Below are 57,671 nucleotides of genomic sequence, written 5' to 3'. Positions count from 1 at the left end.
TACGAAAGATTTATTATATGAATGTTATGAAACATTTTATCATCCGAGCAATATGTTATTATTTGTTGTGGGTGCAATTGATCCAGAGAAAACAATGGATTTAGTACGTGAAAATCAAGCGAAAAAAGATTATAAAAACCAGCCAGAAATTGTGCGTTCATTTGAAGAAGAACCAAATGAGGTAAATGAAAAGAAAAAAATTATTTCAATGCCTGTGCAAACACCGAAATGTTTAGTTGGTATTAAAGCGACTAATTTAAAAGAAAAGGGGCAAGCGCTTTTAAAACAAGAAATTGCGCTTACGTTACTTTTAGATTATTTATTTGGAAAAAGTTCTGTTCATTACGAAGCTTTATATAATGAAGGACTTATTGATGATTCATTCTCGTATGACTATACAGAAGAAAATAACTTCGGTTTTGCAATGGTTGGTGGTGATACGAAACAACCTGATGAATTGGCAGATCGTTTAAAAGATATTTTATTAAAAACAGATTATGATCAATTAGATGCGGCGGCATTAGAACGAGTGAAGAAAAAGAAAATTGGTGGTTTTTTACGCTCGTTAAATTCACCAGAATATATTGCAAATCAATTTACACGATACGCGTTTAATGAATCTAGCCTATTTGATGCATTGACTGTATTAGAAGGACTAACCGTTCAAGACTTACAAGAAGTAGCGGGATTATTGTTATCAGAAGAAAAAATGAGTGTTTGTCAGGTGTTACCGAAAAAATAAAATTTTAAAGATACCCTCATCTTATCATTGAAAAATTGTAAGATGAGGGTATTATTTAGTTGTGTGAAAATTGAAGTTGTAGAGATAAGAGAGGGAATTTATGAAAAAGTATGCGTTAGTAACTGGAGGGAGCGGAGGGATTGGCTCTGCTATTTCGAAACAATTAATTCAAGATGGATATACAGTTTATGTTCATTACAATAACAGTGAAGAAAAGGTATTGGAATTGCAGAAGGCATGGGGAGAAGTTATCCCTGTTCAAGCTAATTTAGCTTCTAGTGATGGAGCAGAACGATTGTGGGGACAAATTGAACATCCTATTGATGTTATTGTATACGCAGCGGGGAAGAGTATTTTTGGATTAGTAACAGATGTAACAAACGATGAATTAGATTATATGGTAGAACTTCAAGTGAAGAACGTATATAAATTACTTTCAATGGCACTTCCGCCTATGATTGAGAGAAGAAGTGGTAATATTGTAATTGTTTCATCTATATGGGGACAAATAGGGGCTTCTTGTGAAGTACTTTATTCAATGGTAAAAGGGGCGCAAAATTCATATGTGAAAGCTTTAGCGAAAGAAGTTTCTTTAAGTGGATTACGTGTGAATGCAGTAGCACCAGGAGCAATTGAAACGGAAATGTTAAGTGTTTTTTCTGAAGAAGATAAAATGGGAATTGCTGAAGATATACCATTAGGTAGAATAGGATTACCAGAAGAAGTAGCGAAAACAGTTTCATTTCTCGTATCACCAGGAGCGTCTTACATAACTGGACAAATTATCGGAGTGAATGGCGGTTGGCACTGCTAAAAAATTCTTACATAAAAAATGAATAGTTGCACAAATTAAGGATGATTTTATTACTCAATAGTGAGGTGCTTAATTATGTCAGTATTAGATAATTTTGATCAGTGGAAGAGCTTTTTAGGAGAACGTTTAGAGCAAGCGCAAGACAAAGGTTTAGATGGCGGTGCGGTATCAGATATGGCATTTCGTGTTGGCGACTATCTTGCTAATGAAGTAGAAGGACGCAATGACCAAGAGAAATTATTAGCTGAGCTTTGGAAAGTTGCTGATGAACAGGAGCAACATACAATTGCAAATTTAATGGTTAAGTTCGTACAACATAAGTAAAAGTAGAGAGGAGAATCTCCTCTCTACTTTTTTTGTATAATAATTACACAGGATAGATTATACATTTAGCTTCCCTATTAGGGTGAAATCATATAATATAGTACGTAGGTGTAAAGTAAGCAAGGGGAGTGATCTTGGATGATTGAATGGTATTTTGAATATGAAATACATAAAAACCGACCTGGCTTGCTTGGTGACGTTTCTTCGTTAATCGGTATGCTCGGCATTAATATTGTCACAATTAATGGTGTAGATAATGCACGACGTGGGTTACTTCTTATGTGTGATAATCAAGAGCAAATCTCTAGACTTGAATCAATTTTAAATACGATGGATAACATAACGGTAACGAAATATCGTCCGCCCAAGCTAAGAGATAAGCTAGCGGTTAGGCATGGTAGGTACATACAACGAGATGCAGATGATAAGAAAACATTTCGATTTGTGCGTGATGAATTAGGCTTACTTGTAGACTTTATGGCAGAAATCATGAAAAAAGAAGGCCATAAACTAATTGGGATACGCGGAATGCCTCGTGTCGGAAAAACAGAATCCATTGTTGCTGCAAGTGTTTGTGCAAATAAAAGGTGGTTATTTGTATCATCTACTCTTATTAAGCAAACTGTTCGCAGTCAATTAATTGAAGATGAGTATAGCGATGACAATATTTTCATCCTAGATGGAATTGTGTCAACGAAGCGTGCTAACGAAAGACATTGGCAGCTCGTTCGTGAAATTATGAGATTGCCTGCAACGAAAGTTGTGGAACATCCTGATGTATTTGTGAGTCAGTCAGAATACACATTGGATGATTTTGATTATATTATCGAGTTGCGTAACGATTATGATGAAGAAATACAATATAATTTAGTAGATGAAATTGAGCAAGGTACGCAAAATAATTTCTCTATGTTTGACTTTTAAAGAAATATTGAGGTGTTAGTAGTGACGGAATTGGGACAAAAGCTGAAAGAAACAAGAGAAGCGAAAGGCTTGTCTATTGATCAGCTGCATGAGATTACAAAAATTCAAAAACGCCATTTAGTGGCAATTGAAGAAGGCAATTATGATGTATTGCCAGGAGCTTTTTATGCGCGTGCATTCATTAAACAATACGCAGATGCGGTTGGATTAAATGGAGAGGAACTGCTTGTAGAACATCAGAGTACGATACCACAATCTGAAAAGCGTGAAGTTCCACAAGTATCAACGGGACAAAAAACACAAGAAACAATGCAAAAATCTTCATCATGGCCAATTGCAGATCACATGCCGAAAATCTTAGTTGCGCTGTTAGTCATCGCAGTTGGAGTGGTAATCTGGTTTGTGTTTCAAGCGTTAACTGGAAAAGATGATGAAAAAGTTCCAAGCGCTCAAAGTGAGAAAATTGAAGTTCAAAAAGCGAAAGATTCTCCGTTAGATACGAAGAAAGATGAAGTGAAAGCGGAAGAGCCAAAAAAAGAGGAACCAAAGAAAGAAGAACCAAAGAAAGAAGAACCAAAGAAAGAAGAACCAAAGAAAGAGGAGCAACCAGCACAACCAACTGGACAGCAAGAAGTGAAAGTAGTTGGAACAACTGGAAAGGTATCTACTTTGGAAATTCATAATAATAAAACATTAGAACTGGAAATTTCAGCTAAGGGTACAAGTTATGTAGATGTTAAGGATGATGCGGGTAACGAAATTCTAAACACTACAGTACAAAGCGGTCAAACAGAGAAACGCGATGTATCAACATTAAAAGAAGTACGACTTAATATTGGAAGTGCACCGAATGTTGAAATTAAACTGAATGGCCAAGTGCTTGCTTTCCCGTTAGATCCACAAAAAGAATATCACCAAAGATTGGTGATTAAAAACCAAGGGATAGAGCAACCAGCACAATAACAGTCATCGCTTCGATGACTTTTTTTCGATGAACAAATGTTTTTGATATGATGGAGGAATAGCTGTGAATTTACCAAATAAAATTACAATATCTAGAATCTTCTTAATTCCAATTTTTATGGTAATTATGTTAGCGCCCTTTGATTGGGGTTCATACAAAATTGGTGATGTTGATTTGCCAATTCAACATTTAGTGGGGGCACTTATCTTTATCATTGCTTCAGCTACAGATTGGATTGATGGACATTACGCAAGAAAGTATAATCTTGTAACGAATTTAGGGAAGTTTCTTGACCCGTTAGCTGATAAATTGCTTGTTTCGGCAGCACTTATTACATTGGTAGAGATGCAATATGTACCGGCTTGGATTGTTATTGTAATTATCAGTCGTGAGTTTGCGGTAACAGGTTTACGTCTTGTACTTGCTGGAACAGGGGAAGTAGTTGCAGCAAACCAGCTAGGAAAAATTAAGACGTGGACACAAATTATTGCAATTGCAGCATATTTATTACACGATGTACCTTTAAATTTAATCCATATTCCAGTTGCAGATATCTTCATATGGATTGCATTAATCTTTACTGTTATTTCAGGATGGGATTATTTCTGGAAAAATAGAGCTGCTTTTGTAAACTCAAAATAGAAGTTTATGGGGGAATTGGGATGAATGCTGAGATTATTGCGGTTGGAACTGAATTATTACTTGGACAAATTGCAAATACAAATGCCCAGTTTTTATCTGAAAAGTTAGCTTCAATCGGAATTAACGTGTACTATCATACTGTTGTTGGTGATAATAATAAGCGATTGCAAAAGGCGATTGAAGCTGCGGAAGAACGTGCTGATATACTTATTTTTACAGGTGGATTAGGACCAACAAAAGATGATTTAACGAAAGAAACGATAGCTGCTAGTTTAGATGAAGAGCTTGTGTATGATGAAAAGGCATTAGCCTTAATAAGTAATTACTTTAAGCGTACAGGCCGTGAATTTACGGAGAATAATAAAAAGCAAGCGCTCGTTTTAAATGGAGCAACAGTATTTGCAAATGACCACGGTATGGCGCCTGGTATGGGGGTAAATAAGAACGGAAAAGTTTATATTTTATTACCAGGGCCGCCAAAAGAAATGAAACCAATGTATGTAAGTTACGTAGAGCCTTTTTTACGTAATTTTACAACAGGAGAAAACATTTATTCTCGTGTGCTTCGTTTCTTCGGTATTGGGGAGTCCCAATTAGAGGTGAAAGTGCAAGATTTAATTGATGGACAAACAAACCCAACAATCGCCCCGTTAGCAAATGATGGAGAAGTGACATTACGTTTAACCGCTAAGCATCAAAATGTTAGCGAAGCGGAGAAACTAATTCAACATGTGGAAGATTTGATTTTAGAAAGAGTAGGAGAATTTTTCTACGGATATGACCAAGAATTTTTGCATTATAAGGCAATCGAGTTATTGAAGAGAAAAGGGTTAACTTTAGCGTGTGCAGAAAGTTTAACAGGTGGTCTTTTTGGAAATCAAGTAACTGAAAACGCTGGTGTTTCTTCTGTGTTTAAAGGCGGTGTCATTTGTTATCATAATGATGTGAAGCAACATGTTTTACGTGTGCCTGAAGAAGTGTTGCATACTGATGGTGCAGTTAGTAAAGAATGTGCTCGTTATCTTGCTGAAAATGTTAAGGATGTATTAAAAGCGGATATCGGAATTAGTTTCACTGGGGTAGCAGGGCCAGATGCTTCAGAACAGAAAGAACCAGGAACAGTATTTGTTGGGCTTTCGATTAAGGATGAACCAACTGTAGTCTTTCCTCTTAATTTAAGCGGAAGTCGTCAACAAATTAGAGAACGAACAGCAAAATATGGATTTTATCATTTATATAAAAAGCTAGAAGAGATATAAGTTTCTTCTAGTTTTTTTTACGGTTAAATTTAGATATTATTTGATAGAAAATAAAAAAATCGAATAAATGTTCGATTTTTGTTGGCAAATTGAATTGAAAATAGGTATAATAAGATTAGCAATTCAGTTAAGGAGGAATTTTGAATGAGTGATCGTCAAGCAGCGTTAGATATGGCGTTAAAACAAATAGAGAAGCAATTCGGTAAAGGTTCAATTATGAAATTAGGAGAACAAGCGGAGCGTAGAGTTTCTACGGTTTCTAGTGGTTCTTTAGCACTTGATGTGGCACTAGGAGTAGGCGGATATCCACGTGGCCGTATTATCGAAATTTACGGACCTGAAAGTTCAGGTAAAACGACAGTTTCATTACATGCAATTGCAGAAGTACAACGTCAAGGTGGACAAGCAGCATTCATTGATGCGGAGCACGCAATGGATCCTGTATATGCACAAAAATTAGGCGTTAACATAGATGAATTACTATTATCACAGCCTGATACAGGGGAGCAAGGATTGGAAATCGCGGAAGCACTTGTACGAAGTGGTGCGGTTGACATTATCGTAATTGACTCTGTAGCAGCTCTTGTACCGAAAGCAGAGATTGAAGGCGATATGGGTGACTCACACGTAGGTTTACAAGCACGTTTAATGTCACAAGCACTTCGTAAGCTTTCAGGAGCAATCAACAAATCAAAAACAATTGCAATCTTTATTAACCAAATTCGTGAAAAAGTTGGGGTTATGTTCGGAAACCCAGAAACAACTCCAGGTGGTCGCGCGTTGAAATTCTATTCAACTGTCCGTCTTGAAGTGCGTCGTGCGGAGCAATTAAAGCAAGGTAACGACATCGTTGGTAATAAAACAAAAGTAAAAGTAGTGAAAAATAAAGTAGCACCACCATTCCGTGTTGCGGAAGTTGATATTATGTACGGAGAAGGTATTTCAAGAGAAGGTGAAATCTTGGATATGGCTTCTGAGCTTGATATTGTTCAAAAGAGCGGTGCTTGGTATTCTTATAATGAAGAACGCCTAGGACAAGGTCGTGAAAATTCGAAGCAGTTCTTAAAAGAAAATACAGATTTAAGAGAAGAAATTGCCTTCTTTATTCGTGAGCATCACGGAATTAGTGAAGATTCTGGTGCTGAGGGCGCAGAAGATTCAACTCTTCTTGATTAAAAAAATAAAAGACACGGCCTCGTGTCTTTTATTTTTTTATCTACTATTAAGGAGCATAATACTATAGATAAAAATATTTTTTTACTTCAAATGGGTTGTGTAAAGAGGGATATTTAAATATTTTAAGGAAAAAAATGGGGATTACTAAGGTTTTCCAGTATAGTAGGCTCCTTACTTTTTAAATTTAGGTCACATTCAAGGCTGAAGGTAAAGAAAGTAAAAGTAGACAACGCTTGACAATGAAAATTACGATAGATACAATGAGAATGTATATTTTTTCTTATATACAATATACTCTTCTCAAGAAGAGAAGTAATATTCGGAGTAAGGTTTAAATCTTACCGAAATAATAATATGACATTTTAATTGTGAAATGAAGAAAGTCCCTTAAAAAAGCGGGACGACGGTCTTTGCTGTATGTTGTAATTCAATGTACATGCCGACAGTCTTTTTTCATTCATAGCAAGGGGAGGTGAAATCATGACGAGTACAGTTTGGATACTCATCTCCATTTTGCTTGCAACAGTCGGTGCAGTTGTTGGCTTTTTTGTTCGAAAGTCTATTGCTGAAGCGAAGATTAATGGTGCAGCTAATGAAGCGAGACGTATTTTAGACGAAGCGAATCGTGATGCTGAAGCACTTAAGAAAGAAGCGCTTTTAGAAGCAAAGGATGAAATTCATACACTTCGTACAGAAGCTGAATTAGAAATTCGTGACCGTAGAAGCGAATTACAAAAACAAGAAAATCGTTTAATGCAAAAAGAAGAGAACCTTGATCGTAAAGACGAAACGCTCGATAAACGCGAGCAACAGTTAGAGAAGAAAGAGGAATCTCTTGTAGCGAGACAACAACAGATTGAAGAGTTGGAAAGCAAAGTGGGAGAGTTAGTTCAAAAGCAACAAACAGAATTAGAGCGCATTTCCAATCTGACACGCGAACAAGCGAAAGCAATTATTCTTGGTAAAGTAGAAAGTGAAGTTTCTCATGAAATCGCTGTTATGGTAAAAGAAAGTGAAGTTCGCGCGAAAGAAGAAGCGGATAAGAAAGCAAAAGAGATTTTATCTCTTGCAATGCAAAGATGTGCAGCTGATCATGTTGCTGAAACAACCGTTTCGGTTGTAAATCTTCCAAATGACGAAATGAAGGGACGTATTATCGGGCGTGAAGGTCGTAATATTCGTACGTTAGAAACGTTAACGGGTATTGACTTAATTATCGATGATACACCAGAGGCGGTAATCCTTTCTGGATTCGACCCAATTCGTCGTGAAACAGCTCGTATCGCTCTTGATAAACTAGTACAGGACGGACGTATTCACCCAGCGCGTATTGAAGAGATGGTCGAAAAATCAAGACGTGAAGTGGACGAGTATATTCGCGAAGTCGGAGAGCAAACAACGTTTGAAGTAGGTGTTCACGGATTACATCCAGATTTAATTAAAATTTTAGGTCGTTTAAAATACCGTACAAGTTATGGTCAAAACGTCTTAAAACACTCTATGGAAGTTGCATATTTAACTGGACTTATGGCGGCAGAGCTTGGCGAGGATGAAAAACTAGCAAGACGTGCAGGTCTATTACATGATATCGGAAAAGCGATTGACCATGAAGTAGAAGGAAGCCACGTTGAAATTGGTGTTGAACTTGCAACGAAATATAAAGAGCATCCTGTAGTTATAAACAGTATCGCATCTCACCATGGTGACACAGAACCAACTTCTATCATTGCAGTTTTAGTTGCAGCAGCAGATGCTTTATCAGCTGCAAGACCGGGAGCTCGTAGTGAAACACTTGAAAACTATATTCGTCGTCTTGAAAAGTTAGAAGAGATTTCAGAGTCTTATGAAGGCGTTGAAAAATCATTTGCAATTCAAGCAGGACGTGAAGTTCGTATTTTGGTAAAACCAGATACAATCGATGACTTAGAAGCTCATCGTTTAGCTCGTGATATCCGAAAACGTATTGAAAATGAACTGGATTACCCAGGACATATTAAAGTAACTGTTATTCGTGAAACACGTGCAGTGGAATACGCAAAATAAAGTGGTGAAACACCACTTTATTTTTTTGTGTTGGAATTGGATAAAATAAAGACAGTTAGTTATATAGCATAAAAGTGAAGCAAACTTATAATAAAGATATTATAAGGAATTTACTTGATGCTATAGCAATAAAAAATGCAGTACATAGAAAGGGTAAGACATATGAGAATATTATTTGTTGGGGATGTAGTAGGATCTCCTGGTAGAGGTATGATTCAACAATACGTACCGGCATTAAAGAAAAAATATACACCTACAGTAACAATCATTAATGGAGAAAATGCAGCAGGTGGCCGTGGGATTACAGAAAAAATATATCGAAACTTTTTAGAGTGTGGGGCGCAGGCAGTTACACTTGGAAACCACGCTTGGGATAATCGTGAAGTATTTGAATTCATCGATGATGCAAAATATCTTGCAAGACCAGCTAACTTCCCAGAAGGAACTCCAGGAAAAGGACTTATCTTTGTGAACTGTAATGGAACAGAAGTTGCAGTTATTAATTTACAAGGACGTACTTTCCTTCCTCCAATTGATTGTCCATTCCGTAAAGTGGATGAATTAATTAATATTGCGAAAAAACGTACGAATATTATATTTGTTGATTTCCATGCGGAGACTACAAGTGAAAAACAAGCGCTAGGTTGGTATGTAGATGGACGTGCTACAGCAGTAGTAGGTACGCATACGCATGTCCCTACAGCGGATAACCGTATTTTACCAAGCGGAACGGCATACATTACAGATGTTGGGATGACAGGGCCGTATGACGGAATATTAGGTATGGACAGAGAAGCAGTATTGAAGAAGTTTTTAACAAACTTACCAGTACGATTTGAAGTAACAAATGGTAGAACGCAATTAAGTGCAGTGTTAATTGATGTGGATCCAAATACAGGAAAAGCAAAGAAAATTGAACGTATTTTAATTAATGATGATCAACCATTTTTTGAGTAAATTTTCGTTAAATTTTAGATAAGTTATTATATTTTAATTTTTTAGAAAAATTACGAAAATTTAGCAGGAATACGCGCCATTCCTCGTGAATATAAGTTAAAGTGAAATAATTGCTAATACTTTTTAAAGAAACGAGGAGGAAACGCGGAATGGAAATATTAAAAGTTAAAGCAACGTCGGTCCCTAATTCTGTAGCTGGTGCACTTGCAGGTGTTATTCGCGAACGCGGAACAGCAGAAATTCAAGCTATTGGTGCAGGTGCATTGAACCAAGCTGTAAAGGCAGTAGCAATCGCAAGAGGATTTGTAGCGCCTAGTGGTTTGGACCTGATTTGTATCCCAGCGTTTACAGATATTATGATTGATGGCGAAGAGCGTACAGCAATAAAATTAATTGTAGAACCTCGTTAAGTTTAAACAACCTGTTTGCAGTATGCAAACAGGTTGTTTTTATAATGGAGGAATGAAAATGAAAATTTTTGATGCTCATTGTGACGTGCTTCTTCAGTTATGGAGTGCACAAGGGAAAAGGAATTTTAAAGATGATTCACAATTACATATTACATTTGAACAGTTAAAGAGAAGAAAAGGAAGTATACAATGTTTTGCTATATATGTACCAGAAACAGTGGCATATGAAAACCGATTTGAAGTAGCATTACAAATGGTAGATATTTTTTATAATGAAATTTTATCCCTACAAGGTGTGAAGTTTATTCAGACAAAAGATGATATTAACATATTAAAACAGGACGAGATTGGAGCGATATTAACAATAGAAGGATGCGAAGCAATTGGAAAAGATGCAATGAAATTACGGTTGTTGTATCGCCTAGGAGTACGTTCTTTTGGACTAACATGGAATTATGCCAATCTCTTAGCTGATGGTGCGCTAGAGACACGTGGGGCGGGTTTAACGACTTTTGGTAAACATGTTGTACAAGAACTGAATACGTTACATGTATGGACTGATGTGTCTCATTTGAATGAAAGAAGTTTTTGGGATGTTATAGAGATTGCAAAAAATCCTATTGCTTCCCACTCAAATTGTATGAAACTTTGCGAGCACCCACGTAATTTAAACGATGAACAACTTAAAGCTCTTATAAAGCGAAATGGCATGATTGGTGTCACTTTTGTACCGCAGTTTCTAACAAATGAAAAACAAGCGAATGTAGCAAATATAGTAAGACATATCGAATATATTTGTTCATTAGGTGGAGAGCGCAATATAGGATTTGGTTCCGATTTTGATGGGATTTTAGAAACAGTTGTAAATGTATCAGCGTATCGAGATTATGAAAATGTAATGAATGAGCTTTGTAAACACTATGCTACATCTACTGTAGAACGATTTTTATATGATAATTTTGTAGAACATATGAGTTTTTAAATTCTGATTTAAAATTCAGAAAAATTAAAATTAATTCATTTGATTTTATTGCTTTTTTTAAGACCTAATACTAGAATGAAAAACAAAATAGCTTTATACTAAAGATTCAGGGAAATCAGAAGAGGCATAATTTGCGTCCGTTGTAGTTTATTTGCATAAAAAATGCTAAACTATTACTGTAAAAAAATACACTACAATGAATGCAGCCAAAAGGGGTGTAGGAGATGATTAGTCAACTTTCATGGAAAGTTGGAGGCCAACAAGGTGAAGGAATTGAAAGTACAGGAGAAATCTTCTGTATTGCATTAAACCGATTAGGATATTACCTATACGGTTACCGCCACTTCTCATCACGTATAAAAGGCGGCCATACAAATAATAAAATTCGTGTAAGTACAACAGAAGTACGAGCGATCTCAGATGATTTAGATATTTTAATTGCTTTTGACCAAGAAACAATTGATTTTAATTTCCACGAACTACGTCCAGGTGGAATTGTAGTTGCGGATGCGAAATTTAATCCAACAATACCTGACAATACAGATGTAAATCTATATGTGATACCGTTTACAGATATTGCTTCAGAATTAGGCACATCATTAATGAAAAACATGGTTGCTGTAGGAGCATCAAGTGCAGTATTAGGATTAGATGAAACAGCTTATTTAGATGTTGTTGAAGAAATCTTTGGTCGTAAAGGAGAGCAAGTCGTTCAAAAGAATATGGACGCAATTAAACGCGGCTCTCAATATATGAAAGAATTACTAGGTGAGAAAGTAAACATGATGCAGCTTGAAAAAGCTGATGGTAAAAAACGCATGTTTATGATTGGAAACGATGCAATCGCATTTGGTGCGGTAGCTGGTGGTGCTCGTTTTATGTCAGCATACCCAATCACACCTGCATCAGAAATTATGGAATACTTAATTAAAAAATTACCGAAAGTCGGCGGAACAGTAATCCAAACTGAGGATGAAATCGCAGCTTGTACAATGGCAATCGGTGCAAACTATGCTGGTGTTCGTACATTAACGGCATCTGCTGGTCCTGGTCTTTCATTAATGATGGAAGCAATCGGTTTAGCAGGTATTACAGAAACCCCATTAGTAATTGTTGATACACAACGTGGCGGCCCAAGTACAGGATTACCAACGAAACAAGAACAGTCTGACTTAATGGCGATGATTTACGGTACGCATGGTGAAATTCCAAAAATCGTAATGGCGCCAAGTACAGTTGAAGAAGCTTTCTATGACATTGTAGAAGCATTTAACTTATCTGAAGAATATCAAGTTCCTGTTATTTTCTTAACAGATTTACAGCTTTCGTTAGGAAAACAAACAGTAGAACCACTTAAATTAGATAAAGTGGAAATTCGTCGTGGTAAGCTTGATTTAGAAGCAGAATTACCAGAACGTGAAAATAAAGCATACTTCAAGCGTTATGAAGTAACAGAAGACGGCGTTTCACCACGTGTTTTACCTGGTATGAAAAATGGTGTTCACCATGTTACAGGTGTAGAACATGATGAAACTGGAAAACCATCGGAATCAGCAATAAACCGTAAAGATCAAATGGACAAACGTTTCCGTAAAATGGAGAACTTGAAGTTTAATACCCCTGTTTATAAAAATGTTAAGCATGAAGAAGCAGACGTATTGCTTGTTGGATTTAACTCAACTCGTGGTGCGATCGAAGAGGCAATGACGCGTTTAGAACAAGAGGGTATGAAAGTAAACCATGCTCATGTGCGTTTAATTCACCCGTTCCCAACAGCTGAAATCGATCCACTTGTGAAAAAGGCGAAGCGTGTTGTAGTAGTAGAAAACAATGCAACAGGTCAGCTTGCTAACATTATGAAAATGAATCTTGGTAATGGTGAGAAAATTTCTAGTCTTTTAAAATATGATGGAAACCCATTCTTGCCGAAAGAGATTTACAACGAATGCAAAAAAGGGGTTGTATTAAATGGCAACATTTAAGGACTTTCGTAACAGTGTAAAGCCAAACTGGTGCCCAGGTTGCGGAGACTTCTCAGTGCAAGCTGCAATTCAACGTGCGGCAGCTAACGTTGGCCTAAATCCAGATGAACTTGCTGTTATTTCTGGTATCGGCTGTTCAGGCCGTATTTCAGGTTATATTAATTCATATGGTGTGCATAGTATTCATGGTCGTGCCCTTCCGATTGCACAAGGTGTGAAAATGGCAAATCGTGATTTAACAGTTATCGCTTCAGGTGGTGACGGTGATGGATTTGCGATTGGTATGGGACATACAATCCATTCTATTCGTCGTAATATCGACATTACGTACATCGTAATGGATAACCAAATTTATGGATTAACAAAAGGGCAAACTTCACCACGTAGTGAAGCTGGATTTAAAACGAAAAGCACACCACAAGGTTCAATTGAACCATCACTAAATGTAATGGAAATGGCCTTAACAGCTGGTGCGACATTTGTGGCGCAAAGCTTTTCGAGTGATTTAAAAGAATTAACACAAATTATTGAAGCTGGTATTAACCATAAAGGATTTTCATTAATTAACGTATTTAGCCCATGTGTTACTTACAATAAAGTAAATACTTACGATTGGTTTAAAGAGAACTTAACGAAACTAAGCACAGTAGAGGGATATGATCCATCTAATCGCATGATGGCTATGCAAACTTTAATGGAAAATAACGGTTTAGTAACAGGGTTAATTTATCAAAATACTAAGCAACCATCATATCAAGAACTTGTTAAAGGCTATAGTGAAGAGCCTTTAGTGAAATCTGATTTAAATATGGATCAGAAAATGTTTGATGAGCTTGTTGCTGAATTTATGTAATGTAAGAAAAAAAGGTTGCCGATTTGGCAACCTTTTTTTATGTACAAAAATATAGGGTAGTCTTATTTACTTAGAAAATTCAGAATGATAAAATAATATATGAATCGTTGTATGAAAATGGCAAGTTCATTGCTTATGAAATGTAAGGTAATAAAAGGCCTTTGTATTGTTAAAATTGGCGAAACACGTCATACTATGGTAATGTTTATAGGGATAAAGCAATATGCTTTTGGGTAGGACAACAAGAAATGATAAAAAGGGAATGTCTATTTGCGTGGGGAAGACTTCATTCTTATGAATGATTAGATTGATTACTCAAGTTTCAAAGGACAAGTTATCTCTCCAGCTATCTAACCATTTTTGAGGTGAGTCTAAGCGCATTAAAATGGACTATAGAGTGTGTATAGTTAAGGGTGAAAGGAGATTACCGATGAACGAGCAACAACGATTAGCAAGTCAACAAGCAAATTCCTCTACGAAAAAAGAAGAGAAAGATTATAGTAAATACTTTGAAAGTGTATATCAACCACCTTCCTTAAAGGATGCGAAAAAGCGTGGGAAAGAAGAAGTTAAAATTGAACGGGATTTTGGCTTACCTGAAGAGTTTCGCAATTTTGGTACAGGAAGAAAGTTCTATATTCGTACATATGGTTGTCAAATGAATGAGCATGATACGGAAGTAATGGCAGGTATTTTCACAGCACTTGGATATGAACCAACTTTTTCAACTGAGGATGCAGATGTAGTTTTATTAAACACTTGTGCAATTCGTGAAAATGCTGAAAATAAGGTGTTTGGTGAGCTAGGCCATTTAAAGTCACTCAAACGAAGAAATCCAGACCTTTTAATTGGTGTATGTGGTTGTATGTCTCAAGAGGAATCTGTTGTAAATAAAATTATGCAAAAAAATCAGCATGTAGATATGGTATTTGGAACGCATAATATTCATAGACTACCGTATATTCTAAAAGATGCGATGTTCTCGAAAGAGACGGTAGTTGAAGTTTGGTCAAAAGAAGGTGACGTAATTGAAAACCTTCCGAAAGTACGTCGTGGTGATATTAAAGCGTGGGTAAATATTATGTATGGCTGTGATAAATTCTGTACGTATTGTATTGTACCGTATACACGCGGAAAAGAGCGAAGTAGACGTCCAGAAGATATTATCCAAGAGATTCGTCATTTAGCTGCAAATGGTTATAAAGAAATTACTTTACTTGGACAAAACGTAAATGCATATGGTAAAGACTTTGAAGATATAGAATACGGTCTTGGCGATTTAATGGACGAACTTCGTAAAGTTGATATTGCCCGTATTCGTTTTACAACGAGCCATCCACGTGATTTCGATGATCACTTAATTGAAGTGCTTGGAAAAGGTGGCAACCTAGTAGAACATATCCATTTACCAGTTCAATCTGGAAGTACAGATATGCTGAAAATTATGGCACGTAAATATTCGCGTGAGCATTATTTAGAACTTGTAAGAAAAATTAAAGAAGCAATTCCAGATGTAGTATTAACAACAGATATTATCGTTGGTTTTCCAAATGAAACAGATGAGCAATTTGAAGAAACGATGTCGTTATATCGTGAAGTAGGGTTTGATACTGCCTTTACATTCATTTATTCTCCTCGCGAAGGTACACCAGCTGCAAAAATGAAAGATAATGTACCGATGGAAGTAAAGAAAGAACGTCTTCAGCGCTTAAATACACTAGTAAATACGTTGGCAATTGAAAAGAATAGTCGTTACAAAGGTCAAATTGTAGAAGTGTTAGTTGATGGGGAAAGTAAAAATAATCCGGAAGTACTTGCAGGTTATACTCGTACGAATAAACTTGTAAACTTCGTCGCTTCAAAATCTTTAATTGGTCAGCTTGTGAAAGTGAAAATAACGGAAGCAAAAACTTGGTCTCTTAACGGGGAATTAGTTGAAGAGCCGATTGAGGTGAAATAATAGATGAAAGTATATTCGAAAGATGACATTGTTGAACAAGCGAAAGAATTAGCAAAAATGATTTCTGAAACAGAAGAAGTTGATTTTTTTAAGAAAGCAGAGGCGCAAATTCATAAAAATGAAAATGTAAAGCGCGCAATCGATGAAATTAAAGCACTGCAAAAACAAGCAGTAAACTTGCAACATTACGGGAAATGGGAAGCTTTAAAAAAGGTAGAAGCTGAAATTGATGCATTGCAAGATAAGTTAGACAGTATTCCAGTCGTACAACAATTTAAATCTTCACAAACATACGTAAATGACTTATTACAGTTAGTTGCTAGTACAATTTCTAACAACGTAACAGATGAAATATTAATTTCAACTGGTGGCGATGTACTAAAGGGTGAAACTGGCGCAGCGGTAGAAAGTAAAAAAGGAAATTGTGGTTGTTAAAGAGATGTCATATTGACATCTCTTTTTTTTTGTGGATTAAACGTAAGTTCTTCTCAAAAAAAGAATGACACATTCCGCTATTGTCACGCATATGATTAAGTGAATAGTGATTGAGGAGGGTTACGAATGTCCGAATTTAGAGAGATTATTACAAAAGCAGTGGTTGGAAAAGGACGTAAGTATACAAAGTCAACGCATACATGTGAATCGAATAATGAGCCAACAAGTATTTTAGGGTGCTGGGTAATTAACCACTCGTACGAAGCAAGAAAGAATGGAAAACATGTGGAAATTGAAGGTTTCTATGATGTGAACACTTGGTATTCATTTGATGGAAATACAAAGACTGAAGTTGTAACAGAACGTGTGAACTACACGGACGAAGTAAGTATTGGTTATCGTGATAAAAACTTTTCTGGTGACGATTTAGAAATTATTGCTCGTGTTATTCAGCCGCCAAATTGTTTAGAAGCACTTGTATCACCAAATGGTAATAAAATTGTTGTAACTGTAGAACGTGAATTTGTAACAGAAGTAGTTGGAGAAACGAAAATTTGTGTAAGTGTAAATCCTGAAGGCTGCGTAGAATCAGATGATGATTTCCAAATTGCTGATGATGAATTTGAAGAATTAGATCCGAACTTTATAGTTGATGCAGAAGAAGAGTAATAGAAAGCTAGGGAGAAGTTCTTCCTAGCTTTTTACTTTACATAAGTGGGGCTGAATGAACATGATTCTTTATGAAATATGTTATAATGAAGAAAGACTCCTGAAATAGGAGATAAGAGTGTCCGTGAAATGCGACATATATGAAAATAGATTATCATGTAAGAATTATGGAGGAAAAGTATGACTCAATATACGCCTATGATACAGCAATATTTAAAGGTTAAGGCAGATTATCAAGATGCCTTTTTATTTTTTCGCTTAGGCGATTTTTATGAAATGTTCTTTGAGGATGCTGTAAAAGCAGCTCATGAACTTGAAATTACATTAACGAGCCGAGATGGCGGTAGTAGTGAACGTATACCAATGTGCGGTGTACCGTATCATGCGGCTAAAAACTATATTGAACAACTTGTTGAAAAAGGATATAAAGTAGCTGTTTGTGAGCAAGTAGAAGATCCGAAAACAGCTAAAGGTGTAGTACGTCGTGAAGTAGTACAATTAATTACGCCAGGAACGATGATGGAAGGGCGTACAATTGATGAGAAAGAAAATAACTTCTTAGCCGCATTAACACATTTTGAAGATGGATCATATGCATTAGCTTGTAACGACTTAACGACTGGACAAAATACAGTAACGTTATTGACTGGTTCAGTAGAAGATATTTTATTAGAAGTGTATGCAACTGGTTCGAAAGAAATTGTTGTTGATTCTTCATTTTCTAAAGATGAACTAAACAAGTTAACTGAAACATTGAAAATGACGATTTCGTATGAAGATGCAACGGCAATTCCGGAAGGATTAGAACATCTTGTGAAAAATGTTTCACAAGCAAAATTAATTAAAGCAGTTGGACGTTTATTTAACTATGTAATAAGAACGCAAAAACGTTCTTTAGATCATTTGCAACCAGTAGAAATTTATTATACGAATCAATTTATGAAAATTGATGTACATTCAAAGCGAAATTTAGAACTGACAGAAACACTTCGAACGAAAGAAAAAACAGGATCACTATTATGGTTATTGGACAAGACGAAAACAGCTATGGGTGGTCGTATGTTAAAACAGTGGATGGAACGTCCACTTATACAGAAAGAAAGAATTGAAGAGCGTTTAGAAATGGTTGAAACGTTTGTAAATGATTACTTCTTACGTGAAGATTTAAAGGAAAAGTTAAAAGAAGTATATGATTTAGAACGCTTAGCAGGAAAAGTTGCATTTGGTAACGTAAATGCAAGAGACTTATTACAATTAAGACGTTCATTGCTTCAAGTACCAGCTATTTTAGAAGCAATTAGTTTGTTAGATAACGCTTATGCATCGAGATTAATTCAAGGTGCAGATCCATGTGAAAGCTTAACAGAATTACTAGGAAGAAGTATTCAAGAAAACCCACCGCTTTCGATTAAAGATGGAGATATTATTAAAGATGGTTATAATGACAAGCTTGATCAATATCGTTACGTTAGTAAAAACGGGAAAACGTGGATTGCTGAGCTTGAAAAAAGAGAACGTGATATTACCGGAATTAAATCATTAAAAATCGGATACAACCGTATTTTCGGTTACTACATTGAAGTAACGAAAGCGAATCTTGCAGCACTTCCAGAAGGTCGCTATGAGCGTAAACAGACGCTTGCTAATGCTGAACGTTTCATTACAGATGAACTGAAAGAAAAAGAAACGTTAATCTTAGAAGCTGAAGAAAAAATTGTACAGCTAGAATACGATTTATTTACAGCACTTCGTGAAGAAGTAAAAGTATTTATTCCGAAATTACAACATTTAGCGAAAGTAATTAGTGAATTAGACGTACTGCAAAGTTTTGCAACAGTTAGTGAAGAAGAACAGTTTGTAAAACCTGTACTGACAACGAAGCGCGAAATCTTTATTAAAGATGGTCGTCATCCTGTTGTTGAAAAAGTATTGAACGGGAAATTGTATGTACCGAATGATTGTATTATGCCAGAGAATATGGATGTCTTTTTAATTACAGGGCCGAACATGTCTGGTAAAAGTACGTATATGAGACAATTAGCACTTGTAACGGTTATGTCGCAAATCGGTTGTTTCGTACCAGCAACAGAAGCAGTATTACCTGTATTTGACCAAATCTTTACGAGAATTGGTGCAGCGGATGATTTAATTTCAGGTCAAAGTACATTTATGGTCGAAATGTTAGAAGCGAAAAATGCAATTGCAAACGCATCAGAAAGAAGTTTAATTTTATTCGATGAAATTGGACGCGGTACATCTACGTATGATGGTATGGCACTTGCACAAGCGATTATTGAACATATTCATGACCAAATTGGTGCAAAAACGTTATTCTCTACGCATTATCACGAATTGACGGTGTTAGAAGAGAGTTTAAATCAACTGAAAAATGTACACGTTTCAGCAATTGAAGAGAATGGAAAAGTAGTATTCCTTCATAAAATTCAAGATGGAGCAGCTGATAAAAGTTACGGAATTCACGTTGCGCAACTTGCGGAGCTTCCAGATAGCCTAATCGCTCGTGCGAAAGAAGTGTTAGCACAGCTAGAAGGACAGGAAGAAATTATTATTCCAAAGCGAGTAGAAGTGAAAGTACAAGAAGCTACTCCAGAACCTGTAGTTGTAAAAGAAGAAATAGCAGAAATACAGGAAACGAAAGTAGAGACTGAAGAAGAATCGCAACTATCTTTCTTTGGAGGAGAACAGTCTTCGAAGAAACAAGAAAAGCCTCTGCTAGATCAAAAAGAAACAGCAGTACTGGCGCAAATTAAAAAAATCGATTTACTTGATATGACACCTTTAGAAGCGATGAACGAATTGTATCGCTTACAGAAAAAGTTAAAGAAAGGATGAGTAAGTAGATGGGGAAAATTCGCAAACTCGATGACCAACTCTCTAACTTAATTGCGGCAGGGGAAGTAGTAGAGCGCCCTGCTTCAGTCGTAAAAGAACTTGTGGAAAATTCTATCGATGCGAATAGTACATCTATTGAAATCCACTTAGAAGAAGCTGGGTTATCGAAAATTCGTATCATTGATAATGGTGATGGTATTGCAGAAGAAGACTGTATCGTCGCTTTTGAACGCCATGCAACGAGTAAAATTAAAGATGAAAACGATCTGTTCCGCATAAGAACACTCGGTTTCCGCGGTGAGGCATTGCCAAGTATTGCCTCAGTTAGTGAATTAGAATTAATTACTAGCACAGGTGATGCGCCTGGTACACACCTTATTATTAAAGGTGGAGACATTATAAAGCAAGAGAAGACTGCGAGCCGAAAAGGAACAGATATTACAGTACAAAACTTATTCTTTAATACACCAGCACGTCTTAAATATATGAAAACCATTCATACAGAGCTCGGAAATATTACAGATATCGTGTATCGTATTGCAATGTCACATCCAGAAGTATCGTTAAAACTATTTCATAATGAAAAGAAATTGCTTCATACGTCAGGTAACGGTGATGTAAGACAAGTACTTGCATCGATTTACAGTATTCAAGTTGCGAAGAAGCTTGTTCCAATTGAAGCTGAATCTTTAGACTTTACAATTAAAGGTTATGTAACATTACCAGAAGTAACGAGAGCATCTCGTAATTATATGTCAACGATTGTAAATGGTCGTTACGTTCGAAACTTTGTATTAATGAAAGCAATTCAGCAAGGATACCATACATTACTGCCAGTTGGCCGGTATCCAATTGGTTTCTTATCGATTGAAATGGATCCAATGCTAGTTGACGTTAACGTACATCCAGCGAAATTAGAAGTTCGTTTTAGTAAAGAACAAGAATTGCTAAAGCTGATCGAAGAAACATTGCAAGCTGCATTTAAAAAAATACAGCTTATTCCAGATGCAGGTGTAACAACGAAGAAAAAAGAAAAAGACGAAAGTGTGCAAGAACAGTTCCAGTTTGAGCATGCGAAGCCGAAAGAACCATCTATGCCGGACATCGTTTTACCGACTGGCATGGATGCAAAACAAGAAGAACCGCAGGCTGTGAAACAGCCTGCGCAGCTTTGGCAACCACCGAAGCAAGAATGGCAACCACCACAGTCGCTCGTGAGAGAAGAACAAAGTTGGCAACCACCCACTAAACCGATAATCGAAGAGCCAATTCAAGAAGAGAAATCGTGGGACAGTAATGAAGAGGACTTTGAACTAGAGGAATTAGAAGAAGAAGTTCGGGAAATAAAAGAGATTGAGATGAACGGGAATGACTTACCACCGCTTTATCCAATTGGACAAATGCATGGAACATATATTTTCGCTCAAAATGATAAAGGATTATATATGATTGACCAGCATGCCGCGCAGGAACGTATTAATTATGAATACTTCCGTGATAAAGTAGGAAGAGTAGCGCAAGAAGTACAAGAGTTACTTGTACCGTACCGTATTGATCTATCTCTTACTGAATTTTTACGTGTCGAAGAGCAGTTAGAAGAACTAAAAAAAGTCGGGCTATTTTTAGAACAATTCGGCCATCAATCCTTTATCGTCCGCTCGCATCCAACATGGTTCCCGAAAGGACAAGAAACAGAAATCATCGATGAAATGATGGAGCAAGTTGTTAAACTAAAAAAAGTTGATATTAAAAAGTTACGTGAAGAAGCAGCCATCATGATGAGCTGTAAAGCATCCATTAAAGCGAATCAATATTTAACGAACGATCAAATATTTGCTTTACTGGAAGAACTACGTACAACAACAAACCCGTACACATGCCCGCACGGAAGACCAATTCTTGTGCATCATTCTACTTATGAGTTGGAGAAGATGTTTAAGAGGGTTATGTAGAGTGAATAGATTACATATGAAAAGGGAGCAACATTTACTGTTGCTCCCTTTTCATATGTAGATTTAATTGTAAACGAGAATATGGTGGAGTAATTTTGTAGTGTATTTCTTGGTTGCGTTAACTTAAATTTATCTATGTATAAAAAAGCGCTGTATACAGCACTTTTTAAAAGGTGCATGAATTGTATCATTACTAACTAAATAACTATGCATGGCCAAATGTTGCTTCTTATTTAGCCAATTGTCATAAGGATCTATACAATTACTTATTTTTATTATTATTAATTTTTTCAGTGTATAGAACTTGCTCTTTATAGTGCTTCTTAATTGGGAAGTTATGTGTACCTGTGCCGTTCTTGAATTTTTTGTCAATGGGGTTCTTTAGAGGAACTGTTGTAGTTTCAGTAAATTCATATGGGTAATTTATTTTAGATTTATCTTCAAACATGAAAATGCCTCCTTTTAGGATCTCCTAAATTCTTTACTATAACATGATATGCATATAGATATTTTTTGGACTAGTTATTTATATAGGTTAATGGAATTTAATTACATAACTACTGAAACATTTTAAAGGAAAACAATTTGAGAAAGAAATGGTATGAATAGATGTTGGCTCCTATTGTTGTTTTTTGTTTGACAGCACAGTGAATTGCGCATATAAATTCATTATAGATTGTTTTTATAATATGGTTTATATGGGGTTTTCCTGATAATATAATGTGGAATATTATAGTGTTATTAGGTTATTAGGAACATTTAATGCTGTTTCATAACTGAAAGGGAATTGAAAAAAAACTGAAACTTTTCTCATAAAAATTCAATCTAACTTGAAAAATGAAAGGAAAATGAAATTTTCCAAAAGATATTCTTTGTTAAGATAAAAAGCATACATACAAAAAGCATTGACATATCTTAAAAATGTATTTTCAAGATATAGTGGGGGAAAAGATGAGATTAGAAAAACAATTAATAAAAAAGGTGTATTATGAAACATTCCTAATGGAGAATGAAACAAAGTCAATTCTTGACGTACTTGGACAAGCTTATGTAAACGAAGAACGAAATGAGATTTCTGATGGGTCTTATATTCGTTTTGCACAAGGTGAATTTTATTATCGTCATCAAGATTTTGAAGCAGCTATTTTTAAATGGGAGAAGGTTAGTAATGAATTAGCACCATGGGCACAAAAAAATATTGCGGATGCTTATTTCGAACTTAATCAATTACCATATGCTGAAAATATTTATACTTCCATTACTACTGATAATAAAATATTGATGACCGAAATTAGATTACAACTACTTTCTCTTTACATTGAGCAAAATAATTTTAATTCAGCTTTCGGTGTTATTAAAGAAGCAGTTTCTTTAAATCCTGATTATCCGAACGTCACAAAAATTGCCCGTTCCTTTTATGAGGAACAGCAAGATTTTGATAGTGCAGTAGAGCTTGCTGTGAATGAGTTAATTCGAATAGAGTCGTATCCGTGGTTTGAGGTGTTAAAAGGATATATCGATAAAGGGTTTACTAAACATATTTCACCAGACTATTTTTATGATGCATTAGCTACATTAAATAATGTAGATCAAGTACAATTTACACAAATGGTTTCATCACTTTGGAACAGTTATAAAGATGAACCAAATTATTTATTATGGCTTAATACAATAAATGAATTTTTCTTACATATTGAAATACATTCGTCCGATATATGGAACAAAGTTTCTGCTCTTTACGAAGAAACGTACTTTACATTAATTCAAGGTCAATATACGCTTAGACAATTAGACGATATCATACCAAATCTGTTAGCAAACTGGTTAAAGGTAGTCAATCCATCTTATGCTGTATTTCCATCTGCAGCTGTATTGGCATGGGATGAGATTTTCCCTTCCAAAATAGATTCAGCAAATATAGAACATGCGGAAAACTTACTGTCACATTCTATTAATCATGTAAATGGCTTAGAGTACAGCTTACACCTTTTTGAATCTATTACACAGTGGGCACAAAAGCAGAATATAGAAATAGGTCACCGATTTAAATGGTTAGTTGACGAGCTCGCAGATTTAAGAACAAATCGTATTTTAGTAACGGGAACTTCAGGGAACGGAAAAACTACATTTATTAACTCTATATTAGGAGAAAATATATTAGAAAAATCAATTTCAAATGTAGTAGTTTTAAAAAATGATGCTCATATAGAAATAAACGCTATAACAGACTCAGCAATTACAACAACGGAAGATATCACTGATTACCATAATATGATGTCTCAGCACCATCAAACATATAGAGATAGAGCGTGTGTTGAATTTAAATTACCATGCAGATTTTTAAATGAAAATAAACTTACATTTGTAGTGACACCTGGCTTTAATAGAAATAACGACACTAGAGATGAGATATTCGAATATTTAAATTCTGTAGACGAATTACTGTTCGTATTGAATGCGGATTCACCTTTTACTGATAAAGAACGTGACATTCTATTAAGTATTCAAGAACATACGCCAAATTTACAAATTCATTTCTTATTAAATAAAATCGATAACATTTACAGTGAAGCAGAAGTGAAAAGGGTATTACATGATACGGCAACGAGAATAAATACATATTTTCCGTATGCGAGAATTTTCCCTTATTCCTCGTTATATACAAGTAGTCAACAATTAAATGGTTTAATCGAGTTTATTCATTTTAACTTTAATCATAAAAATATCGATGCAGAACGTACTGAAAAGTTATTATTTTTCATTCGAAAAACAATTACATATCTTTTGGAGAAACGTGTTGAGAAAGAAAATAACCTGGTGGATGCTATTAATTGGAATGAAGATATGCTAGTGAAACTAAACGGTAGCATTAATAACCTTACTGCATTTGAAAGGGAAAAAATTCATTTCATTACACAATCATATCGTTCAATGAAGACTGAAATTACAAATGATCTTACCGAAAATATTCCGAAGATATTAAAGAGCTGTTCTAATTTAATTAGTGAAGAAAGTGATTTCGGGCACATGGATACGGAACTAAATAAAGCAATGAATGAAAGAGTGCATAAATATTTAGAACAAACTGTATTACCTAATCTTGCTCTTTCTATGCAAAATTGGATTGCAACTTCTAATAATGAGCTTCTTCAAAGCCAAACGTATTTAGAAGAACTTAGTGAAGGGCTTAATTCACTATTTGGAGAAAATAAAATACAGTTAGAATGTGACTTTAAAGTGCTTGATGACTGGCGCAGAGATACTGACAGGATGACGACTAGAATACAAATGGATGAAGTAAATATTTTACGTCGATTTACGCCAGCACAATTTTTACTAAAAAGTGCCGGTAAATTATTTGGAGTTCTTCCTAAAAATAAATCTATGCTATATAACAAATATAAACAGTATGTAGAAAATGAAGATTATACTGAAGTAACGGCTTCTATTATGAAGAAATTTTTCTTGCAATTTGAGCTGTTTGAAAACACACAAGAGAGGGATATTCATATATTCTTTAGGAATCCATTTAACTCCTTAAAGCAAGCTGTAGAAAATACGCAATTAGAAATACAAGAAAAACAAGAGATGTTACATAAAATGAAATCAAATCCTGAAGTTTATCATGATTCTATCATGCTCTTTGAATTGAGATTGCGTCAATGTGAAGTAATTTTAAATATAGGTGATGATAATACCTATACAGATGTAGCTTTAGAAACAAGTGTAGAATAAAAGTAAAAGGGAGCAACTGTAATAAGTTGCTCCTTTTTCATATAGATTATTTTTCTGTTTCTTTAATTTTAGTTTGTACTTCGCCAGTTTTAATTTTATTGCTTTCTGAGAAACGTAATAAATCGCCTTCAATAATTTTGTCAGACATTCGTAATTCATTTTGTGCACGTTTAATGAGGGCTTGAGCTTCTTTTTTTGGTAAATCTACAATTTCACCTGTTATACGGTCGTAGAAAGTGTTGTTTTTGTATGCATACTTATCTGTAACGAAGCTACCATCACGTAAAACAACAAAGCCAGTATATTCATCTGAAAACATATCATGGCCAAAACGGATATCATTCGTAGAATCAACACCTAATAAATTTAGAATCGTAGGTTTCATATCGATTTGTCCCGTAGGCTTTGAAATAGTTTGACCTTCTGTTTGTCCAGGAATATGAATATATAAAGGTGTACGTTGTAAATTTAAAGTATCAAATTCTGTTATTTGATCTTTTTCTAAAAACTGTGCCATTGCACGATTATGTTTTTCGGAAATTCCATAATGATCACCGTATAACACAATAATAGAATTATCGTAAAGCCCCTCGGCCTTTAGACGTTCAATAAATTTTTTAATGGATTCGTCTAAGTAACGTGCTGTTACGATGTAACGATCAAATACGCCATTACCAGAGTTGTATGGTTCAATGAATTTTGTATCTTCATCATACGTAAATGGATAATGGTTTGTTAAAGTAAGGAAACGAGCATAGAATGGTTGATTAACAGTTTTTAATATATCTACTGATTGATCAAAGTATTCGATATCTTTTAATCCCCAATTTAAATTTGTTTCTGGTGTAATTTTGTAATCAAGCTCATTATAGTAACGATCATAACCAAGAGCAGAGTACATGATATTACGATTCCAAAATGTTGCGTTATTCGCATGGAATACAGAAGTGAAATAACCTTGCTGACGTAAAATTTCTGGAGTTGCAGTATAATCATTGTTACCGTGTGTGAAGAATACAGCTCCTCGATTTAATGGATACAACGACGTATCGATTAGAAATTCTGAATCGGATGTTTTCCCTTGACCAGTTTGATGGAAAAAGTTATCAAAGTAATAACTTTCATTTATGAATTCATTTAGGAATGGTGTAACTTCTTGCCCGTTCACTGATGCGCCTATTAAGAAGGTCTGCAAGGATTCAAGAGTGACGACAATTACGTTTTTTCCTTTCGCTGCACCAAACATATTAGGGTTTGGCTCGCTTTGATTTGCTTTTACGTAGTTTTCAGTTTCTTGTAATTTACTACTATCAGCAAGTGCTTTTTGTGACCCAGCTTTTACTTGCAGTGTTAAGTCATATACTTGGTGAGTATATAAGCCTAAATTTTTGACAAGCATGACTCGGTCGAATGATCTTGTTAATAATTCAGGGCGCTCTTTTTCTGCAAGATGTAGATTCGCAAAGAATACACCAATCGTTAAAAGAAAGTATAACAAGCGCGTAGAATGAGTTACACGTTCTGTTTTAAAGACCAATGATTTCTTTTTTAATAAAATAAAGAAGAAAACAATGTCTACGAATGCGAGTATAATTTTGTAGTTTAATATTTCTATAATACTGCCGCCTAATTGGCCAAAGTTTGAGGTTTGTCCAAGTACTGGTAATGTAACGAAATCACTATAAAAATCATAGAACATTACATTTCCAACAAGCACGATTGTTAATAAGAAATTAATACAGAGCGCTATATAATTTCCCTTTTCACCAGTTGCAAATAATGCTAATCCAACAAATGCTAATGATGCGGCTAGAGGGCTAATAAACAAAATGAGCTCTTGCGTTGAAGACTCGATTTTTAAATCAAAACTGAATCGCGTAATAAGATATGTTTTTAACCATACTGCTAAAGCCATTATTATAACAAAACTTATATTTTGCATTTGTAAATTTATTTTGTTCTTCATTTTTACACCTTCTTTATATAATTTATTTAACTAAAGTTATATATTATGTTTTTATAACTATTAGACTGTAATGAACCATTTAGACTTTGTTTTCTAAAGGGAATAATTTGAAGTATTCATATATATACAATGGGGATTTTTAAAGCGTAGTAGCATAAATATAACTCTTTTTTGAGAAACAGGCAGAAAAAGTCATAGTTGTAGTGAAATTGACTTATAGACATCCTACCATATTAAACACTATGATGATGTTACAAAATATCGAACAAATAAAAGTGAAAATGGATAGAGACTTTTAAAACTGTTGACATTCAATTTATTAGAATTGAATGCCAATCGTTTTAAATATACAGTTATATTACATATGTATTTTGTAAAATCCCGATTTTTTGTCGGTTAATCATTAGCAGGGAAGGATAGGGGTCTTATTAATATACTTTTACTATATATAAGTAAAGTGTTTTGAAATTGAAAATATTTGACTGATATTTTAATGATAGAAATTAAATGTCAGATAAGTACTTTCCAACATACAGACCACTTGCAGCTGCTTGAGATAATGAATGCGTAACGCCTGAACAATCTCCAATTAAAAATAGCCCATGTATACTAGTTTCAAAATGATTATTAATTTTTATCGTAGGAGCATAGAACTTTCCATCAATTCCATATAGTAAAGTATGTTGATCGATAGGCTCCTGTATAAATTGTTCTAAGCGTAATAAAAATTCTTTTAGCCCTTCAATATATGATTGAGGAATTTCTTGATTCAAATCTCCATAATCCCCCTGTAGTGTAGGCTGTATACGATTATGCTCCATACTGTTTTCCACCGTAGGTTGTTTCTTTAGTAAGTCCTCTAAGCGCTGTATAACAATCCGATCTCGTCCTTGGTTAATGCCTTCAATAATTGAACTTGCGTATGCATTTGCTTCTTTGAGAGTTGGAAAATAGCGAGGAATAAATAAAGTGAAATTTAAGTTAGAAGTGCCAGTTCCTTGTTCCCGAAAATTTTGACCGTCAGGCATAACTAAACCTTCTTCGTACTTTCGAATGATGCGGCCTTGTGGATTCATACAGTAAGTAGTTGCTGTGAAATGCTCACCTTGATAAGAAAGTTTTGTTTCAAAAGTATCTTTTAATATAGAACGTAATTGATGTTCTTTCATTTCTACTCTAATTCCTAAATCTACACGTGTTTGCTCCTGAGAAATATTTAGGGAACTGCATATTTCTTTTAACCAATCGGCCCCAGAGCGCCCAGTTGCAAATACAAGTTGCTTAGTTTGAGCTGTTCCTTGATTTGTCTCTATTGTAAAATGATCTTCCTGTTTCAGAATATGTTGTACATCTATATGAAATTGGATCTTTATTTTCGTCAGTAAAAATTCATAGAGCAGCTGAAAAATGTTACTGGAAAGTGTAGTACCAAGATGTCTTACTTCTGTTGTTAGCATTTGTAAACCACACGCTTCAGCTCTCTTAGTGAGACTTGAATTTTCAGTAGAATATTTTGAAACCGAACTTCCACCAAACTGACATAGAATTTCATCTACTTCAGCCATGAGTTGTATAAAACCCTCTTTACCGACTTTTTTCTCAAGTTCTCCGCCAAATCCGTTTGTATAATTAAATTTCCCTTCAGATTTTCCTAAACCACCAAACCCGAAATATTTATCACATGTAGTACAATTACACACTTTTCCTTCGTCTAAAGGACAATGGCGATCTTCTAGCGCTTTACCTTTATCAAGAATTAAAACTTTTTTGTTACTTTTAGCTAGTGAATAAGCCATAAAAATGCTACTTACTCCAGCGCCGATAATTGTAATATCATACATATTCTTCCACCTGCTAACGAATAGTTTGTTTTTTATTTTTCTAGTGTATAACAATTTTATGAAGTTAAGAAATAGCTTTTATTAATAAAGTGGGAGTTTTTGAACTTGATGCTTTATTAATTTCTACGAGTGGCGGAGTAAATACAAAAATTTTTATTTGAAAGAAGAAATAGTTTAAAAAATAACTATGTCATATGATTAATAACATCTTACATAGAAAAAAAACAGACCTTTTAAGTGAAGAGGTCTGTTAATGATTTTAAATCTTATTTAGCAAACACATGATTACCAATTACTGCTACTGTCTGACGTGTCGTAATCCACTTGTCTGTTGATGTTTTTGGATTGTAGAAATAAAGCCAGTCAGAATGTACTCCATTTGTGGAGATAGCCTCTTCTACAGCCATTTTTGCTTCTGCGCTTGCAGGCTGATTAATTCTTCCATCTGTAACAGGAGTAAATGCATATCCGTATTTAATAGGTTCATAAATAACGCCTGTTATTGTATTTGGAAAACCTTTTGCATTTACACGATTTAGTATAACTTTCGCTACTGCTACTTTTCCTTTATAGGATTCGCCACCTGCTTCAGCGGTAACTAAGCGTGCCATTAAGTCTTTTTCTTTTTGTGAAATACTTGAGTTGATTTTTAAATGTTGTCCTGTATAAAGCTTGTTTCCGACTGTATTGTTAATTTGTTTTATAGATTGGACAGTGACATTGTAACGCCTTGCTATCGTTTCTAATGAATCTCCCGGTTGTACTTGATAAATAATTTGTCCAGAAATGTTCGCAGGCTTGGCGTTTTGAGGAACAGTGATTTCATTTGATTTCACGGACCCTGGAATATGTAACTGTTCGCCAATAAAGGTTTGATCGTTTCCTTTATTATTAGCCTGTTTAATGGATTGTATTGAAACTCCGTATTGTTTACTAATGCCCCAAAGTGTATCGTTCTTTTTTACTGTATGAATGGTAGAAGCTTCAGCTGTGCTTTGACTACATACGAATGTAATTGCAGCTGCAGATAAAGGGATTATATGTTTTAGTTTTAGTAATTTCATTGTAAATCCTCCTAAGAAAAAATTAAGGTGAAACTTTTAAGTAATGTAGTTTGAAATGTATATATGTGTAATATATTAATGTAAGTATATTAGCACATATAAAATAAATAATCACTATAAGTTTCATATTCGTGTAGTGTAGAGTCCGAATATGAAATATTGCATATGAAAATACATTGAAGTTCATATTTCTGATTACTATAATCTATTTAGTAGAAAGGGAATACGTTATAGAAATGAAATCATTATAGATTAATATAATGATTAATTATTAATAGGAGGATTAATGCAATGGAAATATTTCAAAAAATGTGTGCGTCAACTGTAATCATTACAACACTTTTAGGAACAGGGGGTACTATCAATAGTGTACATGCTGATTCTATAGAACAGCAGATTAAATCAGGGATAGAACAAGAAACAGATAAGCAAATCATTGTAAAATTTAAAGCGGATTTGGATTTGCCATATGAAGATGGTATTGAAAAACAAATACAATCTCAAACGAATGATAAAGTAATAAAAGATCTTTTGACAGAATATCCAGATGTAACATTTACTCGTTTATTCACATCTGTAAGCCCGGAACAAATACAAAACCTTGAAGTGAAAGCACCTAATCATGTATCTACAAGTTTATTAAACTACTATATTCTTCAAAATCAAAATAGTGGGTATGAAGAAGAAATAGTAGATAAGTTAAAGGCATCTTCTTTAATAGAAGATGCGTATATGAAGAAACAAGAGAAAATAATGCCACCTGAAGTGCAATCATCAAGTGTAGCTCTTAATCCTAGTAACAATCCTAGATTTAAAAAACAAGGTTATCTTGAAGCGGCCCCATACGGTATTAATGCGCCTTTCGCCTGGGGAATTCAAGGCGGTAATGGAAATGGTATCACTTTTGTTGATATGGAATACGGATGGTTATTAAATCATGAGGATTTATTACATCAAAAAATTGAGTTAATGTCTGGAAGAAATATAGATCAGCATGTCGGTCATGGGACGTCTGTACTAGGAATTGTATCCTCTGAGGACAATGAAGTTGGGAATATTGGGATTGCGCCAAAAGCGAAAGCAAAGGTTATCTCTCAAATAAGAGATAACGGACAGTATAATACGGCTGATGCAATATTAAGCGCTGTAAATCAGTTAGAAGCTGGGGATGTTTTATTGTTAGAGGCACAAGCATCTTTCGATGGATATGGTGATAAATATTTACCTGTTGAAGTACAACCAGATATTTTTGATGCAATTCGTGCTGGTACAGATAAGGGAATTGTAATTATAGAGGCTGGAGCAAATGGGTGGAATGATTTAGACCAGTTCAAAGATAGAAAAGGTAAGCAAGTCTTAAATCGTAATAGTAAAGATTTTAAAGATTCGGGTGCAATTATGGTAGGAGCTGGCTCTTCATCTTTCCCTCATGAACGTATGTGGTTTTCGAATTATGGAAGCCGTATTGATGTGTACGGATGGGGAGAAAATGTAGATACAACTACAGCTGAACAAAGTAGAAGTGCTGTAAATCTTTATACTTCAAGCTTTAGCGGAACATCTAGTGCTTCGCCAATTATTGCTGGGGCAGCGACTTTAGTACAAAGCATTGCTAAAGAAAATTTAGGACAACCATATAGACCAAGTGAACTAAGAGCAATATTAAGTAACCAGAGCACAGGAACAAAATCTAAAGATCCATATGCAGATAAAATTGGTGTTTTACCAGATTTGAAGTCTATACTAGCAAACTTAGGCTATGAACAAAGAAAACCAAACGGTGGGAATGAATTACAAGTAACAGAAAATGAACCAAATAATGAGCCTAGACAGGCAAATAAAGTTAACTTTCATACACCGGTGAAAGGAACGCTACATAATAGTGATAGAGTAGATGTATTTACTTTCCAAATTGATTCGCCGGAAAATATTAATATTTCTCTACTAAATGAACAAAATATTGGAATGACATGGGTACTTCATCATGAATCAGATTTAAATAACTATGTAGCATATGGTGAAAATGAAGGCAATGTAGTTAAAGGAACTTATAATGCAAAGCCAGGTAAATATTATTTATACGTCTATAAATATGAGAATAAAGATGGTTCATACGTATTGAACATAAAATAAGTAAAAGGAACTTCAGATGAAGTTCCTTTAAATTTTTCTAATTTAGTATATGTGAATGATTTTTTAACTTTACTTCTATGCAATATTTCATATTGATGAAATGTTATTTATTTTTTCTGAACTAGCTTATATTATATTCAATAAGTTTGATATAAAAACAGAAAAAGAGAGGGATAATAATGAGCAATAAGAAGTTAATTTTGAAATTATTCATATGTAGTACAATATTTATCACATTTGTATTTGCTTTACATGATAAGAGAGTAGTTGCAGCTAGCTCTGTTAATGAGCTTGAAAATTGGTCAAAATGGATGCAACCTATACCTGATAGTATCCCGTTAGCACGAATTTCAATTCCAGGAACACACGATAGTGGGACGTTCAAGTTGCAAAATCCGATTAAGCAAGTATGGGGAATGACGCAAGAATATGATTTTCGCTATCAAATGGACCATGGAGCTCGCATTTTTGATATAAGAGGACGTTTAACAGATGATAATACGATAGTTCTTCATCATGGGCCATTATATCTTTACGTAACACTGCATGAATTCATAAATGAAGCGAAACAATTTTTAAAAGATAACCCGAGTGAAACAATTATTATGTCTTTAAAAAAAGAGTATGAGGATATGAAAGGGGCAGAAGATTCATTTAGTAGCACGTTTGAAAAAAAATATTTTGTTGATCCTATTTTTTTAAAAACAGAAGGAAATATAAAGCTTGGAGATGCTCGTGGGAAAATTGTACTACTAAAAAGATATAGTGGTAGTAATGAACCTGGAGGATATAATAATTTTTATTGGCCAGATAATGAGACGTTTACCACAACTGTAAACCAAAATGCAAATGTAACAGTACAAGATAAATATAAAGTGAGCTATGATGAGAAAGTAAAATCTATTAAAGATACGATGGATGAAACGATGAACAATAGCGAGGATTTAAATCATCTATATATTAATTTTACAAGCTTGTCTTCTGGTGGTACAGCATGGAATAGTCCATATTACTATGCCTCTTATATAAATCCTGAAATTGCAAACTATATAAAACAAAAGAATCCTGCGAGAGTAGGCTGGGTAATTCAAGACTACATAAATGAAAAGTGGTCACCATTATTGTATCAAGAAGTTATAAGAGCGAATAAGTCATTAATAAAAGAATAAAGATGATGAGAGTAAGAAGCGATAAAATATATCGCTTCTTTTTCTTTTCCAATAACCAACAATATAAATTGTACTTTTATAATAGAAAAAAATAAAAACATAAGATATAATCATACATATAAAATTTGTACCTATAAATTTTATATGTATGATTGAATTTGATTTGTTGTAATGAAATGGAGGTATATACTATGAAGTTTCCACATGATTTTTTATTCGGAGCTGCTTCAGCTTCTTATCAAGTAGAAGGTGCATGGAATGAAGATGGAAAAGGTGTTACGAATTGGGACGAGTTTTCAAAAATTCCTGGCAAAACATACAATGGAACAAATGGTGATGTAGCTGTTGATCATTATCATCGATATAAGGAAGATGTTCGCTTAATGGCTGAGATGGGATTAGAATCGTATCGTTTTTCTATTTCTTGGGCGAGAATATTGCCGACTGGAGATGGAAAGGTAAATGAAAAAGGGATTGAATTTTATAACAACTTAATTGATGAATGTTTAAAATACGGGATTGTGCCGTTTGTCACTTTATATCATTGGGATTTACCATTACCGTTAGAAAAAGATGGTGGATGGACGAATAAAAGAACAGCAGAGGCTTTCGTAAAATATGCAGAAACTTGTTTTAAGGCATTTGGTGACAGAGTTAAGCATTGGATTACTTTTAATGAGACCGTAATGTTTTGTGGATTAGGTTATTTAAAAGGTGCACATCCACCAGGAATACAAAATGATGTTCCAAAGTATTTTCAAGCTACTCATTATGTATTTTATGCACACGCGAAAACAGTTGCGGTGTACAAGCAGCTGAAACAATATGGTGAGATTGGGATTACACATGTTTTCTTACCAGCTTATAGTGTGGATGATCAAAAAGAAAATATACAAGCAGCAAATCATGCGAATGAATATGAAACGTATTGGTATTATGATCCAATTTTAAAAGGCGAGTATCCGTCTTATGTTGTAAAACAATTAAAGGAAAAAGGATGGACTCCTAATTGGACGGTTGAAGAATTAGAAATCATTAAACAAAATGCAGAAGAAAATGATTTTATTGGCTTGAATTATTATCAACCAATACGAGTAGAAAGATACGATATGGATATAAAGAGTGAGGAACATTCTCGAGAAAACTCAACGCTTGCTCCAGGTAACTCTTCTTTTGATGGTTTTTATCGAACAGTTAAAATGGATGATAAAACATATACAAAATGGGGATGGGAAATATCTCCCGAAGGTTTCTTAGAGGGATTGCATATGTTGAAAGCGCGTTACGGTGACATAAAGATGTATGTAACGGAAAATGGACTTGGTGATGAAGATCCGATCATTGACGGAGAAATTGTAGATGTTCCGAGAATTAAATTTATTGAAGCGCATTTAAAAGTAATGAAGCGTGCAATTGAAGAGGGAATTAACTTAAAAGGTTATTATGCATGGTCAGTGATTGATCTTTTAAGTTGGTTAAATGGATATAAAAAGCAATATGGCTTTATTTTTGTCGATCATAATGATAACTTAAAACGTAAGAAGAAACTTTCGTTTCATTGGTATAAACGTGTGATCGAAACGAGAGGGGAAGAGTTATAACAGATAAAAGAGTATTTTAGGAGAAAGTGTATGAGTGCAAAGTATAAACAAATTGCAGATGTGTTAGAGCAAAACATTCGAGATGGGCTTTTTAATGAAACGAAAAAACTACCTACAGAAGAAGCGTTGATGAATCGATTTGAAGTAAGCCGTAATACGATACGTAAAGTAATTAGTCAGCTTGTGAATAGAGGTTATATTTTTCAAGTGCAAGGTAGTGGCATGTTTTTACGCGAAACTTCTGTAACAGATTACATTAATTTAGGAAGTTTACGTGGATTAACGAAAAATCTTGTTTCACAAAATATTGAAACGAAAGTGTTAGAGCTTGAAGTAATAGATGCGGACGAAGAGATAGCAAAGCAGATGCAATGCGAAGCTGGAATTAGGTTGTATTTTTTGAAGCGCTTAAGAATTGTAGATGCTAAACCATTCTCTATTGAAGTAAGTTATTTCAAAAAGGATATTATTCCATATTTGAACGAAGAAATAGCATTAAGCTCTGTATACAGTTATTTCATTGAAGATTTACGATTAAATATTGGTTTTGCTGATAAAGTTATTAGTTGTGAAAAAGTAAATAAAGAAAATGCACAGCTTTTAGAATTAAATGAAGGTGATCCGGCGCTTCTTATTGAAAATACAGTGTATCTTGTAAATGGAACAATTTTTGAGTTATCTCAGTCGATGTTTCATTATGAAAAGGCGAAACTTTTAAATCGAATTAATTTTAAATGAAAAATTATTGTGTGAAAAAAGCAACTGGTCCTAAGTGATCAGTTGCTTTTTATTTTTTAAGTGGATGAGCAAAAAAACACGAAAGTGGTTGGTCCGCTTTTTGCAAACATCTATTATGATAAGAGAAGAAAGGTAGTATGTTATCAACGTTTTAAAGAGGAAGGTTTTTATGTAAGTTCTTTAATTAAAATAGATGGGTCTTAGAGAGGTGAAAAGACAATGAGTTTTGCAATTTCACTAGTCGTTATTATTGTAATTGTATCGCTATTTGGGACTGTACTAGTTGCAAGAAACGTGGAGGAGAATTACGGTAAGTCTACAAAAAGAAATGTGAAAAACTTATCTGCAATCTATATTCTTCTTCTTTTTGTTCTACTAGTTGGGGTAACATGGTATGCGGTAATGATTTAATAGTTTGTAAAAGAACTGAAGTGAGAGTATGAAGTTGGAATTTCAGAAGCTATTGAGTAATCAGAAAGAGAACCATTTTGGATATATCCATTTACGGATAAGAAAATGTGACTAATTAATACTATTTTTACGGTGAATACTGTTAGTAAAAAATGAGGATAGTTCGTTTTGAAAGGAGGGAACTATATGGAATGGAAACCAAATCGTGCAGATAAGACACCTGTATATAAACAAATTGCAGATTATATTGAAAGAGGCATTTCTTCAGGCGAATTTCCTTCTGATAGTAAGTTACCTTCTGAGCGTATGTTAGCAAAGGAATTACAGGTGAACCGGAGTACAATAGTAGCTGCGTATGAAGAATTAAAATCACTTGGAGTAGTAGAACGGCAAAAGGGAAGCGGAACACGGGTTAATACAGACATATGGGGTGTCTCACATAAACGAATACCGAACTGGGGTAGGTACGTGGAGGATGGATCGTTCTTACCTAACGTACCACTCGTTCAACAAATTCGAACGGAAACACAAAAAGATGATTTAATTAATTTAGCAAGTGGTGAACTGTCACCAGAATTAATTCCGAGCGATAGATTTCGAACAATTTTGGCGGAGAAAACATTTATGGAAAATCTCGGCTATGACCATCCACTTGGAAATGAGATGTTGAGAAAAACAATTGCAGCACATGTTCAGCAATATAAACAAATTGAAGCAGATTCAAGCTCTATTCTTATTACATCTGGAGCACAACAGGCGCTTAATCTTATCGTTCAATGTTTATTAAAACCTGGCGATGCGATTGCGATTGAAGATCCTTCGTATTGTTTTTCGCTTCCAATGTTTAAATCGGCCGGTTTAAACATATTTCATTTACCTGTTGATGAGCATGGAATGAATCCAGATGACTTAATCGATTTGCACAAAAAGCATCGCATTCGTATGGTATTTTTGAATCCAGATTATCAGAATCCGACGGGTACTGTGCTTTCATTAGCGAGACGTAAAAAAATTTTAGAACTGTCTTCTGAGTTCGGTATACCAATTGTAGAAGATGATCCGTATAGTTTAATTTCTTTTAATGGAGAAGTGAACCCAACATTAAAATCAATGGACCAAAATGGAAATGTTCTTTATATAAGTTCACTATCAAAAATTGTTGCATCAGGATTACGTATTGGATGGGTAATTGGTCCTACACGCGTAATTGAGCGTTTAGCAGATGCAAAGCAACAAGTTGATTTTGGCCATAGTGTATTTACGCAGTGGGTAGCAAATCAATTTTTAGAATCAAGGGATTTCCATACACATATTACGATACTTCGTGGACAATTGAAGCAAAGAAGAGATGAATTAATTGCAGAGCTTGAAGGAACATTGGGAGAACGAGTTGAATGTTTCGTGCCAGAGGGTGGAATACATGTATGGTGTAAAGTAACAGGAAAGTTTGATGAATATCACTTATTAGGTGAATCTATACGGAATGGTGTCGCATTTGTTCCGGGCAGTGTTTTAGGTTCGAAAAATGAATATATACGATTTACGTTTGGTAGAGCGAATATAGAACAAATTCAACTTGGAATTAAACGGTTTGCCGACACGCTAAATGAGATTTCATAATATGGATGTGTGATAGTGAAATGAGGGAAAGAAATGAAGTACGTGACGCTTTTACTTCAAGTAGGCGTGCTATATGTATTTAGCCTAGTGGGTACGTGGATTCAGGAAATATTCCATCTATCAATACCGGGGAATTTAATAGGGATGTTAATACTGTTCCTGCTCCTTTCCACTCGCGTTTTACCGTTAAAATGGTTTGAGTTAGGTTCGGAAAAGTTAATCGTATTTTTACCGTTATTTTTAATCCCTTCGACAACAGGGCTCATGGAATACGGGTCTTTTCTTTTCAGTACGGGAAGTATTATATTCCTTTTAGTAGTTGCAAGTACTGTAGTAACTTTGATTGTTTCAGGGTATATAAGTCAATTATTAGTCACATCAAAAAAATAAAATCGACAAGGTGCACGATTCAAATGGTCTTAATTATTATTACTGTAGCAATTTATTTCTTGGCGACAAAGCTATATAAAAAATTTACGTTTGCATTTACGTTACCAGTGTTAACAGTTACGGCAATTATGATTTGTTTATTTTTGATTTTTGGTATTTCTCATCATGAGTATAGGGAAAATGGGGGAAACATTCTTTCAAGCTTATTGAGCCCTGCAATTGTAGCATTGGCCATACCTCTATTTAAAGAGCGAAAGATACTGATGAAAAATTTTTCATCGATACTAATCGGAGTAGTGATAGGTATAGTGGCTGTAACGAGCATGAATGTAGTGATTGGCGGAATTTTAAATATAGATAAGGAACTTATATTAACTACTTTACCATAGGTAGCGACAATGCCAATTGCCCTTTCAATAGCGGATCAAATTGGTGGTATTCCATCTATGACTTCTAGTTTTGTAGTTGTTGCAGGAATAACAGGTGCTATGATCGGACCAACAGTACTTAAGTTTTTCCGTATAACAAGTACGATTGGAAAAGGAGTTGGAATGGGCTGTGCATCACATATTATCGGTGTGAGTCGTTTAGTGAAAGAAGGCGAGAAAGAAGCGACTATCGGTTCGGTAACGATGATTGTAACTGGAATACTTATTAGTATACTAATACCGTATGGAACGAAATTTATTTTTTAAATGTAATGGAGATGATAACAATGACAACATGGTTTATAGTTACATTATTTGTTTTTGGAGCTATTAAAGTATTAGTTTCTAGCATGCCCACTTCTGTTGTAGAATCAATTATTAGTAGATTTGAATTGCATCAAAAGCTTGAGGCGGAAAATACTTCTATATCGATAGATGGAAAAAATATAGAGGGAGAAATGAAACTACAAGTTATTTATGAATTTAATGAGGCGTTGTTTTTAGATAAACATTATTTCCCGCCGCACGGAGAAGGGACGCCAATAGTCATTGATACGAAGAAAGGGAGTAAAGAGATTAGATTTTCGCTATATAGCTATGAGGAACATGTTGATGTCATTAAGCAATATAAGAAGAAAGTCGTTGCCTATCGTTTACGCTCTAAAAGCCTTCAAACATTGACACCATTAGTAATAACGGAAGAGTATGCTTAAGAAGAGACCTATAATGGTCTCTTTATTTTTTTATCCAATTATATACGTTCCAAATAAAAGAATGAAAAATTATATAACCAAATAAAGAATATGTATGGTTCCAATTCGCACTATGTACAAATAAACCTAAACTTTCAGCAATCTGTTCAAAAAGGCTAGCACAAATACCGATTGAAATAATAAATGAAATTCTAGAAACTTTAGATAATTTTTTTGAAATGTGTATAAAGATAACTGTTAAAATCGGCAGTACGAACAATGTAAAAGCTATATTAACCGAAAATGTGGATGAGAAGGGCCTAGCCGGAAAGGAATATATTTGTTTATGAACAAAAAAGGCATCTAAGCAAGTTGCAATAATAGAAGAGAGAAAGATTGTAACTACTAATGCTAGAAACTCATTCTTCTTCTCGGAGGAGGACATTTTTCTTTGCGAGAATGGCGATTTCAATTTTTTCGAGTGTTTTGCAGTAGTCTTCTGTAATTTGTCCATTTATATTTTCCTCCTTATCAACTAAGTAATTTACAACTTGCCAATCGGTAAACCAATCTTCACTGTCAACTTCTTCATGCTTCATATCTCGCCATGCATAGATGAGTGCAGGGCTGTATATACGATAAGCGCCATTTCGTAACTGGCATTTCTTAATTCGGCGCTTATAAAACTCACGGGAAAAAGATTCATTTACACTTGAAAATAAATGGGGCCAGTAATCTTTCCTAGATCCTGTATGTGGATGGTGTTGAGCCCAGCTTATTATTTGAGATAAAACATGTGTATCTCGAAATAATAATGAGTACAATCTTTTTCCAATTAATATCCGTTCATGTAAGGAAGTGAAATGTTTCATTGTATCACCAAATAGTAATACTTTTTGTTTCTTATCATTTTCGTAGAATGGGAAAAGGATATGATTAAACTGAAAGAAATCAAAGAGTTTAAATCCAATACTATTTAGTACAGTCTTTTTAAATTGTACATTTTGAATTACTCTTTTTTCTAAGTAGTTTTGTTCATTAATAATAGTTGCAATTGCTAAAGTTTTTTTGTTACCTGTTTTCCAAAAATGGTTCCACATCGTTTCCATAAATGTAGAAACATTTAGGTGAGGGAGAAGGTGAAATAACTTTTGTGATCTCTTTACACTTTGTTCGTAAAGTAAAAATTGAGGGTATACATCTTGGAAAATAAGCCAATTCCCTCTTTCTAAAAAAGAAAAAAATATGAATTGATCTTTCTCTGATAAAATTCTCGTATATAAATCGCCCTTTAAATCAGTCATATTCCAACCGCCGTTACGTGATACCATATGCCCAAGCAGTGCCCAATGTATTTCTGGATATTGAATGTAAAATTGGTAGTATGCGCGTGTTCTTGTAACATTATTTTTATTTAGTTGTTCTGTTTGTATTTTTATTTTGTTGATGATGAGTTGTTCTTCTTTCGTTAATTTATACATGGTGTCAGAAGGAATAAGTTTGCTTTTTTGTTTCAATTCATTTTTTACGTCGAATAGGGAGAGAGGCAGTGCTTTGGAAGGTCCGTTATATGTATGATTTGAATTGCTTCGGTCCATTCCGTTACCTCCCTTTTTCATAAATTTAAATATGATTATTGGCTATGAATCATTCTATTTATTTTATTACGAGTATAAGAAATAAATGAGCGGTGTTTTTTTACAAGGAATTTATTTATCATGCAAACGGTATAAAAAATCTTACTGTTGTGAGATGAAATGAAAAACAGAAACTACGTTTAATAGTTTCTGTTTTTTTATTTTGTCAATTAAATGTAACAAACGACGATTATGATTTGAATCAATTGAAAATAATTCAATAAATATTATTTAAATTGAGATGTTTCGTAGGAGGAAGAAGAATGTTAAATAAAATAATTTTAATTACTGGTGGTACAGGTTCGTGGGGGCATGAACTTATAAAACAACTATTAGAAAAATCACCGAAAGAAATTAGAATTTTTTCAAGAAATGAAACGGTTCAGTTTGAAATGCAGCAACAGTTTATAAATGATGATAGGTTAAAATTTATTATTGGAGATATTCGTGATAAAGATCAACTAGTCTATGCTTGCCAAGGTGTACATTATGTGTTCCATCTTGCAGCTTTAAAACATGTTCCAGTATGTGAGTATTATCCTTATGAAGCTATAAAAACCAATATACATGGTACGCAAAATGTAATTGAAGCCTCTATACAGATGCAAGTTGAAAAAGTTATATATGTTTCAACGGATAAAGCAGCTGATCCATCAAATACGTATGGGATGACAAAAGCAATTGGTGAAAAATTAATGGTTCATGCGAATATACAAACGAAGAAAACAAAATTCATTTGTGTTCGTGGTGGAAATGTTTTAGGAACGAGTGGAAGTGTAGTACCACTTTTTAAACAACAAATTAAAAAATCTTCACAAGTAGGGATTACCGATGCGAATATGACTAGATTTTTCTTAACAGTTGAAGATGCTGTTGGGTTGTTATTTAAAGCCGTATCTCAAGGTAGAGGCGGGGAAATCTTTGTTATGAAAATGCCGGCATGTAAAATAACAGATTTAGCAGAAGTATTAATTGAAGATTCCGGAAAAGAAAATGTTAAGGTAAAAGAGGTAGGGATAAGACCGGGTGAAAAATTAAGTGAAATGCTTCTATCTGAGGTAGAGAGTAAAACAAGTATAAGTTTTGATCAAAATTATTTTGTGGTACTACCGACTATTCCTATACAAGGACTTCAACAATATTATTCAAGCTATCCTCTAGTGGATGTGAAGAGTTTTAGTTCTCAACAAGATTTACTTGCAAAACATGAGGTGAAACAAATGCTATTAAAAGGAGGGTTTTTGCGATGAAAAAAAATGCGAGCCTTTTAATAACTGGTGCAAATGGTTTCACAGGACGCCATGCTTGCCACTATTTTTTACAGCAGGGCTTTCATGTAATTCCTATGTTTCAAAATTGTGCATATGGAGAAAAAATTAGAAATGGTATTACTTGTAATTTAACTAATAAGAGCGAAGTAATGAAGGTAATGAAACAAATAAAGCCAGACTACGTATTGCATTTAGCAGGAAGGAATTCGGTTATAGAATCTTGGACAGCTGCCCTTGAATATATAGAGGTTAATGTAATAGGAACATTATATTTATTAGAAGCAATTAAGCAAGAAGCCTCGCATTGTAGAACATTAGTTATAGGATCTGCTTTGCAAGCAGATAGTATGAACGAAATAAAAATTTCAAATCCATATAGTTTAAGTAAAACGATGCAAGTTATTATTGCAGAGGCTTGGGGAGGATTAATGGATTCAAATATTATCATTGCAAAGCCCTCAAACTTAATTGGTCCAGGGGAATCGAATGGCATTTGTTCGATTCTCGCAAAGAAAATGATAGATATAGAATCAGGTAGAAGTAAAGCCATTATTGAAGTAAACAGTTTGAAAGATAGTAGAGATTTTCTAGATGTACGTGATGCGATTAAAGCGTATCATGTGTTATTACGAGATGGAATAAATGGAAAACAATATAATATCGGATCAGGAGTAAAACGATCTTTGTTAAATGTACTAGAACAATATAAAGAATTAACACAGCTAAATTTTTTTATAGAGGAAACAGAGAAAAGTGGGAGCGACTCAAATGAGAGTTTAGCAATAGAGGAAATAAAAAGGTTAGGTTGGATCCCAGAAATTGAATTTCATCAATCATTAAAAGATGTACTTGAGTATGCGAAGTGTAGTGACATCTGCATGCAATGAAAAACAAAAAAGGGTGTAAGAAATATATGAATGATTATGAAATAATAGATAATCAAAATACGCTATTTCTTTTAATTGTTGATGCGTTGGATTGGAGAGATGAAGAAGCGCATGTATTGCGTCTTTATGAGGCAATACATAAATATCAAGCGTATGTAGAAGAAAAAAGGGTTAATCAAATAAAGTCAGCATTAGAGACGGAAACTAGATATGTGATTCAAATCTTTGCTCAATACGAGTGTAGTGAGTATGGAAATGATTTTTATGAACTCATTAAAGATCTTTTACAAGATATAGAGGTGGAGTTAAAGATTTATATAAAAAATAATAATTTTATTTACATTTAAAAGGTAAATATAAAGCTAGATTTTTAATAATAAAGGTGGGTATAAGTTATGAGCAAAACGATTCTTTTTACTGGGGGCGGTACAGCCGGACACGTTATGATTAATATTGTATTAATTCCTAAATTTATAGAGAAAGGCTGGAGAGTCGAGTATATTGGATCCAAAAATGGAATTGAAAAATCATTAGTGCAAAATGTTAAATACAATAGTGTTTCAACGGGCAAGCTTAGGAGATATTGGGATTGGGAAAATTTTAAAGATCCTTTTAAAATTATACGAGGTTGTTTACAAAGTTATAAATTAATTAAGAAAACAAAGCCTGACGTTATCTTTTCAGCAGGAGGATTTGTTTCAGTTCCTGTAGCTATAGGAGCATGGTTAAATCGTGTGCCTATAATTATACGTGAACCAGATAGCACATTAGGACTTGCCAATAAAATAGCATTACCTTTTGCTACAAAGCTATGCACAACATTTCCTCAGACAGGAGAAAATGTAAGTAATGAGAAGAAGGTTTATGTAGGACCAATTGTAAGGGAAGAAATTGAGAAGGGTAACGTATTACGAGGAAGAAGATATTGTGAATTTCAGCAAGATAAACCAGTATTATTAATTATGGGTGGGAGTCAAGGTGCTAAGTGGATAAATGATATGGTAAGGGAATGTTTAGATACAATACTATTAAACTTTAATATTATTCATATATGTGGTAAAGGGAAGGTAGACCCATCTATTGGCATGGAGGGGTATATGCAATTTGAATATATAGGCGACGAGTTGCCGCATATACTAAATATGGCAAGTGTTGTAGTTTCCAGAGCGGGTTCTACTGCTATTTCTGAATTGTTATTTTTGAAGAAACCGATGTTGCTTATCCCGTTAACTAACAGTTCCAGCAGGGGAGATCAAGTTTTAAATGCTGAATATTTTTCACGGCAAGGATATGCGGAAGTTATACTCCAAGACAGAGTAAGTACGAATACATTTATACATGCAGTAAATAAGTTGTATACAAATAAGGAGAAATATATTCAAAACATGAATGGATATAAGAAAACAAATGATGAGGGAATTCATCAAATAATAGATATAATAAATGAAGTGGTGGAGTAATAGAAATGTAAATAGAAAAACAAAAGGAAAGAAGGTATCTTCTTTCCTTTTTACTATATTTGTTCAAATTCATTATTATTTATTCTAATTAGTTATGTACTATCGGTGAATGCCGTTTTCTAATAGCTCAGTAAATGCATGAATATGAATAGGTTTACTGTAATAATAACCTTGAATAAACTGACATTTATTTTTTTGAAGGAAATTTACGTGCTCTTTCGTTTCTACACCTTCAGCAATGACAGACATTCCTAATGTATTTGCTAATGTGATGATCGTTTTAATAATTTCCATTCCATCATCACATGTTTCAGACATTGTAATAAATTCTCTCGGGATTTTTAACGTATCAATTGGATACAAAGGTAAGTAGGCTAGCGAAGAATAACCTGTACCAAAATCGTCGATAGAAATGTGAATCCCTAAACTTTTTAGTGTACGCAGTTTTATCAATGTTTCTCGCTCATCCATCATTGCAATTCGCTCTGTTAATTCAAGATCAAGAGAGCTTGCTGGTAAACCTGTATTTGTTAAAGTAGAAGAAATAGATTTTACAAAATCTTCTTGTTCAAATTCTTTAGCAGATAAATTTACACCTATTTTTAAATGTGAATATCCGAGTGCGTGCCAACGTTTCATTTGCTTGCAAGCCTGCTCTAATGTCCATTTTCCTATTGAAATAATTTGTAGTGTTTCTTCTGCAATCGGAATAAACTCGTATGGAGAAATAATACCTAATTCAGGATGATTCCACCTAATTAAAGCTTCTGCACCGATAATTTTATTAGATTCACTATCAACTTGAGGTTGATACAAAAGGAACAATTCTTCATTTTGTAGTGCGTTTGGTAAATCTTTTTCTAATCGTAATCGTCTTTCAATTTTTTTAGCGATTACATCGTCATAAATAGAGACAGAGTTAAGCTCTTTTGCTTTTGCATCATACATTGCAACATTAGCGTTTTTCAGAAGTGTAGCGGTATCGATTCCGGAATGTGGATAAATAGCGATGCCGATACTCAGTGATAAAGTTAATTTATGCTCATGTATGATAAATGACTTTTTCATGCATTCAAATAATTGGTTACATAATTGGAATAAGTAATCTTCGTCAGTATAGTTTTCAATTATGATTGTAAATTCATCGCCACCGATTCTTGAAAGATGAGTATGTGATGGAAGACATGATTGGAATCGCTTTGCTACTTCTTCTAATATGTAATCTCCTGATGAATGTCCAAGTGTATCGTTAATTGCTTTAAAGCGATCTAAATCTAAATATAATAATGCAAACTCGCTTTCTGTTATTTTAGCATTTTTTATAACTCTCTTTAATTTCTTATGGAAAAAGGCACGGTTCCCAATTTTCGTTACAGTGTCATGGAATGCTAAATATTTTATTTCTTCTTGCTGTTTTTTTAGTGCAGTAATATCTTTCACCATAATATAGCTTCCTGAAATTTGTCCGTCTATTATAATAGGAATGATTGTAACGTATAAAAAATAAGTAAAGCCATCTTTATATTGAGAACTAAGTTGTAAGAATGCCGATTCTTGTTGTTTCACTTTTTCTAATGCCAATGCTAGCTTATGCTTATCTTCATCTAAAATGATCGAAAAACAAGTTTCACCTAGTAACTCATCCGTTGGTGCCCCAAGTAGTACACTCCCAGCCTTATTTACATTTAAGAATATTCCATTTAAATCAATGGTGAAGATAGGGTCAGGATGATATTCATATAATGATTTAAACTTTTGCTGTTTTTGAGAAAGAGCCTCTGATTTATGAACTAAATCAGACGTCCGTAAAGTAACTTTTTCTTCTAGTTGGGCATTAAATGCCTGCAAACGTTTTGTTAAGGAATTGTTTTGCATACGTACGATAGAATGACGAATGAGTACGAAAATAAAAGTAATACAATTTCCTGTAATGAGAGTTGAAGAGGATGTTTGTTCTTTTAATGTAAACCCGATTAGTATTGCAACAGCAAGATAGGGAAATACAACTAAAGCTTTTTTTCCTATTATAGGGTTTACAAGGAAATAATTTTTATGGCTATTATGATCTTCGGAAATAGAGCCAGCTATTGCAATAAGTAATATAGGTATTCTATATAAAAGACGTAATAATATTATAGTTTCAGTTGATAAGTGGTTATTTAAGTAAAAATAAATATAGTTAAAAGTTGCAGAACTTATTAATACAAAAATAAAGATATAAATTTTCCGTTTGGAATTAAAAATTGTTGGACGGAAAAAGAGACTAACACCTAGCAGTAGAAATAATAAATCTGCAATTGGGTATAAAAATGAAAGGAAAACATCTCCTAGTGAAAGAGCGAATATATTTAAATTTGGTTGATTAAATAAATACCATTCTAATGTGAATATGGAAGTAAGCACTATGCATATATCACAAATAAAGAACGCTTTTTCCCATTTATTGCATTCCTTTAAGATTTTATAGCAGAAAGCGATAAGACAGAAAAATAGAAAAAACATGTAAAATACATCAGAAACCGTAAAACGATGTATTGGAATTTCGAAGAAGCTATCTTGATATGTATATACTATTTTTCCTAATAAAAAACTACCAATTGCTATTGTAATACATATCCAAAACGGATTTGAACTGACTTTCTTAGAATATATAGAGTAAATCAGTGATACAAACGTAATGGCTTCAACGACAAGTGAAGCGAAGCGTACATCTGAATTTGAAAAATGAGTAGGGAACAGATAGAAAAACATAAAATAGATTGAATAGCATATCAATGTTCCGATTAATATACATAATTGTAAATTTTTATTTAATTTCAATGAAATCACCTTCTTTAATTATGCACTATGTTCGTTATATCTATACATAATAATATTATTTAAGAATTGTATCAGATTTCCTTATAAAAATCATGTTTATAAGAAAGTGTTAAAGAGTGTAAGTATTCTTAAGGTTGAAAAAATATTGCGGTTGATAGTATAGACTGTATCAAGACTTTAAATAGAAATTGTATATTTAGTCATCCTTTGAATTGTAAAGTTTTTTTAGTGATTTGTAAGTGGAGATGCAAAATTGCATATAAAATGATGTGTATCTTTTTTTGGTGAGATTTTTATTTTTAATCTGAAAATTAACATTTGTGAAAATGTTGAGAAAGGATATAAAATAAGAACGTGTATTCTTACAGAGTGGAATAGTATTGCCACTAAATAGGGAGGCTTTTTTATGATATATCGAATTAAAGATGCAGAAATATACTATGAAATTGTGGGAGAGGGTAAACCAGTCATTATCATACATGGCTGCTCCCCTGACCATAGGTTAATGATGAAATGTATGGAATCAGTATTTCAGAAGTATGAAGGTTATAAGCGAATATATATTGATTTACCTGGTATGGGAAAATCGAATGCTCCAAATTGGATAAATAGTTCAGATCGTATAGTAGAAGTGCTTATCACATTTATTGAGGAAATCATTTCTACTGAAAAATTTTTATTGGTAGGAGAATCATATGGAGGCTATTTAGCCAAAGGTATACTTGCAAAGATGTTTGAGAGAGTTAGCGGATTACTATTAGTATGTCCTGTTGTTGTAGCGGAGCCAGAAAAAAGGATTCTTCCAGATAAACAGGTAATTGTACAAGATGAGGAATTTTTAAATACGCTCACTTCCACAGAAAGAGAGGAATTTTGTGAGTTAGCTGTAATAGCAAATGAATATACATATAAGCGATTTAAAGAAGAAATTAAGCCTGGGTTAGATGTTGCTAATGATGAATTTATTGAAAGGTTGCAAAAGAATTACTCTCTTACTATGGATTTTCAGCGTAAAAAATATGAAAATCCCGTTCTTTTACTGACTGGAAGACAAGATATATCAGTAGGTTATCAAAATATTATAGAAATTATTGAAGAATATCCAAGGGCAACATTAGCAGTGTTAGATATGGCAGGGCATAATTTGCAAATTGAGCAGCCTGAATTATTTGAGAGTTTAGTAGGAGAATGGATTAGACGAACAAATCAGCACAGTTTATAAAGTATTTTAGTATTACGCCTAAGTGTTGAAATGGGATAAATGAACGTGATTTATTAACTTATCTCGCTATTTGCCGGGCAGTAAGACCCCCACCTCAAAATTTAGCGGAAGCAAAGAAATTAGGTGGGGGCGGGCTGCCTGTAAAAGCCCGATTAGTGAGGGCTAATTAAAGTTTCACTTTATAAAAAATTTTAAGGAGAAATTATGAGCACATATATTTATATGGTTAGACATGGTGAATCACCAAAACTAGAAGGAAATGAAAGAATGCGCGGGTTAACTGAGAGGGGACATATGGATGCCCGTAGAGTAACTGACATATTAAAAGCGGAGAGGATTGATACTTTTATTTCAAGTCCTTATAATCGGGCTGTGCTAACGATAGAGGAGTCAGCTAATTTCCATGAAAAAGAAATAGTAGTATATGAAAATCTTAAAGAGTGTATGTTTTCAAGTGAGGATCAGGTTATATCAGACAAAGAGGTGTATCCACTTGTACAGAAGATGTTCTCTAATCCGGACTTTGCACGAACGGAAGGAGAGTCATATGCAGATTGCCAGAGAAGAGTAGTGAAAGTATTAAAAGAAATCTTAATGGATTTTCAAGGATGCAAAATTGTAATTGGTACACATGGGCTTGTCATGACATTAATGATAAACTATTTTGATAAACAATATGGTTTTGAATTTTTAATGAATACGTCAAAACCGGATATATATAAGATGGAGTTTAAAGAAGAACAATTAATGAATGTAGAGAGATTATGGAAAGAGGAATAAAATTAGTTGCATGGATTTTGTTGTAAAAGTTACTTTTATAGCAAAGTCTTTTTTTTTGAATAGAAAGCATCTTTATCAACTATTTTTAGAATGTTAAATAAATAAGTAATTATTCAGTCTTTGAATAAATTATGGAGAAATTGGTTTAGGGAAACAATTTTAAATGTGTCAAAACTCCGAACGTTGGATTTATATTCAATAGGAGAAAAAGATGTAGAATTTTGTCTTACAGTCCCCGTTTACTTTTCATTTCATTACATATAGGCTTTGTGGTGTAAGGGAGGACATCACCTTTACACAAAATCTATAAGGAGGTCATTGTAATGAAACAGATTAAAAAGTTTGCGGGAGTTGCTTTAGCGGGGACGATTGGATTAAGTGGACTACTGTTTTTAGAACCAAGTGTAAGCGTTGCGGAAGCACAGCAAGTGAAAGTAGAAAATTTCAATATAATTGATGTAACGATGAATCTAAATGAATTGTATGTATTAAGTGGCAGAAGTATTGATATTCTTTCTGGAGATAAAGAAGCAATTCAGTTAAATAAATACACAATTAGTTTTAATAAACCTGGGAAGTATGTGATTAAAGTAAATGGCTGTATTTATGATGATGTATATACTTTTATTGTAAATGAGTAGTATATATTCTTAAATTGCGAGATAAAAACAGAAACACCCTATTTGCGATGAGAGTCGTAAATAGGGTGAATTTATTTGTATTAAGCTGTACTTTAAATATGTTCACTAATTTTCTTTTTGTTATGTAAAATATGTAAAAGTGTTAACAATGTAAATGAAATATACATCTTCACATTCAAAAAAGTTAAAATATTTCGTTTTAAGGATTATAATGGAGGGAGAAACATAAAAGGGAGTGAATGAACTTGAAACAAGAACTTATTGAAAGATTTACGAGATATGTAAAAATTGATACGCAATCAAATGAAGAAAGCCATACAGTACCAACAACACCAGGACAAATTGAGTTTGGTAAGTTATTAGTGGAAGAGCTAAAAGAAATTGGTTTAACAGAAGTAACGATGGATGATAATGGTTATGTAATGGCAACACTTCCAGCTAATACGGACAAGGATGTTCCTGTAATTGGATTTTTAGCCCATTTAGATACAGCAACAGACTTTACAGGGAAAAACGTCAAACCACAAATTCATGAAAATTTTGATGGTAATGCAATTACGTTAAATGAAGAGCTAAATGTTGTGTTAACACCAGAGCAGTTCCCGGAATTACCATCATATAAAGGACATACCATTATTACAACTGATGGTACAACACTTCTAGGAGCAGATGATAAAGCTGGTCTTACAGAAATTATGGTTGCAATGAACCATTTAATACATAATCCGCAAATTAAGCACGGGAAAATAAGAGTAGCATTTACACCGGATGAAGAAATTGGTCGTGGGCCAGCGCATTTTGATGTAGAAGCGTTTGGTGCATCATTCGCTTATACGATGGATGGAGGTCCATTAGGTGGTTTAGAGTATGAAAGTTTTAATGCTGCAGGTGCTAAGTTAACGTTTAACGGAACGAATACACATCCTGGAACAGCGAAAAATAAAATGCGCAATGCTACTAAACTAGCTATGGAGTTTAACGGGTATTTACCAGTAGAAGAGGCGCCAGAATATACAGAAGGCTATGAAGGATTCTATCATTTACTTTCTTTAAATGGTGATGTTGAGCAAAGTAAAGCGTATTATATTATTCGAGACTTTGATCGTGAAAATTTTGAGGCGCGTAAAAATAACGTTAAAAATATTGTGAAGACTATGCAAGAAAAGTATGGCGAAGATGCAGTCGTTTTAGAAATGAATGATCAATACTATAACATGCTTGAAAAAATTGAACCGGTAAGAGAAATTGTTGATATTGCATATGAAGCAATGAAAAGTTTAGACATTGAACCAAATATTCATCCGATTCGCGGAGGCACAGATGGATCACAATTATCATATATGGGATTACCGACGCCGAATATTTTCACTGGTGGTGAAAACTATCACGGTAAATTTGAATATGTTTCGGTAGATACTATGGAAAAAGCCGTTCAAGTTATTGTGGAAATTGCAAGACGTTTTGAGGAGCAAGCTTAAAAAAGAACCAAGTAGTACGAATGTGCTACTTGGTTCTTTTTAATATAGTACTCGCCACAAATAAAAAGTCGCATAAGACTCCCAATTAGCCCAGTTTGCCGCGAAACCTTTTATTTCATTTTTAGTCGGTTTATTTTCGGAACCTGTTATAAATTTAATTGCATTATGCAGACCAACATCATCAATTGGAAAAGCTGAAGGAAATCTTAAACAACGCATTAAAACATAGTTGGCAGTCCATGGTCCTATACCATGGATAGCGGTTAATTGTTTCTCAGCAACCTTTACATCTTGTGTTTGCAGTAAATCCTCTTTTGATAGTTTTCTCTCTGTAATAAGCTTCGCAATACCGATTAAATATTCACATTTTCTAGTCGTCATTTTTAATTGTTGGAGATCTTCTACATGTAGATTTGCAATTGTTTCAGGTAATGGGAATATCCAATGCTTTCTACCGTCCCATTCTACATAACTGCCAAATTGCTCAACTAATCTTCTTTTTAGCGTATAAGCATATGTTAAGTTAATTTGTTGACCGATAATTCCCCAGGAAAGTGCCTCAAATAAGTCTGGAATACCTAAATTACGAAGGCCATAATATTGTTCAATTGGTCCTTGAAGGAGTAAATCATGTTTAGCTAATGTATAAAAGGGAGCTAAATCAGTAGTTAAATCAAACCATTCTTTTACATAGTTAGCTACAGCTTCACGTATCGATTTTTCAGATGTATATGATTCTTCTAAACAACGTATTTGAATATTGCCATCTGTATTCACACTAATTTCAACTAAAGGATTTACATCTTGAACAGGGATAACTTTATAAATTTTGTTATCTTCAATATGAAACATACATTCATTGTTAGAACGTGATAGATAACGTAAATTTTCTTGGAAACAAAATTCTTTTGGAACTGCTATAGATAATGCGCTATTATATTCTGCTGTCATATGAATTCCACCTGTAACTTTTCTAATGTAAGCAATTTTTTCTTCATTTCTAATCCACCCCTAAATCCGGTTAGTTTCCCATTCTTCCCAATAACACGGTGACAAGGAATAGTAATAAGGAGAGGGTTAGCAGCAATAGCAGAAGCAACGGCGCGCACAGCTTTAGGTTTTTGAATTTTTTCAGCAATTTCTGTATAAGAATATGTCTTTCCATAAGGAATTTCACGTACCGTATTCCAAACAGATAATTGAAAATTAGTTCCATAAGCATCGATAGGAAATGTAAAAGTTTCTCGCTTGTTTTCTAAATACTCGATAACTTCTTGCGTATATATTTGCAAGTAATCTGGACTATGAATCAATATATGTTGGGGCAGTTTTTTTCTAGCCCATATATTTAATTCTTCAAAGTTTTCGTCTTGTGATCCAATGAAACATAGTCCATTTTCAGTTGCAGCAATATGAAATCGCCAATTTTTATGTGTAAGTAGCGTCCAATATATATAATTATTTTTGTAGGAATTCATTATCGTATCCCTCTTTCATCTCGTTCTTTTTTCGATATTCAGTAGGAGTAAAGCCGGTTTTCTTTTTAAATAAAGTTGCGAAATACTCTGGGTTTTCTATCCCGACAGCAGTACTAATTTCTTTAATAGATTGATTTGTGTGTAAAAGGTATTTGGTTGCTTTAAGAATCCTGAATTGTTGTATATATTCTATAGGAGTTAGCCCTATTATTCTTTTGAAAGTACGTTGTAAATGAAAAGGGCTACCGTGACACATTCCCGCAAGCATGTCGAGAGTTAAGGATTTGTCATAATGCTTTTCGATATAGTCTTTAATTTGTTCTACCCACTCTTCATTAGGTAAAGTGATCCCATTTGGCTTACAACGTTTGCACGGGCGAAAGTTTTCACTTAATGCTTGCTCTGCATGATGAAAAATTCGTACATTGTTTCTATTTGGTATTCTTGATTTGCATGATGGCCTGCAAAAGATTCCAGTTGATTTCACAGCATAAAAGAATTTGCTATCATAGGAAGAATCGTTATGAATAATTGCTTGCCAATACTCATTTGTTAATGTAACTCCTTCATTGTGCAAAGAACATCACCTCTGAAATTAGTATAACCTGAATAAAGTGCGTATGTATGTATTCATAAATGTAAGAGCAAGATTACAAAGGTGAAAATATCGGATGGCGTTTAGATTATTTTGTTGTTTCGGAAAGAATGAAAGACCAGATAACAGAAGCGAAAATTAATAGTGAAGTGATGGGATCAGACCATTGTCCAGTTGAATTACATATAAATTTCTAAAAAAAGAAGTATCTCCCTAATATTAGGGAGATACTTCTTTTTTTAATTCAGTTTGTTAAAATTTTTCAAATCATTCTTGAAATAATTTCATATTAAATATATACTTAGTAACGATAATCATTATCAGTGAAAATGATTATCAAGTGATGAAGACGTAAAAGAATTATAGTCTAGGGGAAGTGAACGTGAATGAGTTCTGGATAAAATTATTAATCTAATGAAATATATATATGGAATAAGATTCATATAGTTAAATTCTATTGAGAATATAGTTTGAAAATTTGAGAGGAGACATATAAAGATGAACAAGAAATTATTTACTTTAGGGATGGTTACCGTTTTAAGTGTAGGTTTAGCGGCATGTAATAGTGCGGATAAAACTTCAGGCGAGCAAAAACAACAGACAAAAGCTACGGAAACGAAAAAAGATGAAAAACGAAAAATTACATATTTAGGTAAAGAATATACAGTGCCAGCAAAAGTAGATAAAATTGCGACAGCTAGTTTAGAGTCAATGGAAGATGCGGCAGTACTTGGAATTAAACCAGTTGGTGCCATTACTGTAGGTGGTAAACTACCAAAATACCTGGAAAAAGAGTTAGAAGGTGCGAAATCTGTTGGTGAGAAAATGCAACCCAATTTCGAAACATTACTACAATTAAAACCAGATGTGATTACATCAAGTACGAAATTCCCAGCAGAAACAGCTGAAAAGTTTACGAAAGTAGCTCCTACATTCCCGGTATCACACGTTTCAACAAATTGGGAAGATAACTTAAAGTTAATGGGAGAATTAACTGGTAAAAAAGATAAAGCAGAAAAAATTATTAAAGACTACAATTCAGACGCTGAAAAAGCAAAAGCAAAACTAGGAGATAAGTTAAAAGATAAAAAAGTACTTGTCATTAGACTAAGAGCAAACGAATTATTCCTATATCCAGAAGGAGTATACTTCAACCCTGTAATTTATAAAGATCTTGGACTAACTGCTCCAGAACAATTGAAAACTGTAAAAGCACAAGAGAAAATTTCATTTGAAAAACTTGCTGAACTTAACCCAGATTATATTTTCTTACAATATGAGGCAAGTGAAAATAAAAATCCAAAAGTGTTAGAAGAAATTGAAAGTAATCCAATTTGGCAAAGTATGAATGCTGCGAAGGAAAAGAAAGTATTTGTAAACGTTGTAGATCCAATGGCGCAAGGTGGTACTGCTTGGAGTAAAACTGCCTTCTTAAAAGAAGCAGTGAAAAATTTATCTAAATAATACAATAAGTAAGGTGCGTTGAATGATATGCAGAAAACAAATGCAGTACCAGTAACTATATTATGTATAGCACCCATACTCATCTTATTTACAGTTATACTTTCGATTTTGTATGGGGCGAAAAGTATTGATGCTGAAACAGTGTGGAACGCATTATTTCATTTTGATTCAAGTGATGTAAATCATAATATTATTATTACTTCACGTTTACCAAGGGTAGTTGCAGCTCTTTTAGTCGGAGCATTTCTAGCCATATCAGGAGCACTTATGCAGGGGATGACAAGAAACTATCTTGCATCCCCTTCTATTATGGGTGTGACGGATGGTGCTGCCTTTGTTATTACACTTTGTATAATTTTTCTTCCAGGAATGTCATCAATTGGTATGGTTATATGTTCAATGATTGGTTCTGCACTCGGAGCCGGTATCGTGTTTGGTTTTGGTTCGCTCCTTCAAAATGGCTTATCACCAGTTAGGTTAGCGATTATAGGAACAGTTATTGGAACATTTTTAAGCAGTGTATCGGCTGCAATGGCTTCGTATTTCCAAATTTCTCAAAATGTTAGTTTTTGGTTTAATGCAAAGTTAGATCAAGTAGATCCTAATATAATTAAAATCACGATACCGTTTGGGATAATTGGAATAATTTTAGCATTGTTAATATCAAAATCTATTACCATTCTTTCATTAGGCGAAGAGGTTTCTATTAATTTAGGACAGCGTACAAAACTAGTTAAAGCGATGGCAATTTTATCGGTAATTTTTTTAACAGGAACAGCAGTTGCTTTAGTGGGGAAAGTTGGTTTTGTAGGTTTAATTATTCCGCACATTACCCGCTTTATAATTGGGGTAGATTATAAGTGGATTTTGCCATGTGCAGGTGTTATTGGTGGCGTTTTCTTAGCGTTATGTGACGTTTTGAGTAGATTTGTAAACTATCCATTTGAAACACCTATTGGAGTCGTTACCTCCTTAATTGGAATTCCTTTCTTCCTTTATTTAATCCGTACTAGAGGAGGAGAGAGACATGCTTAAAAGTTCAAGTCAACGTTTCGGAATGACGATGGGGATTATTATATTTTTAATACTATGTGCTATCTATATTAGTTTAACAAATGGTACGTTCGACATTACGATTACAGATGTATTTAAAACACTTTTTAGAATTGATCCAGTACCAGAACATGATTTAGTTATTTTTGAGTTTCGTCTTCCGCGTATCGTAATTGCTGGATTAGTAGGATTAGGCCTTGGTGTTGCAGGTGCTGTTATTCAAGGGATTACGAGAAATGGATTGGCGGACCCAGGTATTTTAGGAGTAAATGCCGGAGCGGGAACAGCGATTGTCATTTTTATGTTTTTCTTTCAAGGACAATTAAAAAGCACAGACTGGGTTTCTATTATGATGATGCCAATGTTTGGTTTAGTAGGTGGATTAGGTGCAGCTATCATCATTTATCTGTTTTCTTGGAAAAACGGTAAATTAGATTCGCAGCGACTTTTATTAACAGGGATTGCAATTGGATCGGGATTTGGAGCTTTTTCTATGTACTTATCACTCAAAATGAAGTCAACTGATTTCGAGATGGCTGCAGTGTGGGTGTCTGGAAGCATATATAGTGCGAACTGGAAGTATATTGTGGCTATGTTACCATGGCTTATTATCTTAATTCCACTTATACAAAAGAAAGCTTATTTATTAGATTTATTCCAATTGGAAGAAACGAGTATTACAAGTTTAGGTGTTTCAGTAGAAAGAGAGAAATCGATTTTATTATTAAGCAGTATCGGGCTTGTGAGTGCATGTGTTGCTGTTTCAGGGAGTATCGGTTTTATTGGCTTAATGGCACCGCATATAGCGAAAAGACTTGTTGGTATTCAACATAAGTATATAATTCCTACGTGCGGCGTAATCGGAATGTTTCTTGTAATTGCCTCAGACTTTATTGCAAAAACAGTTTTCACACCTGTAGAGTTACCAGTTGGAATCGTTATTTCTATTGTCGGTGTACCGTATTTCTTATATTTACTTTATAAGGCGAAAGCGTAAGAGGAGGAATAAAAGTGAGTATTTTAAGTGCAAAAAATTTAGAAACAAGTTATGAAAAGCTTACAGTGTTTCGCGATTTAAATGTGGAAATACAAGAAGGAAAAGTAACGACAATTATAGGTCCAAACGGTTGCGGTAAATCGACATTGTTAAAAACAA

Annotated in this window: 50 protein-coding genes and 2 pseudogenes (2 of these 52 cut by a window edge); 42 read left to right on the top strand and 10 right to left on the bottom strand. The window is 34.0% G+C overall.

The window, feature by feature from the left end; genetic code table 11:
- The 19 genes from yfmH to mutL all read left to right on the top strand — a co-directional run.
- Nucleotides 1-742, top strand: the 3' portion of a protein-coding gene (gene yfmH / locus D1166_RS17870) for an EF-P 5-aminopentanol modification-associated protein YfmH (RefSeq protein WP_000411969.1). The gene continues 545 nt to the left of window position 1, outside the view; only the last 742 of its 1,287 coding nucleotides appear in the window; its start codon lies off the left edge, out of view; it ends in the stop codon at nucleotides 740-742.
- Between the two features lie 100 nt (nucleotides 743-842).
- A complete protein-coding gene (ymfI, locus tag D1166_RS17865) occupies nucleotides 843-1,556 on the top strand; it encodes an elongation factor P 5-aminopentanone reductase (protein ID WP_000759606.1) in 714 nt (237 codons plus the stop codon).
- 75 nt (nucleotides 1,557-1,631) lie between these two features.
- Nucleotides 1,632-1,880 carry a DUF3243 domain-containing protein gene (locus D1166_RS17860; RefSeq protein ID WP_000114450.1) on the top strand — a complete coding sequence of 83 codons (249 nt, stop codon included), beginning with the start codon at nucleotides 1,632-1,634 and terminating at the stop codon, nucleotides 1,878-1,880.
- A 138-nt stretch (nucleotides 1,881-2,018) separates the two neighbouring features.
- The gene (locus D1166_RS17855; protein ID WP_000574107.1) at nucleotides 2,019-2,804 is read left to right on the top strand and encodes a DUF3388 domain-containing protein; all 786 of its coding nucleotides are present in this window, start codon (nucleotides 2,019-2,021) and stop codon (nucleotides 2,802-2,804) included.
- 21 nt (nucleotides 2,805-2,825) lie between these two features.
- Complete coding sequence (locus tag D1166_RS17850; RefSeq protein ID WP_097861497.1) at nucleotides 2,826-3,767, top strand: helix-turn-helix domain-containing protein; 942 nt, start codon at nucleotides 2,826-2,828, stop codon at nucleotides 3,765-3,767.
- 64 nt (nucleotides 3,768-3,831) lie between these two features.
- Nucleotides 3,832-4,410 carry a CDP-diacylglycerol--glycerol-3-phosphate 3-phosphatidyltransferase gene (gene pgsA / locus D1166_RS17845; RefSeq protein ID WP_001052967.1) on the top strand — a complete coding sequence of 193 codons (579 nt, stop codon included), beginning with the start codon at nucleotides 3,832-3,834 and terminating at the stop codon, nucleotides 4,408-4,410.
- A gap of 20 nt (nucleotides 4,411-4,430) precedes the next feature.
- Nucleotides 4,431-5,669: a competence/damage-inducible protein CinA gene (gene cinA / locus D1166_RS17840; RefSeq protein ID WP_000990688.1), complete on the top strand. Its 1,239-nt coding sequence runs from the start codon at nucleotides 4,431-4,433 to the stop codon at nucleotides 5,667-5,669.
- Between the two features lie 144 nt (nucleotides 5,670-5,813).
- Entirely contained in the window at nucleotides 5,814-6,845 is a 1,032-nt protein-coding gene (gene recA, locus D1166_RS17835) for a recombinase RecA (RefSeq protein WP_001283860.1), read from the top strand.
- Nucleotides 6,846-7,325: 480 nt separating this feature from the next.
- Nucleotides 7,326-8,888 (top strand): ribonuclease Y, encoded by a 1,563-nt coding sequence (gene rny / locus D1166_RS17830; RefSeq protein WP_000204911.1) that lies wholly within the window; start codon nucleotides 7,326-7,328, stop codon nucleotides 8,886-8,888.
- A 162-nt stretch (nucleotides 8,889-9,050) separates the two neighbouring features.
- Nucleotides 9,051-9,845, top strand: coding sequence for a TIGR00282 family metallophosphoesterase (locus D1166_RS17825; RefSeq protein ID WP_001221095.1), 795 nt, complete (start codon nucleotides 9,051-9,053; stop codon nucleotides 9,843-9,845).
- 149 nt (nucleotides 9,846-9,994) lie between these two features.
- The gene (gene spoVS, locus D1166_RS17820; protein WP_000404341.1) at nucleotides 9,995-10,255 is read left to right on the top strand and encodes a stage V sporulation protein SpoVS; all 261 of its coding nucleotides are present in this window, start codon (nucleotides 9,995-9,997) and stop codon (nucleotides 10,253-10,255) included.
- Between the two features lie 58 nt (nucleotides 10,256-10,313).
- Nucleotides 10,314-11,237 (top strand): dipeptidase, encoded by a 924-nt coding sequence (locus D1166_RS17815; RefSeq protein ID WP_061654840.1) that lies wholly within the window; start codon nucleotides 10,314-10,316, stop codon nucleotides 11,235-11,237.
- Between the two features lie 224 nt (nucleotides 11,238-11,461).
- Nucleotides 11,462-13,219 carry a 2-oxoacid:acceptor oxidoreductase subunit alpha gene (locus tag D1166_RS17810; RefSeq protein ID WP_000625417.1) on the top strand — a complete coding sequence of 586 codons (1,758 nt, stop codon included), beginning with the start codon at nucleotides 11,462-11,464 and terminating at the stop codon, nucleotides 13,217-13,219.
- A complete protein-coding gene (locus tag D1166_RS17805) occupies nucleotides 13,206-14,072 on the top strand; it encodes a 2-oxoacid:ferredoxin oxidoreductase subunit beta (protein ID WP_000190155.1) in 867 nt (288 codons plus the stop codon). Before D1166_RS17810 ends, D1166_RS17805 begins: the two co-directional genes overlap by 14 nt.
- 430 nt (nucleotides 14,073-14,502) lie before the next feature.
- The gene (gene miaB / locus D1166_RS17800) at nucleotides 14,503-16,032 is read left to right on the top strand and encodes a tRNA (N6-isopentenyl adenosine(37)-C2)-methylthiotransferase MiaB (RefSeq protein ID WP_001005388.1); all 1,530 of its coding nucleotides are present in this window, start codon (nucleotides 14,503-14,505) and stop codon (nucleotides 16,030-16,032) included.
- 3 nt (nucleotides 16,033-16,035) lie between these two features.
- Nucleotides 16,036-16,467: a YlbF/YmcA family competence regulator gene (locus D1166_RS17795; protein ID WP_000870461.1), complete on the top strand. Its 432-nt coding sequence runs from the start codon at nucleotides 16,036-16,038 to the stop codon at nucleotides 16,465-16,467.
- Between the two features lie 126 nt (nucleotides 16,468-16,593).
- On the top strand, nucleotides 16,594-17,136 hold the full coding sequence (gene cotE / locus D1166_RS17790) for an outer spore coat protein CotE (RefSeq protein ID WP_001288799.1): 543 nt from the start codon (nucleotides 16,594-16,596) through the stop codon (nucleotides 17,134-17,136).
- A gap of 180 nt (nucleotides 17,137-17,316) precedes the next feature.
- Nucleotides 17,317-19,989, top strand: a complete 2,673-nt coding sequence (gene mutS, locus D1166_RS17785) for a DNA mismatch repair protein MutS (RefSeq protein ID WP_000196029.1) — start codon at nucleotides 17,317-17,319, stop codon at nucleotides 19,987-19,989.
- 8 nt (nucleotides 19,990-19,997) lie between these two features.
- Entirely contained in the window at nucleotides 19,998-21,941 is a 1,944-nt protein-coding gene (mutL, locus tag D1166_RS17780; RefSeq protein ID WP_061654842.1) for a DNA mismatch repair endonuclease MutL, read from the top strand.
- A gap of 262 nt (nucleotides 21,942-22,203) precedes the next feature.
- On the opposite strand, the gene D1166_RS17775 is transcribed toward mutL, so the two are convergent.
- Nucleotides 22,204-22,389, bottom strand: coding sequence for a hypothetical protein (locus tag D1166_RS17775; RefSeq protein WP_000461138.1), 186 nt, complete (start codon nucleotides 22,387-22,389; stop codon nucleotides 22,204-22,206).
- A 503-nt stretch (nucleotides 22,390-22,892) separates the two neighbouring features.
- Between D1166_RS17775 and D1166_RS17770 the strand changes: the two genes are divergently transcribed.
- Nucleotides 22,893-25,676, top strand: coding sequence for a dynamin family protein (locus tag D1166_RS17770; RefSeq protein ID WP_097856393.1), 2,784 nt, complete (start codon nucleotides 22,893-22,895; stop codon nucleotides 25,674-25,676).
- Between the two features lie 46 nt (nucleotides 25,677-25,722).
- Here the strand turns inward: D1166_RS17770 and D1166_RS17765 are convergent, their stop codons facing one another.
- The 3 genes from D1166_RS17765 to D1166_RS17750 form a co-directional block, all read right to left on the bottom strand.
- Nucleotides 25,723-27,642 (bottom strand): LTA synthase family protein, encoded by a 1,920-nt coding sequence (locus D1166_RS17765; protein WP_097856394.1) that lies wholly within the window; start codon nucleotides 27,640-27,642, stop codon nucleotides 25,723-25,725.
- 503 nt (nucleotides 27,643-28,145) lie between these two features.
- Nucleotides 28,146-29,483, bottom strand: a complete 1,338-nt coding sequence (locus D1166_RS17755; protein ID WP_097856395.1) for an NAD(P)/FAD-dependent oxidoreductase — start codon at nucleotides 29,481-29,483, stop codon at nucleotides 28,146-28,148.
- Nucleotides 29,484-29,749: 266 nt separating this feature from the next.
- On the bottom strand, nucleotides 29,750-30,547 hold the full coding sequence (locus D1166_RS17750) for a cell wall hydrolase (RefSeq protein ID WP_000771174.1): 798 nt from the start codon (nucleotides 30,545-30,547) through the stop codon (nucleotides 29,750-29,752).
- Nucleotides 30,548-30,838: 291 nt separating this feature from the next.
- Between D1166_RS17750 and D1166_RS17745 the strand changes: the two genes are divergently transcribed.
- From D1166_RS17745 to D1166_RS17705, 9 genes and pseudogenes are all read left to right on the top strand, one after another.
- Nucleotides 30,839-32,680, top strand: coding sequence for a S8 family peptidase (locus D1166_RS17745; RefSeq protein ID WP_097856396.1), 1,842 nt, complete (start codon nucleotides 30,839-30,841; stop codon nucleotides 32,678-32,680).
- Between the two features lie 179 nt (nucleotides 32,681-32,859).
- On the top strand, nucleotides 32,860-33,849 hold the full coding sequence (gene plcA / locus D1166_RS17740) for a phosphatidylinositol diacylglycerol-lyase (protein ID WP_097856397.1): 990 nt from the start codon (nucleotides 32,860-32,862) through the stop codon (nucleotides 33,847-33,849).
- Nucleotides 33,850-34,040: 191 nt separating this feature from the next.
- Entirely contained in the window at nucleotides 34,041-35,450 is a 1,410-nt protein-coding gene (locus D1166_RS17735) for a glycoside hydrolase family 1 protein (RefSeq protein ID WP_000671626.1), read from the top strand.
- Nucleotides 35,451-35,480: 30 nt separating this feature from the next.
- The gene (locus D1166_RS17730; protein WP_097856398.1) at nucleotides 35,481-36,188 is read left to right on the top strand and encodes a GntR family transcriptional regulator; all 708 of its coding nucleotides are present in this window, start codon (nucleotides 35,481-35,483) and stop codon (nucleotides 36,186-36,188) included.
- Nucleotides 36,189-36,407: 219 nt separating this feature from the next.
- Complete coding sequence (locus D1166_RS17725) at nucleotides 36,408-36,599, top strand: hypothetical protein (RefSeq protein WP_000006459.1); 192 nt, start codon at nucleotides 36,408-36,410, stop codon at nucleotides 36,597-36,599.
- A 186-nt stretch (nucleotides 36,600-36,785) separates the two neighbouring features.
- Nucleotides 36,786-38,219: a MocR-like pyridoxine biosynthesis transcription factor PdxR gene (gene pdxR, locus D1166_RS17720; protein WP_097856399.1), complete on the top strand. Its 1,434-nt coding sequence runs from the start codon at nucleotides 36,786-36,788 to the stop codon at nucleotides 38,217-38,219.
- 33 nt (nucleotides 38,220-38,252) lie between these two features.
- Nucleotides 38,253-38,609 (top strand): CidA/LrgA family holin-like protein, encoded by a 357-nt coding sequence (locus D1166_RS17715; protein WP_097856400.1) that lies wholly within the window; start codon nucleotides 38,253-38,255, stop codon nucleotides 38,607-38,609.
- A 23-nt stretch (nucleotides 38,610-38,632) separates the two neighbouring features.
- Nucleotides 38,633-39,304: pseudogene (locus D1166_RS17710) on the top strand (LrgB family protein).
- A 20-nt stretch (nucleotides 39,305-39,324) separates the two neighbouring features.
- Nucleotides 39,325-39,750 carry a YfmQ family protein gene (locus tag D1166_RS17705; RefSeq protein ID WP_097856401.1) on the top strand — a complete coding sequence of 142 codons (426 nt, stop codon included), beginning with the start codon at nucleotides 39,325-39,327 and terminating at the stop codon, nucleotides 39,748-39,750.
- A 22-nt stretch (nucleotides 39,751-39,772) separates the two neighbouring features.
- On the opposite strand, the gene D1166_RS17700 is transcribed toward D1166_RS17705, so the two are convergent.
- Together D1166_RS17700 and D1166_RS17695 are read right to left on the bottom strand one after the other, a co-directional pair.
- On the bottom strand, nucleotides 39,773-40,174 hold the full coding sequence (locus D1166_RS17700) for a CBO0543 family protein (RefSeq protein WP_033667178.1): 402 nt from the start codon (nucleotides 40,172-40,174) through the stop codon (nucleotides 39,773-39,775).
- Entirely contained in the window at nucleotides 40,149-41,327 is a 1,179-nt protein-coding gene (locus D1166_RS17695) for a DUF2515 domain-containing protein (protein ID WP_000376162.1), read from the bottom strand. Before D1166_RS17695 ends, D1166_RS17700 begins: the two co-directional genes overlap by 26 nt.
- 302 nt (nucleotides 41,328-41,629) lie before the next feature.
- Here D1166_RS17695 and D1166_RS17690 point away from each other — a divergent pair, with 302 nt between their 5' ends.
- Genes D1166_RS17690 through D1166_RS17675 form a run of 4 tightly spaced genes read left to right on the top strand, consistent with a single transcriptional unit; the run spans nucleotide 41,630 to nucleotide 44,984 of the window.
- Nucleotides 41,630-42,616 carry a UDP-N-acetylglucosamine 4,6-dehydratase family protein gene (locus D1166_RS17690; RefSeq protein WP_000932591.1) on the top strand — a complete coding sequence of 329 codons (987 nt, stop codon included), beginning with the start codon at nucleotides 41,630-41,632 and terminating at the stop codon, nucleotides 42,614-42,616.
- Nucleotides 42,613-43,524, top strand: coding sequence for an SDR family oxidoreductase (locus D1166_RS17685; RefSeq protein WP_087967660.1), 912 nt, complete (start codon nucleotides 42,613-42,615; stop codon nucleotides 43,522-43,524). Before D1166_RS17690 ends, D1166_RS17685 begins: the two co-directional genes overlap by 4 nt.
- The gene (locus D1166_RS17680) at nucleotides 43,521-43,871 is read left to right on the top strand and encodes a DUF6572 domain-containing protein (RefSeq protein ID WP_118043366.1); all 351 of its coding nucleotides are present in this window, start codon (nucleotides 43,521-43,523) and stop codon (nucleotides 43,869-43,871) included. The genes D1166_RS17685 and D1166_RS17680 overlap by 4 nt, the downstream gene beginning before the upstream one ends.
- A 48-nt stretch (nucleotides 43,872-43,919) precedes the next feature.
- Nucleotides 43,920-44,984: an undecaprenyldiphospho-muramoylpentapeptide beta-N-acetylglucosaminyltransferase gene (locus D1166_RS17675; RefSeq protein ID WP_016111208.1), complete on the top strand. Its 1,065-nt coding sequence runs from the start codon at nucleotides 43,920-43,922 to the stop codon at nucleotides 44,982-44,984.
- A gap of 99 nt (nucleotides 44,985-45,083) precedes the next feature.
- On the opposite strand, the gene D1166_RS17670 is transcribed toward D1166_RS17675, so the two are convergent.
- On the bottom strand, nucleotides 45,084-47,804 hold the full coding sequence (locus tag D1166_RS17670; RefSeq protein WP_000773555.1) for a putative bifunctional diguanylate cyclase/phosphodiesterase: 2,721 nt from the start codon (nucleotides 47,802-47,804) through the stop codon (nucleotides 45,084-45,086).
- 406 nt (nucleotides 47,805-48,210) lie between these two features.
- Between D1166_RS17670 and D1166_RS17665 the strand changes: the two genes are divergently transcribed.
- The 4 genes from D1166_RS17665 to pepT all read left to right on the top strand — a co-directional run bounded on the left by D1166_RS17665 (nucleotide 48,211) and on the right by pepT (nucleotide 51,925).
- Nucleotides 48,211-49,026, top strand: a complete 816-nt coding sequence (locus D1166_RS17665) for an alpha/beta fold hydrolase (RefSeq protein ID WP_053513887.1) — start codon at nucleotides 48,211-48,213, stop codon at nucleotides 49,024-49,026.
- Nucleotides 49,027-49,230: 204 nt separating this feature from the next.
- A complete protein-coding gene (locus D1166_RS17660; protein WP_000109183.1) occupies nucleotides 49,231-49,806 on the top strand; it encodes a histidine phosphatase family protein in 576 nt (191 codons plus the stop codon).
- Between the two features lie 323 nt (nucleotides 49,807-50,129).
- Nucleotides 50,130-50,447 carry a hypothetical protein gene (locus tag D1166_RS17655; RefSeq protein WP_000809493.1) on the top strand — a complete coding sequence of 106 codons (318 nt, stop codon included), beginning with the start codon at nucleotides 50,130-50,132 and terminating at the stop codon, nucleotides 50,445-50,447.
- A gap of 245 nt (nucleotides 50,448-50,692) precedes the next feature.
- On the top strand, nucleotides 50,693-51,925 hold the full coding sequence (gene pepT / locus D1166_RS17650) for a peptidase T (protein ID WP_000807014.1): 1,233 nt from the start codon (nucleotides 50,693-50,695) through the stop codon (nucleotides 51,923-51,925).
- Between the two features lie 39 nt (nucleotides 51,926-51,964).
- On the opposite strand, the gene D1166_RS17645 is transcribed toward pepT, so the two are convergent.
- From D1166_RS17645 to D1166_RS17635, 3 genes are read right to left on the bottom strand one after another with little or no spacing between them, the layout of a single operon-like run.
- The gene (locus tag D1166_RS17645) at nucleotides 51,965-52,876 is read right to left on the bottom strand and encodes a DNA-3-methyladenine glycosylase 2 (protein WP_061655410.1); all 912 of its coding nucleotides are present in this window, start codon (nucleotides 52,874-52,876) and stop codon (nucleotides 51,965-51,967) included.
- Nucleotides 52,873-53,403, bottom strand: a complete 531-nt coding sequence (locus D1166_RS17640) for a methylated-DNA--[protein]-cysteine S-methyltransferase (protein ID WP_001089838.1) — start codon at nucleotides 53,401-53,403, stop codon at nucleotides 52,873-52,875. Before D1166_RS17640 ends, D1166_RS17645 begins: the two co-directional genes overlap by 4 nt.
- Entirely contained in the window at nucleotides 53,384-53,980 is a 597-nt protein-coding gene (locus D1166_RS17635) for a bifunctional transcriptional activator/DNA repair enzyme AdaA (protein ID WP_000551325.1), read from the bottom strand. Before D1166_RS17635 ends, D1166_RS17640 begins: the two co-directional genes overlap by 20 nt.
- Nucleotides 53,981-54,057: 77 nt before the next feature.
- On the opposite strand from D1166_RS17635, the pseudogene D1166_RS17630 reads away from it, so the two are divergent.
- The 5 genes and pseudogenes from D1166_RS17630 to D1166_RS17610 form a co-directional block, all read left to right on the top strand.
- Nucleotides 54,058-54,195 (top strand): annotated as a pseudogene (locus D1166_RS17630) (exodeoxyribonuclease III); the annotation flags it as partial.
- A gap of 301 nt (nucleotides 54,196-54,496) precedes the next feature.
- On the top strand, nucleotides 54,497-55,462 hold the full coding sequence (locus D1166_RS17625) for an iron-hydroxamate ABC transporter substrate-binding protein (RefSeq protein ID WP_001035506.1): 966 nt from the start codon (nucleotides 54,497-54,499) through the stop codon (nucleotides 55,460-55,462).
- A gap of 27 nt (nucleotides 55,463-55,489) precedes the next feature.
- A complete protein-coding gene (locus D1166_RS17620) occupies nucleotides 55,490-56,497 on the top strand; it encodes a FecCD family ABC transporter permease (protein ID WP_001173051.1) in 1,008 nt (335 codons plus the stop codon).
- Complete coding sequence (locus D1166_RS17615) at nucleotides 56,490-57,512, top strand: FecCD family ABC transporter permease (protein ID WP_000920450.1); 1,023 nt, start codon at nucleotides 56,490-56,492, stop codon at nucleotides 57,510-57,512. The genes D1166_RS17620 and D1166_RS17615 overlap by 8 nt, the downstream gene beginning before the upstream one ends.
- Before the next feature lie 14 nt (nucleotides 57,513-57,526).
- Nucleotides 57,527-57,671: the beginning of an ABC transporter ATP-binding protein gene (locus tag D1166_RS17610; protein ID WP_000025773.1), read on the top strand. It continues 677 nt past the right edge of the window; the window shows 145 of its 822 coding nt (coding positions 1-145); it begins with the start codon at nucleotides 57,527-57,529; its stop codon lies off the right edge, out of view.

The sequence above is a fragment of the Bacillus sp. ISO11 genome (assembly GCF_003458115.1).
GTDB lineage: Bacteria > Bacillota > Bacilli > Bacillales > Bacillaceae_G > Bacillus_A > Bacillus_A cereus.
The sequence above is the reverse complement of the archived record's forward strand: the minus strand, read 5'-3'. Positions and strand labels throughout refer to the sequence as shown.

Coding starts and splice junctions, on each gene's coding strand:
- ymfI (WP_000759606.1), top strand. CDS start 843: ATGAAAAAGTATGCGTTAGTAACTGGAGGGAGCGGAGGGATTGGCTCT.
- D1166_RS17860 (WP_000114450.1), top strand. CDS start 1,632: ATGTCAGTATTAGATAATTTTGATCAGTGGAAGAGCTTTTTAGGAGAA.
- D1166_RS17855 (WP_000574107.1), top strand. CDS start 2,019: ATGATTGAATGGTATTTTGAATATGAAATACATAAAAACCGACCTGGC.
- cinA (WP_000990688.1), top strand. CDS start 4,431: ATGAATGCTGAGATTATTGCGGTTGGAACTGAATTATTACTTGGACAA.
- recA (WP_001283860.1), top strand. CDS start 5,814: ATGAGTGATCGTCAAGCAGCGTTAGATATGGCGTTAAAACAAATAGAG.
- rny (WP_000204911.1), top strand. CDS start 7,326: ATGACGAGTACAGTTTGGATACTCATCTCCATTTTGCTTGCAACAGTC.
- D1166_RS17825 (WP_001221095.1), top strand. CDS start 9,051: ATGAGAATATTATTTGTTGGGGATGTAGTAGGATCTCCTGGTAGAGGT.
- spoVS (WP_000404341.1), top strand. CDS start 9,995: ATGGAAATATTAAAAGTTAAAGCAACGTCGGTCCCTAATTCTGTAGCT.
- D1166_RS17815 (WP_061654840.1), top strand. CDS start 10,314: ATGAAAATTTTTGATGCTCATTGTGACGTGCTTCTTCAGTTATGGAGT.
- D1166_RS17810 (WP_000625417.1), top strand. CDS start 11,462: ATGATTAGTCAACTTTCATGGAAAGTTGGAGGCCAACAAGGTGAAGGA.
- D1166_RS17805 (WP_000190155.1), top strand. CDS start 13,206: ATGGCAACATTTAAGGACTTTCGTAACAGTGTAAAGCCAAACTGGTGC.
- miaB (WP_001005388.1), top strand. CDS start 14,503: ATGAACGAGCAACAACGATTAGCAAGTCAACAAGCAAATTCCTCTACG.
- D1166_RS17795 (WP_000870461.1), top strand. CDS start 16,036: ATGAAAGTATATTCGAAAGATGACATTGTTGAACAAGCGAAAGAATTA.
- cotE (WP_001288799.1), top strand. CDS start 16,594: ATGTCCGAATTTAGAGAGATTATTACAAAAGCAGTGGTTGGAAAAGGA.
- mutS (WP_000196029.1), top strand. CDS start 17,317: ATGACTCAATATACGCCTATGATACAGCAATATTTAAAGGTTAAGGCA.
- mutL (WP_061654842.1), top strand. CDS start 19,998: ATGGGGAAAATTCGCAAACTCGATGACCAACTCTCTAACTTAATTGCG.
- D1166_RS17775 (WP_000461138.1), bottom strand. CDS start 22,389: ATGTTTGAAGATAAATCTAAAATAAATTACCCATATGAATTTACTGAA.
- D1166_RS17770 (WP_097856393.1), top strand. CDS start 22,893: ATGAGATTAGAAAAACAATTAATAAAAAAGGTGTATTATGAAACATTC.
- D1166_RS17765 (WP_097856394.1), bottom strand. CDS start 27,642: ATGAAGAACAAAATAAATTTACAAATGCAAAATATAAGTTTTGTTATA.
- D1166_RS17755 (WP_097856395.1), bottom strand. CDS start 29,483: ATGTATGATATTACAATTATCGGCGCTGGAGTAAGTAGCATTTTTATG.
- D1166_RS17750 (WP_000771174.1), bottom strand. CDS start 30,547: ATGAAATTACTAAAACTAAAACATATAATCCCTTTATCTGCAGCTGCA.
- D1166_RS17745 (WP_097856396.1), top strand. CDS start 30,839: ATGGAAATATTTCAAAAAATGTGTGCGTCAACTGTAATCATTACAACA.
- plcA (WP_097856397.1), top strand. CDS start 32,860: ATGAGCAATAAGAAGTTAATTTTGAAATTATTCATATGTAGTACAATA.
- D1166_RS17735 (WP_000671626.1), top strand. CDS start 34,041: ATGAAGTTTCCACATGATTTTTTATTCGGAGCTGCTTCAGCTTCTTAT.
- D1166_RS17730 (WP_097856398.1), top strand. CDS start 35,481: ATGAGTGCAAAGTATAAACAAATTGCAGATGTGTTAGAGCAAAACATT.
- D1166_RS17725 (WP_000006459.1), top strand. CDS start 36,408: ATGAGTTTTGCAATTTCACTAGTCGTTATTATTGTAATTGTATCGCTA.
- pdxR (WP_097856399.1), top strand. CDS start 36,786: ATGGAATGGAAACCAAATCGTGCAGATAAGACACCTGTATATAAACAA.
- D1166_RS17715 (WP_097856400.1), top strand. CDS start 38,253: ATGAAGTACGTGACGCTTTTACTTCAAGTAGGCGTGCTATATGTATTT.
- D1166_RS17705 (WP_097856401.1), top strand. CDS start 39,325: ATGACAACATGGTTTATAGTTACATTATTTGTTTTTGGAGCTATTAAA.
- D1166_RS17700 (WP_033667178.1), bottom strand. CDS start 40,174: ATGTCCTCCTCCGAGAAGAAGAATGAGTTTCTAGCATTAGTAGTTACA.
- D1166_RS17695 (WP_000376162.1), bottom strand. CDS start 41,327: ATGGACCGAAGCAATTCAAATCATACATATAACGGACCTTCCAAAGCA.
- D1166_RS17690 (WP_000932591.1), top strand. CDS start 41,630: ATGTTAAATAAAATAATTTTAATTACTGGTGGTACAGGTTCGTGGGGG.
- D1166_RS17685 (WP_087967660.1), top strand. CDS start 42,613: ATGAAAAAAAATGCGAGCCTTTTAATAACTGGTGCAAATGGTTTCACA.
- D1166_RS17680 (WP_118043366.1), top strand. CDS start 43,521: ATGAAAAACAAAAAAGGGTGTAAGAAATATATGAATGATTATGAAATA.
- D1166_RS17675 (WP_016111208.1), top strand. CDS start 43,920: ATGAGCAAAACGATTCTTTTTACTGGGGGCGGTACAGCCGGACACGTT.
- D1166_RS17665 (WP_053513887.1), top strand. CDS start 48,211: ATGATATATCGAATTAAAGATGCAGAAATATACTATGAAATTGTGGGA.
- D1166_RS17660 (WP_000109183.1), top strand. CDS start 49,231: ATGAGCACATATATTTATATGGTTAGACATGGTGAATCACCAAAACTA.
- D1166_RS17655 (WP_000809493.1), top strand. CDS start 50,130: ATGAAACAGATTAAAAAGTTTGCGGGAGTTGCTTTAGCGGGGACGATT.
- D1166_RS17645 (WP_061655410.1), bottom strand. CDS start 52,876: ATGACAGCAGAATATAATAGCGCATTATCTATAGCAGTTCCAAAAGAA.
- D1166_RS17640 (WP_001089838.1), bottom strand. CDS start 53,403: ATGAATTCCTACAAAAATAATTATATATATTGGACGCTACTTACACAT.
- D1166_RS17625 (WP_001035506.1), top strand. CDS start 54,497: ATGAACAAGAAATTATTTACTTTAGGGATGGTTACCGTTTTAAGTGTA.
- D1166_RS17620 (WP_001173051.1), top strand. CDS start 55,490: ATGCAGAAAACAAATGCAGTACCAGTAACTATATTATGTATAGCACCC.
- D1166_RS17615 (WP_000920450.1), top strand. CDS start 56,490: ATGCTTAAAAGTTCAAGTCAACGTTTCGGAATGACGATGGGGATTATT.